The organism is Kitasatospora sp. NPDC056076, from assembly GCF_042266305.1.
Classification (GTDB): domain Bacteria; phylum Actinomycetota; class Actinomycetes; order Streptomycetales; family Streptomycetaceae; genus Kitasatospora.
Map to the genome: position 1 here is coordinate 171,117 of NZ_JBHJWG010000005.1, position 55,347 is coordinate 226,463.

At 74.5% G+C, this 55,347-nt stretch carries 54 protein-coding genes and 1 pseudogene (2 of these 55 running past the window's edge); 33 read left to right on the top strand and 22 right to left on the bottom strand.

Annotated elements, in window-relative coordinates; translation table 11 throughout:
* Positions 1-578, top strand: the 3' portion of a protein-coding gene (locus tag ACFC1T_RS06450; RefSeq protein ID WP_375884310.1) for an SDR family NAD(P)-dependent oxidoreductase. Its footprint begins 181 nt before the window's first position; the window shows 578 of its 759 coding nt (coding positions 182-759); its start codon lies beyond the left edge, outside the window; the stop codon is at positions 576-578.
* 114 nt (positions 579-692) lie between these two features.
* Entirely contained in the window at positions 693-1,166 is a 474-nt protein-coding gene (locus ACFC1T_RS06455) for a hypothetical protein (RefSeq protein ID WP_375884313.1), read from the top strand.
* 417 nt (positions 1,167-1,583) lie between these two features.
* Here the strand turns inward: ACFC1T_RS06455 and ACFC1T_RS06460 are convergent.
* Positions 1,584-1,706 (bottom strand): annotated as a pseudogene (locus tag ACFC1T_RS06460) (IS630 family transposase); the annotation flags it as partial.
* Positions 1,707-1,970: 264 nt separating this feature from the next.
* Entirely contained in the window at positions 1,971-2,654 is a 684-nt protein-coding gene (locus ACFC1T_RS06465) for an alpha/beta hydrolase (protein WP_375884315.1), read from the bottom strand.
* Positions 2,655-3,005: 351 nt separating this feature from the next.
* Here ACFC1T_RS06465 and ACFC1T_RS06470 point away from each other — a divergent pair, with 351 nt between their 5' ends.
* Positions 3,006-3,812 (top strand): hypothetical protein, encoded by an 807-nt coding sequence (locus ACFC1T_RS06470; protein ID WP_375884318.1) that lies wholly within the window; start codon positions 3,006-3,008, stop codon positions 3,810-3,812.
* Positions 3,813-4,094: 282 nt separating this feature from the next.
* On the opposite strand, the gene ACFC1T_RS06475 is transcribed toward ACFC1T_RS06470, so the two are convergent.
* Positions 4,095-4,448, bottom strand: coding sequence for a DUF6401 family natural product biosynthesis protein (locus ACFC1T_RS06475; protein WP_375884320.1), 354 nt, complete (start codon positions 4,446-4,448; stop codon positions 4,095-4,097).
* A gap of 142 nt (positions 4,449-4,590) precedes the next feature.
* On the opposite strand from ACFC1T_RS06475, the gene ACFC1T_RS06480 reads away from it, so the two are divergent.
* Entirely contained in the window at positions 4,591-5,517 is a 927-nt protein-coding gene (locus tag ACFC1T_RS06480) for an LLM class F420-dependent oxidoreductase (RefSeq protein ID WP_375884322.1), read from the top strand.
* A gap of 223 nt (positions 5,518-5,740) precedes the next feature.
* Here ACFC1T_RS06480 and ACFC1T_RS06485 read toward each other — a convergent pair whose 3' ends face one another.
* Positions 5,741-6,100 (bottom strand): hypothetical protein, encoded by a 360-nt coding sequence (locus ACFC1T_RS06485; RefSeq protein ID WP_375884324.1) that lies wholly within the window; start codon positions 6,098-6,100, stop codon positions 5,741-5,743.
* Between the two features lie 335 nt (positions 6,101-6,435).
* On the opposite strand from ACFC1T_RS06485, the gene ACFC1T_RS06490 reads away from it, so the two are divergent.
* From ACFC1T_RS06490 to ACFC1T_RS06520, 7 genes are all read left to right on the top strand, one after another.
* On the top strand, positions 6,436-7,653 hold the full coding sequence (locus ACFC1T_RS06490; protein ID WP_375884469.1) for a helix-turn-helix domain-containing protein: 1,218 nt from the start codon (positions 6,436-6,438) through the stop codon (positions 7,651-7,653).
* A gap of 210 nt (positions 7,654-7,863) precedes the next feature.
* Positions 7,864-8,013 (top strand): hypothetical protein, encoded by a 150-nt coding sequence (locus tag ACFC1T_RS06495; protein ID WP_375884327.1) that lies wholly within the window; start codon positions 7,864-7,866, stop codon positions 8,011-8,013.
* 79 nt (positions 8,014-8,092) lie between these two features.
* Positions 8,093-10,348, top strand: coding sequence for a WD40 repeat domain-containing serine/threonine protein kinase (locus ACFC1T_RS06500; protein ID WP_375884328.1), 2,256 nt, complete (start codon positions 8,093-8,095; stop codon positions 10,346-10,348).
* Between the two features lie 132 nt (positions 10,349-10,480).
* Positions 10,481-10,801 carry a hypothetical protein gene (locus ACFC1T_RS06505; protein ID WP_375884330.1) on the top strand — a complete coding sequence of 107 codons (321 nt, stop codon included), beginning with the start codon at positions 10,481-10,483 and terminating at the stop codon, positions 10,799-10,801.
* Between the two features lie 573 nt (positions 10,802-11,374).
* Entirely contained in the window at positions 11,375-11,923 is a 549-nt protein-coding gene (locus ACFC1T_RS06510) for a transposase (RefSeq protein ID WP_375884472.1), read from the top strand.
* Positions 11,924-12,131: 208 nt separating this feature from the next.
* Complete coding sequence (locus ACFC1T_RS06515; RefSeq protein WP_375884333.1) at positions 12,132-12,695, top strand: AAA family ATPase; 564 nt, start codon at positions 12,132-12,134, stop codon at positions 12,693-12,695.
* Positions 12,696-12,809: 114 nt separating this feature from the next.
* On the top strand, positions 12,810-13,796 hold the full coding sequence (locus ACFC1T_RS06520; protein ID WP_375884335.1) for a zinc metalloprotease: 987 nt from the start codon (positions 12,810-12,812) through the stop codon (positions 13,794-13,796).
* A gap of 59 nt (positions 13,797-13,855) precedes the next feature.
* Here the strand turns inward: ACFC1T_RS06520 and ACFC1T_RS06525 are convergent, their stop codons facing one another.
* Entirely contained in the window at positions 13,856-14,251 is a 396-nt protein-coding gene (locus ACFC1T_RS06525) for a hypothetical protein (protein WP_375884337.1), read from the bottom strand.
* Between the two features lie 148 nt (positions 14,252-14,399).
* On the opposite strand from ACFC1T_RS06525, the gene ACFC1T_RS06530 reads away from it, so the two are divergent.
* Positions 14,400-14,852 (top strand): universal stress protein, encoded by a 453-nt coding sequence (locus ACFC1T_RS06530; RefSeq protein ID WP_375884340.1) that lies wholly within the window; start codon positions 14,400-14,402, stop codon positions 14,850-14,852.
* Positions 14,853-14,916: 64 nt separating this feature from the next.
* Entirely contained in the window at positions 14,917-15,774 is an 858-nt protein-coding gene (locus tag ACFC1T_RS06535) for a DNA-formamidopyrimidine glycosylase family protein (RefSeq protein ID WP_375884342.1), read from the top strand.
* Here the strand turns inward: ACFC1T_RS06535 and ACFC1T_RS06540 are convergent.
* Both ACFC1T_RS06540 and ACFC1T_RS06545 read right to left on the bottom strand, forming a co-directional pair.
* Entirely contained in the window at positions 15,722-16,357 is a 636-nt protein-coding gene (locus ACFC1T_RS06540; RefSeq protein WP_375884344.1) for a uridine kinase, read from the bottom strand. The two genes, ACFC1T_RS06535 and ACFC1T_RS06540, sit on opposite strands and share 53 nt — an antisense overlap.
* A gap of 95 nt (positions 16,358-16,452) precedes the next feature.
* On the bottom strand, positions 16,453-17,778 hold the full coding sequence (locus tag ACFC1T_RS06545; protein ID WP_375884345.1) for a PQQ-binding-like beta-propeller repeat protein: 1,326 nt from the start codon (positions 17,776-17,778) through the stop codon (positions 16,453-16,455).
* 149 nt (positions 17,779-17,927) lie between these two features.
* Between ACFC1T_RS06545 and ACFC1T_RS06550 the strand changes: the two genes are divergently transcribed.
* The 8 genes from ACFC1T_RS06550 (at position 17,928) to ACFC1T_RS06585 (ending at position 27,498) form a co-directional block, all read left to right on the top strand.
* Positions 17,928-18,464 (top strand): Uma2 family endonuclease, encoded by a 537-nt coding sequence (locus tag ACFC1T_RS06550; RefSeq protein WP_375884347.1) that lies wholly within the window; start codon positions 17,928-17,930, stop codon positions 18,462-18,464.
* A gap of 135 nt (positions 18,465-18,599) precedes the next feature.
* A complete protein-coding gene (locus ACFC1T_RS06555; protein WP_375884349.1) occupies positions 18,600-21,197 on the top strand; it encodes a SpoIIE family protein phosphatase in 2,598 nt (865 codons plus the stop codon).
* A 36-nt stretch (positions 21,198-21,233) separates the two neighbouring features.
* On the top strand, positions 21,234-22,904 hold the full coding sequence (locus ACFC1T_RS06560; RefSeq protein WP_375884351.1) for a sensor histidine kinase: 1,671 nt from the start codon (positions 21,234-21,236) through the stop codon (positions 22,902-22,904).
* Positions 22,905-23,031: 127 nt separating this feature from the next.
* Positions 23,032-23,700 (top strand): response regulator, encoded by a 669-nt coding sequence (locus ACFC1T_RS06565; RefSeq protein ID WP_375884477.1) that lies wholly within the window; start codon positions 23,032-23,034, stop codon positions 23,698-23,700.
* Positions 23,701-24,254: 554 nt separating this feature from the next.
* Complete coding sequence (locus ACFC1T_RS06570) at positions 24,255-25,028, top strand: transglycosylase family protein (protein ID WP_375884354.1); 774 nt, start codon at positions 24,255-24,257, stop codon at positions 25,026-25,028.
* A 117-nt stretch (positions 25,029-25,145) separates the two neighbouring features.
* The gene (locus ACFC1T_RS06575; RefSeq protein ID WP_375884355.1) at positions 25,146-25,862 is read left to right on the top strand and encodes a class I SAM-dependent methyltransferase; all 717 of its coding nucleotides are present in this window, start codon (positions 25,146-25,148) and stop codon (positions 25,860-25,862) included.
* 143 nt (positions 25,863-26,005) lie between these two features.
* Positions 26,006-26,761 carry an SDR family oxidoreductase gene (locus ACFC1T_RS06580; protein WP_375884357.1) on the top strand — a complete coding sequence of 252 codons (756 nt, stop codon included), beginning with the start codon at positions 26,006-26,008 and terminating at the stop codon, positions 26,759-26,761.
* 104 nt (positions 26,762-26,865) lie between these two features.
* Positions 26,866-27,498, top strand: a complete 633-nt coding sequence (locus ACFC1T_RS06585) for a TIGR03086 family metal-binding protein (RefSeq protein ID WP_375884360.1) — start codon at positions 26,866-26,868, stop codon at positions 27,496-27,498.
* A 30-nt stretch (positions 27,499-27,528) separates the two neighbouring features.
* Here the strand turns inward: ACFC1T_RS06585 and ACFC1T_RS06590 are convergent, their stop codons facing one another.
* Positions 27,529-27,993: a (2Fe-2S)-binding protein gene (locus tag ACFC1T_RS06590; RefSeq protein WP_375884363.1), complete on the bottom strand. Its 465-nt coding sequence runs from the start codon at positions 27,991-27,993 to the stop codon at positions 27,529-27,531.
* 14 nt (positions 27,994-28,007) lie between these two features.
* Positions 28,008-30,017: a molybdopterin cofactor-binding domain-containing protein gene (locus tag ACFC1T_RS06595; RefSeq protein ID WP_375884365.1), complete on the bottom strand. Its 2,010-nt coding sequence runs from the start codon at positions 30,015-30,017 to the stop codon at positions 28,008-28,010.
* A gap of 706 nt (positions 30,018-30,723) precedes the next feature.
* Here ACFC1T_RS06595 and ACFC1T_RS06600 point away from each other — a divergent pair.
* A complete protein-coding gene (locus tag ACFC1T_RS06600) occupies positions 30,724-32,010 on the top strand; it encodes an MFS transporter (RefSeq protein WP_375884367.1) in 1,287 nt (428 codons plus the stop codon).
* Here ACFC1T_RS06600 and ACFC1T_RS06605 read toward each other — a convergent pair.
* Positions 31,944-32,180, bottom strand: a complete 237-nt coding sequence (locus ACFC1T_RS06605) for a hypothetical protein (RefSeq protein ID WP_375884369.1) — start codon at positions 32,178-32,180, stop codon at positions 31,944-31,946. The two genes, ACFC1T_RS06600 and ACFC1T_RS06605, sit on opposite strands and share 67 nt — an antisense overlap.
* 145 nt (positions 32,181-32,325) lie before the next feature.
* Between ACFC1T_RS06605 and ACFC1T_RS06610 the strand changes: the two genes are divergently transcribed.
* From ACFC1T_RS06610 to ACFC1T_RS06620, 3 genes are all read left to right on the top strand, one after another.
* Positions 32,326-33,057, top strand: coding sequence for a Mut7-C RNAse domain-containing protein (locus tag ACFC1T_RS06610; RefSeq protein ID WP_375884371.1), 732 nt, complete (start codon positions 32,326-32,328; stop codon positions 33,055-33,057).
* A gap of 138 nt (positions 33,058-33,195) precedes the next feature.
* Positions 33,196-33,657, top strand: coding sequence for a cupin domain-containing protein (locus ACFC1T_RS06615; protein ID WP_375884373.1), 462 nt, complete (start codon positions 33,196-33,198; stop codon positions 33,655-33,657).
* A complete protein-coding gene (locus ACFC1T_RS06620; RefSeq protein ID WP_375884375.1) occupies positions 33,654-35,543 on the top strand; it encodes a CocE/NonD family hydrolase in 1,890 nt (629 codons plus the stop codon). The genes ACFC1T_RS06615 and ACFC1T_RS06620 overlap by 4 nt, the downstream gene beginning before the upstream one ends.
* On the opposite strand, the gene ACFC1T_RS06625 is transcribed toward ACFC1T_RS06620, so the two are convergent.
* On the bottom strand, positions 35,544-36,377 hold the full coding sequence (locus tag ACFC1T_RS06625; protein WP_375884377.1) for a hypothetical protein: 834 nt from the start codon (positions 36,375-36,377) through the stop codon (positions 35,544-35,546). It abuts the gene before it with no gap.
* A gap of 148 nt (positions 36,378-36,525) precedes the next feature.
* Here ACFC1T_RS06625 and ACFC1T_RS06630 point away from each other — a divergent pair, with 148 nt between their 5' ends.
* Complete coding sequence (locus tag ACFC1T_RS06630; RefSeq protein ID WP_375884480.1) at positions 36,526-37,011, top strand: inorganic diphosphatase; 486 nt, start codon at positions 36,526-36,528, stop codon at positions 37,009-37,011.
* Between the two features lie 56 nt (positions 37,012-37,067).
* On the opposite strand, the gene ACFC1T_RS06635 is transcribed toward ACFC1T_RS06630, so the two are convergent.
* A complete protein-coding gene (locus ACFC1T_RS06635; protein ID WP_375884380.1) occupies positions 37,068-38,360 on the bottom strand; it encodes a pyroglutamyl peptidase in 1,293 nt (430 codons plus the stop codon).
* A 69-nt stretch (positions 38,361-38,429) separates the two neighbouring features.
* On the opposite strand from ACFC1T_RS06635, the gene ACFC1T_RS06640 reads away from it, so the two are divergent.
* Both ACFC1T_RS06640 and ACFC1T_RS06645 read left to right on the top strand, forming a co-directional pair.
* Positions 38,430-38,684: a hypothetical protein gene (locus ACFC1T_RS06640; protein WP_375884382.1), complete on the top strand. Its 255-nt coding sequence runs from the start codon at positions 38,430-38,432 to the stop codon at positions 38,682-38,684.
* A gap of 58 nt (positions 38,685-38,742) precedes the next feature.
* The gene (locus ACFC1T_RS06645) at positions 38,743-39,789 is read left to right on the top strand and encodes a TerD family protein (RefSeq protein WP_375884385.1); all 1,047 of its coding nucleotides are present in this window, start codon (positions 38,743-38,745) and stop codon (positions 39,787-39,789) included.
* Positions 39,790-39,829: 40 nt separating this feature from the next.
* Here the strand turns inward: ACFC1T_RS06645 and ACFC1T_RS06650 are convergent, their stop codons facing one another.
* The 5 genes from ACFC1T_RS06650 to ACFC1T_RS06670 form a co-directional block, all read right to left on the bottom strand.
* Positions 39,830-40,309, bottom strand: a complete 480-nt coding sequence (locus tag ACFC1T_RS06650; RefSeq protein ID WP_375884387.1) for a GerMN domain-containing protein — start codon at positions 40,307-40,309, stop codon at positions 39,830-39,832.
* Positions 40,303-41,832 (bottom strand): ATP-binding protein, encoded by a 1,530-nt coding sequence (locus ACFC1T_RS06655; protein WP_375884390.1) that lies wholly within the window; start codon positions 41,830-41,832, stop codon positions 40,303-40,305. The genes ACFC1T_RS06650 and ACFC1T_RS06655 overlap by 7 nt, the downstream gene beginning before the upstream one ends.
* Positions 41,829-41,954: a hypothetical protein gene (locus ACFC1T_RS06660; protein WP_375884392.1), complete on the bottom strand. Its 126-nt coding sequence runs from the start codon at positions 41,952-41,954 to the stop codon at positions 41,829-41,831. The genes ACFC1T_RS06655 and ACFC1T_RS06660 overlap by 4 nt, the downstream gene beginning before the upstream one ends.
* 107 nt (positions 41,955-42,061) lie before the next feature.
* Positions 42,062-42,739 carry a C39 family peptidase gene (locus ACFC1T_RS06665; protein ID WP_375884394.1) on the bottom strand — a complete coding sequence of 226 codons (678 nt, stop codon included), beginning with the start codon at positions 42,737-42,739 and terminating at the stop codon, positions 42,062-42,064.
* A 93-nt stretch (positions 42,740-42,832) separates the two neighbouring features.
* Complete coding sequence (locus tag ACFC1T_RS06670; RefSeq protein ID WP_375884397.1) at positions 42,833-43,465, bottom strand: TetR/AcrR family transcriptional regulator; 633 nt, start codon at positions 43,463-43,465, stop codon at positions 42,833-42,835.
* Positions 43,466-43,591: 126 nt separating this feature from the next.
* Between ACFC1T_RS06670 and ACFC1T_RS06675 the strand changes: the two genes are divergently transcribed.
* A complete protein-coding gene (locus ACFC1T_RS06675; RefSeq protein WP_375884483.1) occupies positions 43,592-44,629 on the top strand; it encodes an aldo/keto reductase in 1,038 nt (345 codons plus the stop codon).
* Positions 44,630-44,674: 45 nt separating this feature from the next.
* Here ACFC1T_RS06675 and ACFC1T_RS06680 read toward each other — a convergent pair whose 3' ends face one another.
* Positions 44,675-45,592, bottom strand: a complete 918-nt coding sequence (locus tag ACFC1T_RS06680; RefSeq protein WP_375884398.1) for a LysR family transcriptional regulator — start codon at positions 45,590-45,592, stop codon at positions 44,675-44,677.
* 108 nt (positions 45,593-45,700) lie between these two features.
* Between ACFC1T_RS06680 and ACFC1T_RS06685 the strand changes: the two genes are divergently transcribed.
* From ACFC1T_RS06685 to ACFC1T_RS06700, 4 genes are all read left to right on the top strand, one after another.
* Positions 45,701-46,744, top strand: a complete 1,044-nt coding sequence (locus tag ACFC1T_RS06685; protein WP_375884401.1) for a zinc-dependent alcohol dehydrogenase family protein — start codon at positions 45,701-45,703, stop codon at positions 46,742-46,744.
* 123 nt (positions 46,745-46,867) lie between these two features.
* Positions 46,868-47,872: an ROK family protein gene (locus ACFC1T_RS06690; RefSeq protein WP_375884403.1), complete on the top strand. Its 1,005-nt coding sequence runs from the start codon at positions 46,868-46,870 to the stop codon at positions 47,870-47,872.
* Complete coding sequence (locus ACFC1T_RS06695) at positions 47,869-48,831, top strand: 1-phosphofructokinase family hexose kinase (RefSeq protein ID WP_375884405.1); 963 nt, start codon at positions 47,869-47,871, stop codon at positions 48,829-48,831. Before ACFC1T_RS06690 ends, ACFC1T_RS06695 begins: the two co-directional genes overlap by 4 nt.
* A gap of 175 nt (positions 48,832-49,006) precedes the next feature.
* Positions 49,007-50,638, top strand: a complete 1,632-nt coding sequence (locus ACFC1T_RS06700) for an amidohydrolase family protein (RefSeq protein ID WP_375884407.1) — start codon at positions 49,007-49,009, stop codon at positions 50,636-50,638.
* Between the two features lie 52 nt (positions 50,639-50,690).
* Here ACFC1T_RS06700 and ACFC1T_RS06705 read toward each other — a convergent pair whose 3' ends face one another.
* From ACFC1T_RS06705 to ACFC1T_RS06720, 4 genes are all read right to left on the bottom strand, one after another.
* Positions 50,691-50,849: a hypothetical protein gene (locus ACFC1T_RS06705; RefSeq protein WP_375884410.1), complete on the bottom strand. Its 159-nt coding sequence runs from the start codon at positions 50,847-50,849 to the stop codon at positions 50,691-50,693.
* Positions 50,850-50,930: 81 nt separating this feature from the next.
* Entirely contained in the window at positions 50,931-51,860 is a 930-nt protein-coding gene (locus ACFC1T_RS06710; protein ID WP_375884413.1) for a LysR family transcriptional regulator, read from the bottom strand.
* Between the two features lie 49 nt (positions 51,861-51,909).
* Complete coding sequence (lysA, locus tag ACFC1T_RS06715; RefSeq protein WP_375884415.1) at positions 51,910-53,274, bottom strand: diaminopimelate decarboxylase; 1,365 nt, start codon at positions 53,272-53,274, stop codon at positions 51,910-51,912.
* Positions 53,275-53,397: 123 nt separating this feature from the next.
* Positions 53,398-55,347: the 3' portion of an MDR family MFS transporter gene (locus ACFC1T_RS06720; RefSeq protein ID WP_375884418.1), read on the bottom strand. It continues 117 nt past the right edge of the window; the window shows 1,950 of its 2,067 coding nt (coding positions 118-2,067); the start codon falls outside the window, past its right edge; the stop codon is at positions 53,398-53,400.

Here is a 55,347-nt window from a genome sequence, read left to right on the forward strand (position 1 = left end):
TCGACATCAGCGACATCTCCTCCTTCGGAGCCCTCACTTCCGAGCTGAGCGCACTGCTCGAGCGCTGGGGGGCCTCGCGGCTCGACATCGTGGTCAACAACGCGGGGGTCGGCGTTTTCGGTCCGCTGGAAGCTGTCACGGCCGACGACTTCGACACGGTGTTCGGCACGAACGTGCGGGGCACGTTCTTCCTCATCCAGTCGCTCGTGCCGCTGCTGGCGCAGGGCGCCCAGGTCATCAACGTCTCGTCGTCGTTGACCCGCCGGACCAGTCCGGCGACCTCGGTCTACTCCGCCTCGAAGGCCGCCGTCGAAGCGCTGAGCCGCACCCTGGCCGCAGAGCTCGGCCCCCGAGGTATCCGGGTCAACTCCATCGCCCCGGGGCCGACCGCCACCGACTTCAACGGCGGTGCCATGCGGGATGACGCCGGAATGCGCCAGGGGCTGGCCGGACAGACCGCGCTCGGCCGCGTCGGCGAACCCGAGGAGATCGGCGACGCCATCGCCACACTGGCGTCGGAGGGCCTGAGCTGGATGACCGCCCAGCGCATCGAGGTCTCCGGCGGCTTCCTCCTCTGACCGATCGACTGACCGATCGACCGACCGGGCGGGCCCGTCCCGGGCCGCGCCGCGCCGCGCCGGATGGTGCCCACGTAAAGTGAGATCTTCGATGGAGTGGCAGGGGTGGAGACCGTGGAGATCACCGTCCAGTGGATACGGACGTCCTGGACGAAGCGGTCCCGGGGAGGAGAGGCCGCGGCTCGCAGGAACGCGGCCCCGGTCGGCTTCACCCTCCCGAACGCGCCGTCCTCGTTGGCGCACGTGGTCCGCATGCATGAGCGTGACGGCTTCGAACCCAGTGGCGGCCAGGAGGAACTGGGCAAGGTCGACGTCCAGCTTCGCGAGGCCGACGGACGGTTGCGGGTCCTTCCCCGAGTGCAGCCGCTGTTCGCCGTGCCGGCTCGGCCGCGGCGTCCCCCGGCTGTGCGTCTTGTCCCCGGACAGTGGGTCCGTTGGCAGCTCAACTACCGTTTCAGCAGTGCGGCGGGGACGCAGGACTGGTCGTACTGGCTGGATACCTTCAATGTCGCCTACGGTCCCGTGACCGCCGATGCCTTCTCGTCGGAGCCCACCGTGTTCATCGACGAGCGGGGACCACTCCGGTAGCGGCTTGGTGGTGTGACCGAGCACCGGGGTGTCCGGCCTCCGCTTCGGTGCTGCTGGGCTGTCCGAGGTCGACCAGGAGTCTGTCGATACGGTCGCCGGTGCAGCGGTGGCGTTCGACCGCGCGGTCCCAGCCGCGCTCGGCGGCGTCGCGGGCGAGGGCTTGCTCAACCTCGCGTCGCGCCCGCAGTCGTGGCGCGTACCCGGGCGTGGTGGCGAACGTCGCGCAGGTCAGGTAGAGGTCGCACGCGCAGGGGCCCTCCACGGGAAGCCTGAGACAGCGGCCGTGTTCGAGCTCGTCGACGCGTCCGGCAGGGTGCCGTTGCGAAGTTCGTCGCCGCGGCCGGTGCCGCCGCGTCCGCCGGGGTCCCGCGGCCGGTGATCATCCACGACCTTGATCCACTTTCGCAACAGGCCTTGGTGTCCTGAGTCTGGAATTTGCTTCAGATATCCGGCGAGGCGTTCGAGGATCTCGTCGGCGGTTCTGGTCCAGACATAGGGCTGCGGGTTGGTGTTCCAGGTAGCGGTCCAGTCGCGGATATCGGTAAGACGTCTCGCTCGGCCCCTGCCAGAGCTGATCCAACTCCCAGCCCTCAACGCCTATTAGGCCTACTCGTCCCGCGCCAACCGCGCCTACCTGTGCAAAACGCGGCATCAAGGCCGTCGTCCCGGAGATGCGGGACCAGACTGCTCGAGTTGAATACGCGAGCCCACCAGTACCGAGGCCGGTCTCACCCTCTGGGCCTGAGCCGACCCGGCCGTTTCCGGGCCGAGGGCGGCCCCGGTGGTGGGGGAGTGAGGGCGGGGTCAGGGGGCGGCGGTGCGGGGTTGGCGGGGGAGCGGGAGGGTGAGGGCCTCGGGGGAGGCGGGCGGGAGGGCCAAGGCGGAGGCGGTCTCGGCGGGGAGGGGGCGGAGGCCGAGGAGGCCGGTGGTGAGGCGGGTGGTGGCGCGGTGCCAGTCGGGGATGCGCTGGAGCATGGCGTGGCCGCTGCCGGTGACGGTGTAGCCGCAGACGCGGGCGCCGGCGGCGCGGCTGCGGGCGGCGAAGGCGTGGGTGTCGGCGGGCAGGGTGACGGTGTCGCGGTCGCCGTGCAGCAGCAGGACGTCGCGGTCGGCCAACTGCTCGCAGGGGTCGGCGGCCGGGCACCAGGGGGCGAGGGCGACCAGGCCGGTGACGGCCGGGTGCCCGCCGGCCCGCAGCGCGGCGCGGCCGCCCATGGAGTGGCCGACCAGGACGGTGGGCACCGGGCCGAGCGCGGCCGTCAGTTCGTCGAGTGCGGTGGACGTGTCCCGGGCGGCGTCGGCGCGGGCACCGTTCCAGCCCCGGTGGCGGTAGCGGACGGTGGCGATGGCGACGTCCTGGCCCGCGGTCTCCCGGGCCAGGACGCGCAGGAAGCCGTGCATCCGCAGCAGCGGGAGGTTGAACCGGCGGGGCCGGGCGAGGTTGTGCTCCTCACCGCCGTGCAGGACCAGGACGGCGGCCCGGGCCACCGGGGGCCGCACCTGCCAGCGCAGCGGCCGGTGCGCGGCCGCACCGGCACCCGGGCCCGCGCCCGTACCTTCGCCTGCAGTGGCACCCGGGCCCGCACCGCCACCGTTCACCTTCGCACCGTCCAGCACAGTCCAGCTCCGTCCCGCCCCGTCACCGTCGATCCGCAGTCCGTGGCCCCGCCCCCGTCGGCCCGGACCGCCACTGTACGCGTGCGGACGGCGGGACCGTTCACCCGACGGAACCATCCCGGACATTCCGGCGCGCGCGGTCGGGGTGGGGTGCTGCTATCCACGAAGGGTGGGGGGTCGCCTGCGCCGCTCGTGGCGCCGTGTCATCGAGTGGAGGACTCCGTGGCTCAGCAGCTCGCACTCTCCGTCGACTTCGGGTCGGGTTTCACCCAGGCCTGGGGCAAGATCGCCAAGGTCGTCCCGCAGTTCATCGCCTTCCTGGTGATCCTCGCCATCGGCTGGTTCGTGGCCAAGGCGATCGCCCGGATCCTGGACCGCGTGCTGCGCCGCGTCGGTTCCGAGAAGGTCGCCGAGCGGGCCGGGATGGCCCGGTACCTGAGCGGCTCCAAGTACGACATGACCGGCATCATCTGCAAGATCGTCTACTACGCGGTCCTGCTGATGGCGCTCCAGCTGGCCTTCGGCGTCTTCGGGCCGAACCCGATCAGCGTGATGATCCACAGCATCGTCGCCTGGCTGCCCAGGGGCATCGTCGCGGTCGCGATCGTGGTGGTGGCGATGGCCATCGCCAACGGCGTGCGCGACATCGTCGGCAACGCGCTGTCCGGCGCCTCGTACGGGCGCACCGTCTCCACCGTGGCCTGGGCGTTCATCGTGGCGCTCGGGGTGATCGCGGCGCTCGGCCAGGCCGGGATCGCGACCGCGATCACCGGGCCGGTGCTGATCGCGGCGCTGGCCACCGTGACCGGGGTGCTGGTGGTCGGGGTCGGCGGCGGTCTGATCATGCCGATGCGTCAGCGCTGGGAGCGGTGGCTGGACAGCGCCGAGCAGGAGACCGCCCGACTGCGCGGCACCGCCTACCAGGCCGGCCGCTCGGACGCGCTGGCCAACCAGCCGATCCGCCCGACCACCCAGACCGGCCCGGGCAACCCGCCGGCGCCGGGGATCGACCCGGGCGAGAATCGGTAGATCGGTCTACGGGTCTGGCTGGTCTGCCAGGTGCACCCGGTCGGCCCGGTACGCCCGGCGTATCGGGCCTACCTGGTCCACCTGGCCTGATGGGAGATCTCTAGACCGGTCTACATATCCATTGGGCTCCACACGAGATAGGTAGACCGGTCTACAGGCTCAGAGAAGCCTGTAGACCGGTCTACCTATTAGCCTCGCCACCAGTAGACCGGTCTGCATAGTTTTCCCGCGATGCCGCGATGCGCGATCGGTGGACCGGGTCCACCCCCCCGCCTCCTCGGATCAGGCCTCCAGCAGGCCCTGGTCACGCACGAGCCAGCAGATCGCCGTCAGCCTGGTCACGGCGTAGTCGTAGCCGACCGGCTCCCGCCAGCCGATCTCGGTGAGCGCGTCCAGGAAGCCGAGCGCGTAGTCCGACAGTTCCTCACGGTCCAGCGGCTGGGGCGCGAGCTCCGCGCCCTGTGCGTACAGCAGCTCGCGCAGCATCGCCGCGTGCTGGTCGACGGCCGCGACGAAACCGGGCTCGAAGGCGAACTCGGCCAGCCGGGGCGTGAAGGCGGCCACGATGCCGGGCAGCGGGCAGCCGGCCGGCTCGTCGGGGGAGCGCCGGAAGGACTCGTCGGGGGTCGCGAACATCCGTCCACGGTAGGCGAACCGCTGTGGTGGCGAGCCGGGCTGTGACGGTTCCGTGCTGAGACCTTGGCCACCTTCGGAACGTTCCGTGGCACGGCCGGTTCCCTGTGTTCCCGAACGGGTGGTCCGTACCAGAATGGCCCGCATGGACCTCCGCATCTTCACCGAGCCCCAGCAGGGCGCGAGCTACGACACCCTCCTCAAGGTCGCCCGCACGACCGAGGAGCTCGGTGTGTTCAGCGCCTTCTTCCGCTCCGACCACTACCTCAAGATGGGCGACGTGGACGGCCTGCCCGGCCCCACCGACGCCTGGATCACGCTGGCCGGACTGGCCCGCGACACCAGCACCATCCGCCTCGGCACCCTGATGACGGCCGCCACCTTCCGGCTGCCGGGCGTCACCGCGATCCAGGTCGCCCAGGTCGACGCGATGAGCGGTGGCCGGGTCGAGTTCGGCCTCGGCGCCGGCTGGTACGAGGCCGAGCACGCCGCGTACGGCATCCCGTTCCCGAAGGAGAAGTTCGGGCGGCTGGAGGAGCAGCTGGAGATCATCACCGGGCTGTGGCGGACCAAGCTCGGCGACACCTTCGACTTCGCCGGGGAGTACTACACCCTCACCGACTCGCCCGCGCTGCCCAAGCCCGTCCAGGAGCGCATCCCGGTGCTGGTCGGCGGTTCGGGGCCGAAGCGCACCCCGGCGCTGGCCGCCCGGTTCGCCGACGAGTTCAACCTGCCGTTCGCCTCGCTGGACGACACCGCCGCCCAGTTCGGCCGGGTCCGGGCCGCCGTCGAGCAAGCCGGACGCTCGGCCGACGACCTGGTGTACTCCAACGCCCTGGTGCTCTGCGTCGGCCGGGACGACGCCGAGGTGGCCCGTCGGGCCGCCGTGATCGGCCGCGACGTGGCCGAGCTCAAGGAGAACGGCCTGGCCGGCACCCCGGGCGAGGTGGTGGAGAAGCTCGGCCGGTACGCGGCGGTCGGCAGTGAGCGGGCCTACCTCCAGGTGCTCGACCTGAGTGACCTCGACCACCTGGAGCTGGTCGCCGCACAGGTGGCCCCGCAGCTCGGTTAGTGACCTGGCTCGGCGCCTCATGGATTGCCGTGCGTGCCGACTGCCGGGAAGCGGCCGCGGTCCAGGGCGTGAGCGCGGTGCCCTGGGCCGCAGCGACGTTGCCGCCGGTCCACTGACGGCCCGCCGGAGACCCCGGCGGGCCGTCGGAGCAGGTCCAGCGCCACGACTTCGTCCGTGTCGCCGATCCGGACGAAGTCGTGGGTCACCCGCGGATGTCGGTGGACTACCGGGAGACCGTCCGGCCGTCCTGGCTGCCGTTGTCGGTCGGGTACAGGTGCGCCCACGAGAGGGTGCACGAGAAGGTCCACCACGCGTTGTTGTACCCGGACTGGTACTTGTCGTTCCAGTTGAAGGAGTAGTAGTTGCCGCAGACGTCCTGGGCGGTGATGTAGAACTCCTCGTCGGTGTCACCGATGTTGACGTGCCAGCCGACGACGTTGTTGTTCGCGTAGACCTGGTACCACGAGCCGTGGCTGCTGCTGGCGCTGTCCGAGCCGCTGGAGGACGCGGACGCGGTGCCTGTCGCACCGAGCACCGTCGCGCCGGCGATGGTGAGCGCGACGAGGATCTTCTTCGCGTGCAAGGTTCTCTCCCTTGGTAGCTGGGGGTGGAGACGGAGCCCGTCGGCGTTTGCCCGCTCGCCCGGGTTCGGCCCGCCGGCGCTCATTCATCCGCACCGACGGCCCGTCCGAAAGCCCCGGCGCCGTACAGCGGACACCGGACGACAGACCCGGACGCCCGGGGGCTCCCCACGGTCGGCGCGGCGGCGCAGGCGAGGGCCCGGCCGGGGAGGCGATCACGAGTTTGCTCGTTCACACGCGCGCGACCACGTTCTTCCGGTACAACCTGACATGTCTGGACAGGCGTGGACGGGCAATGCCCGTCCCACCTGTCACCGGGGGCAGACGGGAGGGCGTGATGGGCCAGGAGGACGAGGTTGCCGACTTCCTCGACCGCTTGAGACAACTGCGGGCCCTCGCCGGCAATCCGTCGTTCCGGACGATGTCCAGGACGTCGGGAATCGTGTCGCACTCCGCCCTGCACGAAGCGCTAGCCGGCCGGCGGTTACCCACCTGGCCCGTGGTGCGCGAGTTCGTCAAGGCCTGCGGCGGCGACGAGGCGGAGTGGCGCCGGGCCTGGGCCGCAGCGGCGAACCCGGCGAGAGGGCCCGGCCGCCTCCCGCCCGACGCCGCCCACGAGGCGGACCACCCGGTCGAGCAGCCCGCCGGACCCGCCGAGGCGCTCGGCGCGACCGGCTCGCCCCGGCCCGCGCCCGTGCCGGGACGGAGGTGGTTCGGGCGGCGCGGTGGGGTGGCGTCCCACGGAGCCGCCCTGCTGGCGGGCATCGTCATAGGCGCCGTCACCGGCTACGTCGTCGGCAGCCCTGCCTCCGCCCAGCGGGAGGTGAGCGCAGCGCAGCAGTGCCAGGACGCGATCAGTGACGACGGCGTCCAGCAGCCGCTCGCGGCCCACGGTCAGCGGGCCCTGGACGCCGCCGACCCCGCACCGGCCGGCCAGTCACCGGGCACACCGGCCTGGGTCGGCCGCCCCGGCGCGGAGGCTCACATCCTGACCGGCACGAGCGCCACGGTCCCGATCACCCAGAACGTGGCCGCGGGCGACGCACTCATCGTGTCGATCATGCTGACGTCCACCTGCCCGGCCCCACTGACCGTCACGGACAGCCGCGGCAGCCGCTACCAGCTGGTCGCGGACGTGTTCGACACCCGCCACCACCGCGTGGCCATCCTCGCCGCGTTCGACGTGGCCGCCCTCTCGACCGCCGACCACCTGGCGGTCACCTACGTCACCGCCAGTAAGTACCACGTGGTCGTCGACGAATACCGCGACATCCACTCCGTGGCCGCTCGTGCGACCGGCCTCGGGGAGTCCGGGGGCACCAGTTTCGGCATCACCGGCCCCACCTGCCGGGCGGGCCAGCTCCTCGTCGGCGCCGTGGGTTCGAACAGCGGCACCGGCCCGCTGTTCGAGCCCGGCTGGGCCGACCTGCCGACGGTGAAGCTGTCGTCCTACTGGCTGACGACCGGCTACCAGCTCGTGCGGACGCCGGGCCCCTGCTCCCTCTCCGGAGCCACGACCGCCCAGTGGGGCGCGGTTCTGGCCGTGCTGCAGTAGGACCGCTCCGACCCGTAGCCCCCGCCCGGCTCGGCCCCCGCCCGGTGAACGCATGCCGTCAGAGCACTGGACAACGCGGCCGACCGGCCGCCCCACGCGTGCTCGTTCAGGCCGTTGCGGCGTAGAGCGCGGGGATTCGGCCTACGGAGGACCACTTGTGCTTGACCCGGTCGATCGGATCGTCGACGATCTCCTGCCCAACGCGCCGGCGTGGTCGGCGTCGCGCTCGGCTACGACGACCACCTGTACGTTCTCGAAGGCCGCAGCGCGAACATGGGCGCCAACGACGGGGGCCGCACGGCGTGCAGGCTCGCGCTGGAACTTCGGGCTACGAGCCTGCGCAGCCTCGCCGGGGTGTGAGATGCTCGCGCCAACATGGGTAACAGGATTGCGAATGGCCAGAGTTGCGGCCGAGGAGCCTAGGCATCGGAGGAGGTCGATGGAGCCGTTGGGGGAGGCGGACCAGCTCACGATCGGTTCGTACCGGCTGGTCGCGGAGTTGGGGCGAGGCGGCATGGGGCGGGTGCTGCTGGGTGTTGCGCCGGACGGGCGGTTGGTCGCGGTAAAGGTCGTCCGCTCACAGTTCGTGGAGGACGACGGATTCCGTACGCGCTTCCGCCGCGAAGTGGAAGCCTCCCGGCGGGTGTCCGGCGCGTACACGGCGGCCGTGATCGATGCGGATGCAGATGCGTCGCTGCCGTGGCTGGCGTCGGTCTTCGTCCCCGGCCCGTCCCTGGCCGATGTCGTCGAGACGACGGGCCCGTTGCCGACAGAGGCGGTCGTGCGCCTGGCTGCCGGACTGGCTGCCGCGCTCGGCGGGATTCATCGGGCTGGGCTCATCCACCGCGACCTCAAGCCGTCCAACGTTCTGCTCGCCGCCGACGGGCCCCGAGTCATCGACTTCGGGATCGCCCGGGCCACGGACAGCGAGGGCGGCACCGAGATCACCCACACGGGCTGGCTTGTCGGTTCCCCCGCTTTCATGTCCCCGGAGCAAGCCGAGGGGCGTGAACTCACCTCGTCCAGCGACGTGTTCTCGCTCGGCGCGGTGCTCGTTCAGGCATGTACCGGGCGCAGCCCGTTCGCCGGTACATCCGCGCCGCAGACGCTCTACAAGGTCGTCCATGCCGTACCCGACCTATCCGCAGTCCCGAAGGAACTGCGGGGGCTCGTCGCCCTGTGCCTGTCCAAGAATCAGGCGGTGCGGCCCACACCCGCAATGATCGCGAGTGCCCTTGGACCACTGGCTCCGTCCGTACGGCCGTGGCCCGCCGCCGTGCACGCCCTGATCGACGGACAGCACGACGCCATTGCACACATCCTCGAACTGCCGGAGGGCGAAGTACGGTTGGTGGCGTCCGACAGTGGGACTGTTGTCCTGACCGGGCGTGCGGCGAACGAGGAGCTGTCGACCATAACCGCGTTCCCTGCGCCGACGGGGCCGGAACGCCCCGTTCCGCCGCCCGCTGCGGAGGATTCCCCGGCGGATAAGGGAACAGGCGAGCCGGCGCCGCGTCGGCGCCCGAGCCGGCGAACGCTCCTGTTCGGCGTACTCGGCGCAGGTGCCGTCGCCGCGGCTGCGGTGCCGCTCGCACTGAGCCAGACCTCGGGCACCCCGACCGCGGGCAGTTCAGGGACGTTCCCGCCGCCGACAACCTTGCCGAGCACGTCACCGTCGGTTCCGGCGAGTCCGAGCCCGTCCTCCACTCTCTCGGCAACCCCGACGCCGCCCAACACCCCGTTGGATCCCACGTACAACGTTTCTTCCAAACAGCACACCAGGCTGACTGCCCTGGACTTCAGTCCGGACAACAAGCTCCTCGCGGTAGGCGATAGGGACAGCTTCGTGATGCTGTGGAACAGCCCCGGCCTGGACGTCGCGACCAACCTTGGCAGCACCGCCGTGCCGGGTGTCGACGACAACCTCACCTTCGCCGTGAAGTTCAGTCCGGATGGCTCGCTGCTCGCCGGCGTCGACGACTTCGCGACGATCACGCTATGGGACATGGCGTCCCGGAAGGTGGCGGGCACCCTCCAGGGCGACAAGAACCAGAAGAAGGCCGGGTACGCGAATCTCGCGTACAGCCCGGACGGCAAGACCCTGGCGTACAGCGCCAACAGCGTGATCACCCTGTGGGACGTCCAGAGTCGCTCCTTGGCCGCCACCCTCGTCAACAGCCCGGTAAAGCGGCCCATGGTGAGTAACGCCGACGGGGATGTGCTGCGCATGGCGTTCGCCCAGGACGGCCGCACCATCATCGCGTCGACCTTCCAAGATCTGCTGCGATTCTGGGATGTCCGCAGCGGCACGCTCACCGCAACGGTGGAAAATGCCGGGGACGGTGTGATCGGTCTCGCGGTCAGTCCGGACGGCAAGGTCCTCGCCACGGCCTCCCGGGGCGAGGTGAAGGTGTGGAACGTCGCCACCCGTGAGGTGATCGAGACGTTGCCCTTTCCCCCGAACCCGGTCTGCGCCCTGGCGTTTAGCCCGGACGGCGGCTCGCTGGCTGCTGCCGAGCAGGACGGGGGGATCCGGATCTGGTCCACGGCTACCTGGAACCCCGTCCGCGGGTTCGACCAGGCGAAGGCCCTCGACCCCAAACCCTTCATGCCGTGGCCCCTCGTTTTCAGCCCCGACAGCAGGTTCCTGGTCGGAATCTTCGACTACAACCTGGCCCTCTGGAAGGTCGGCTGAGCCAGCGAGGCTGAACCCAGGCAGATGCGGCGGTAGGGCAGTCGCAACGGACGTCGTGAGGAATTGAATCCAGCCGATCTTGCAAGAACCCGTCCAGCTACCTGCCGGAAACCGATGGTATGTTGGCGAACCATGAAGCTGACGGGGGTGCGGCTGATCGCCGTGGAGCTCGTGGGGGCCGTGGCCGTTGCTGGTGCGGTGGCCGGGATCGCTGCTTCGGGGGACACCCAGAGCAGGCCGAATCCGAACGCGAGCGCGTCATGGGCAGCGGACTTCGAGGCCAAGCAGCAACGCTCCATCGACGCCGGGAAGGGCGCACAGATCCGGATCGAGGGTCGAGGGTACGAGCGGTCCCAGGCCCTCTGCGCAGCCGAGTGGGCCAAGCTGGGGCCGCGGCGTCAGGCAGAGCTGGATGAGACCGCCTTCGCCGCAGGGTGCGAGTTCCAGCGGTAAGAGCAGGGCTGCGTGGGAGCCGTTCAAGGGCCGCCCGGCGCTGCGAGCGGGTCGGGCCGGTCGAAGGACGGATTCCCGGCGCGGGAGCCGGTCGCGGATCGGACGGGGAGCCGGTCCTGATCGGCGGGGACGCGGTCGACCCGGTGACCGGGACGATCGTGCGCACCTAACCGTGGGCCCCGGGCCGCCCGTCCGCCGTCACCTGCTACCTCACCGACGCCGAATGGCTGCTCGACGACCTCAAGGCGCAGCACGACATCCACAACCTGCCGATACACAAGGCCCGCTACTGGGTCCGCTCGGACGGCCAGGTCCTCCGGGCCCTCGACCTGATGATCGACTTCCTGCCGGTCATCCACCTCACCAACACCATCCCGGATTCCGGCGAGCACTGGGGGCAGCCGCTGATCGCCAAGGTCATGCAGGTCCTCGACGAGTTGTCCGCGACCGACCCCGACTCGGCCGCCGCCAGCGACACCACCGGCTCTCCGATCATCGGCCTGTCCGGCATCTGCCTGCCCACGGACCGGACAACGGGGCCACGCTGCCGCTCCAGGTGCGCGGCGGCACTTTCTGGTTGCTGGCCGAGGGCGGCTCCTCGCGGCCCTGGACATCGCGACCGGGAAATTGATCGGGAAGGTGTCCGCCCAGCACCGGGCCGTGGACGTCCGGGACTTCCTCGACGAGATCGACCGCCGGACCGATCCCGGTCTGGCGGTCCACGTGATCTGGGACAACCTCGCCGCCCACAAGGCCCCGGTGGTGCACCGCCGGCTGCTGGCACACCCCCGCTTCCGACCGCATTCCACCCCGACGTACTCGTCGTGGATCAACCAGGTCGAGTGGTGGTTCGCCGAACTGCAGCGGCGTTGCCTCGAACGCGGGGTGCACTGTTCGCTGGACGGCCTCCAGGCCAGTCTCGAAAGCCGGATCAAGGTCTGGAACGAGAACGCCGAGCCGTTCAAGTGGACCATGACCGCCGACCGGATCATCGATCGGATCTGCCGCTACAGCTCACGCATATCCGAACCCAGCTCACTGGCCGGGCCCTGTCGGGCAGGATCGGCCGGACGGGGCCTGGCCGCCGCAGGGCCTCCGCCGAGGCCTTCGCACCTGCCCTGACCACGGGTCTTTACTCGTTCTTGGTCATACGCCATGCTCGTGGCAGGGAACGCGAGTGGAAGCGGCGGGCGGAGGGTCGGTGACGGGGACACGAATACCGCGGGCGGCGGCGCCACGGGTGTCGCCGCCCCGTGCTGCCGAGGACCGTGGTGTCGAGGGCCGCGCTGCCGATTGCCGGACGGGCGCGGATCGGATCGTCCGCGCCGGTGTGCACGAGCTGCGCGGCTCCGGGCCGGCCGTGCTGCGGTATCCCGCCGGTGACCTGTTGGTCGTCACCGGGCTGCCCGGCAGTGGGAAGAGCACCCTGATGCGCCGCAGCGTCCGGGCCCCGCTGGTGGATTCCCAGCTGGTCCGCGAGGAGTACGCGTCCCGGCTGCCCGGCCGCCTCCCGTACGCGCTGTACCGTCCGCTGGCCCGGCTCGCGCACTACCGGCGGCTGCGCCGGGCGGTGCTGGACGGCGGGCCGCTGGCCGTGCACGACTGCGGCACGCTGCCCTTCGTCCGGTCCTGGCTGGTGCGGGCCGCCGCCCGGCAGGGGCGCCGGGTGCACCTGCTGCTGCTCGACGTGGACCCGCGGGAGGCCCGGGCAGGTCAGCAGCGGCGCGGCCGGTGGGTCTCGCGCTACGCCTTCGCCCGGCACCGGGGCGCGGCCGCCCGGCTGCGCGGGCTGCTGCTCGGGGCGGGGCGGCCGCCGGCCGGCTGTGCGTCGGCCGTGGTACTCGACCGGGGTGCCGCGCGCGCCCTGCGGGAGATCGACTTCTCGGCGTCGTAGTGTCGGGCGGGTCCGCGCCGGGCGCCGGTCGCCGGTGGACGGGCCCGAGGCGCGGCCGATGCCCCGTCATCTCCCCCCGCCCCCTCCCTGGTCATCTCCCCGTCAGGAGCGCTGATGCGCCGTACTGCCCGGGTGCGCTCGCGTGCCCCCCGCCTGTTCCCCTGCGCCGCCGCGCTGGTCGCCGCGGCCGGTCTGAGCCAGTTCGCCGCTCCGGCCCCGCACCGTACGGTGGCGGCTGTCTGCGACGGTACTGCCGCCGAGACCGCCGCCGATGCAGGTGTCGACCCCGCCGCCCGGAAGCCGGCGGGCAGTCAGGCGGGCCGGGACCCGAACGCCGTGAGCGCCGACCGGGCCCGGGCGATGCAGGCGGACCTGGAGCACCGGCTCGCCGCGCTCGGCCCCGCCCACGTCCCGCTGGCCGCGGAACCGACCACCATTCCGGTGTACGTCCACGTGATCCACTCCGGGGACGCCGGCCGGCTGGGCGAGGGTGCGGTGGCCGCCCAGATCGACCACCTCAACGCCTCCTACGGCGGCCAGGGCGAGGGCAACACCCCCACCGGATTCCAGTTCGCGCTGGCCGGCACCGACTCGACCGACAACGCCGGCTGGTACTCCGGCATGACCCCCGGCTCCGCCGCCGAGCGGTCGATGAAGAGTGCCCTGCGCAAGGGCGGCGCGGGCACCCTCAACCTCTACACCGCCCACCTCGGCCAGTCCCTGCTCGGCTGGTCGACCTTCCCCGACGTCTACCGCTCGAACCCGGTCGACGACGGCGTGGTGGTCCTGGACGACTCGCTGCCCGGCGGCCCCGCCACCCACTACAACGAGGGCAACACCGCCACCCACGAGACCGGCCACTGGCTCGGCCTCTTCCACACCTTCCAGGGCGGCTGCCTGCCCCCGGGCGACTACGTGGACGACACCCCGCCCGAGCGCAGCGCCGCCTACGGCTGCCCCGAGGGCCGGCACACCTGCCCGGGCGGCGGGCTCGACCCGATCCACAACTTCATGGACTACAGCTACGACTCCTGCATGACCCAGTTCACCCCGGGGCAGGTCCAGCGGATGTCCAACTCATGGGCTGCCTACCGCAGTTGAACAGGAGTGGAGCGGCCGAGGTCGATCGGGCTCGGCCGCGGGCCGGAGCGGGAGGCCGGTCAGCAGCAGACGTGGAGGTAGAGGAGCGTCCGGCCGTCGGCGGCACGGAACTCGTACGCGTGGTGGTCCTCGGCGAGCGCCTCGAGCCAGGCGGCCGGACGCTCCTCGGGGGTCAGCAGCACCGGGACCAGTGCCTCCGGGAAGTCCTCGTGCCAGCCGTCCCAGCCGCCCAGCGTCATCTCGTCGGCGCCGGCCGCCAGCCGCTTGGCCAGCCGCCGGTCCAGCGGGCCGCGGGCCAGCCGCCAGTAGCAGCCCAGGGCGTCCTGGAAGCCGCCGGCCGCCACGGGGGTCAGGCGGTACGGTCCGGCGCTTCCGTCGGCGGGCGGCAGGGTGGCGGCGACCTCGGCGATGACCTCGGCGAAGCCGCCGGCGCGGCGGCGCGGTTTGCTCGGCATGGGGGCATTCTCGCGGGCGGCGCCGGTCGGCTGCACCCGAATTGAATGCGGAACGCCGGGTGCGGCGTGGCAACTACCGGGTGCATGCCCGATTTGATCTATGTTCGGACGATTGGTGCCGAGCAGGAGTGACCGAAGGAGCAACCGCATGAGTGCCCACACCCGGATCGTCGTCGGCGTCGACGGCTCGCCCGCCTCGGAGCAGGCGCTGCGCTGGGCGGTCGACTACGCCAAGGCCGTCGGCGGGACGGTCGACGCCGTCACCGCCTGGGAGTACCCCGCCTTCTACGGCTGGGGCGGGACGGCCGTCCCCACCGGGGAGTCCCTCAACCCCGAGGAGCTGGCCGGCCAGACCCTGGCCGAGAGCGTCGCCAAGGCCGTCGGCACGGACCCGGGGGTGCCGATCGCCGAGAGCGTGCTGCCCGGCAACGCGGCCGGCACCCTGCTGCAGGCCGCCAAGGGCGCCGCGCTGCTGGTCGTCGGCAGCCGCGGACTCGGCGGCTTCTCCGGCGTGCTGCTCGGCTCGGTCAGCCGCCACGTCACCGAGCACGCGCCCTGCCCCGTGGTCGTGGTGCGGGAAGGCCAGGTCGAGGCCCCGTAGCCGAAGCGCGTAGCGGCGAGGGGCCGGTGCCGCACCGGGCCGCCGCGCGGACCAGAATGGAGACATGCCAGAAGGTGACTCCATCTACCGTGTGGCGGCCCGGCTGCACGAGGCCCTCGCCGGTCAGCAGCTGACCAGCGCCGAGCTGCGGGTGCCCGCGCACGCCACCGCCGCGCTCGCCGGGCGCCGGGTGCTGGAGGTCCGCCCGCGCGGCAAGCACCTGCTCACCCGCCTCGAAGGCGGGCTCACCCTTCACACCCACCTGCGGATGGACGGCCACTGGGAGGTCTACCGCCCCGGCGAGCGCTGGACCGGCGGCCCCGCCTTCCAGATCCGCGCCGTCCTCGGCACCGGGCACGGCACCGCCGTCGGCTACCGGCTGCCCGTCGTCGAACTGCTGCGCACCGCTGACGAACGGCGGGCCGTCGGCCACCTCGGCCCCGACCTGCTCGGCCCGGACTGGGACCCGGCCGAGGCCGTCCGTCGCATCCTCGCCCGCCCCGCCCGGCCGCTCGTCGAGGCCCTGCTCGACCAGCGCAACCTGGCCGGGATCGGCAACGTGTACGCCAACGAACTGTGCTTCGTCGCCGGGGTCACCCCGTGGACCGAGGTCGGACAAGTGCCGCACCCCGACCGGCTGGTGGAGCGGGCCCGGCAGATGCTGGAGGCCAACAAGCTGCGCCCCGGCCACATCACCACCGGCGACACCCGGCCCGGCTACCGGCACTGGGTCTACGGCCGGGCGGGCCGCCCCTGCCCGCGCTGCGTCACGCCCGTGCTGACCGGACGCCAGGGCGTGGCGCCGCAGGACCGGGTGGTGTTCTGGTGCCCGTACTGCCAGCGCGGCGCGGCGCCGGAGGGAACGGCGGTCAGTCCCGTTCGACCAGGGCGGGGTGCCGCGGGTCGTCCACCCGTACGGTGAGGTCGGCGGCCTCGGTCGGCCCGGTCTCCGCCTCGTAGCGGGCGAAGGCGGGCAGCGTCCACTGCTCGTCCGCCGGAGTGCGGCGGGCCAGCGCGGCCGGGGTGAGCGCCAGGTGGACGCTCAGTTCGAGCGGCAGCCAGCGGCCGAGCAGCAGGGCGCCGTCCAGCAACAGCACGCCGCCGGGCGGGAGTTGGACGTACGGGGCGCGGGTCGAGCGGTCGGTGGCGGGGTCGCGCAGCGAGGGCAGCACCCGGCCGGTGCCGCCCGGCTCCAGCGGGTCCAGCACCTCGCGCAGCAGGGCGCCGTCGTCCAGCCAGAGGTCGTGGAAGGCATCCGCGTCCCGGTGGCCGTACTCCAGCCGGATCGAGGCCGGGCGCAGGAAGTCCGCCGCCGACACCCGCAGCGCCGGGCGGCCGCGCAGCCGCAGCGGCTCCACCAGGGCGTCGGCGAGCAGCCCGGGCCGGGCGGCCGCGGCGCCGTCCACGGCGACCCGCAGCCACCGCTCGCCGGCGCCGGGCAGCTCGGTGATCCGGTCGGCGAGCAGCTCGGCCAGCTTGTCGGGGGAGATCGGGTGTACCTGCACCAGCACATCCTGCCGCCCGGGGCGCTCCCGGCCCAGCGGTTTCAGGCCGGCGGTTCAGGCCGGCGCTCTCAGGTCAGCGGTTCAGGCCCGCGCTCTCAGGTCAGCGGGAGCGCGTGCAGGACGTCGTCGTGCCCGGCGAAGAGGCGGGAGCCGTCGGCGGCGAGGTTCCAGACGTCCTTGCCCGGGCCGGAGTCGTGGAAGGTCCACCCCGGGGTGCCGGTCGCGGTGTAGATCGCCGCCACCCCGCCCGCCGCCGGACCGGGCACGTACAGCGTGCCGCCGACGACCAGCGGACGGCTGCGGTTGTCCAGCAGGAACGGCAGCTTGACGGACCAGAGCACCGCGCCGGTCCGTGTTTCGAGGCAGGTGACGACGCCGTCGTTGCGCAGCACGAAGACCCGGACGGTGTCCGGGACGGGCGGCAGGGCCCGCCAGGACTCCCCGCGGGCGGCGGTGTGGTTCCAGGCCGGCTTGCCGTCGGGGCCCAGCAGGTACACCCCGCCGTTGCTGTCCGGCACGAGGAAGCTCGTCCCGGAGGCGACGCACCAGCCGAAGTCCTGGGTGACGGCGGCGGTCGACACCTCCTCGCCGGTGGTGGCGTCCCGGACCACCAGCTCGAGGCGTTCGCCGGTCGACCGGACGCAGGCCAGCAGGTTCTTGTTGTAGGGGGCGGTGGCGGCGGCGGGCCGCTCCTGGTGGTCGACCGCGACGGACCAGAGCAGGGAGCGCCGGTCCAGCTGTACGGCGAAGATCCGGCTGCTCGGCGCCGAGCTGTCCGAGCGCGGCCAGCTCAACAGGCAGCCGTAGAGGACGCCCGCGTTCAGGCAGGTGAGCTGGACGTCACCGTCCAGCTCCTCGGGCAGCGCCAGGCTCCAGTCGGCGGTCGGGTCGGTGAGGTGGTGGGCGTCCAGGTGGCCGCGGGAGGTGGCGGTGAACAGGTAGTCGCGCCAGACCGCGATCTTTCCGGCGGGCAGTTCCAGGTCGCTCGGCCAGTCCTTGGGTGCCGGCGGGTCGAACACCAGCAGCCGTCCGGGACGACCGGTGCCCGGGTCGAGGGCCTGCCACCCCGCCTTGGAGAGGAAGGCCGGCCCCTGGGGCGCGGCGAGCAGCCGCTCCGGGGTCATCACCTGCGGGCCCCGGTAGGTCCACAGCGGCGTCGGCCCGGACAGTGCGGTCGGCTGCGGCCGGCTCGGCGACGGCGAGGGCGTCGACCCGTCGCCCTCCACCCGGCCCAGCGCCCACGCCGCCCCGCCGGCCGCCAGCACCCCGGCCCCGATCAGCAGCCCGCGCCGGCTCAGCCGGGGGCCGTCACCGTCCGGACCCCCACCGCCGAGCACGTCCCCGGGCACCGCGTCCGCACCGTCCGCCTCCCCGTCCCACTGCCAGGCGGCGTCCTGCACCGGCCCCTCGGGCGACTTCATCCGGTCCTCACTCCCACCCCCGGCGGCCACCGTGCCACCACCTGCCGGGGAGGATATCGAACGGTCCCCGAACCATCCCAAGCCGCGACCTCGGCCGCACTAGGCTGCGCCCGACACAACGAGTACCGGCCCGCCCAGGAGGCCCGAGGATGTCCACCGTGACGGCCGAGCAGTACGACGGCTGGACCGAGGAGCAGTGCGCCGACGTGGAGATCGTCGGCGGGGTGGTGGTCGCCCGTCCGAGCCGCTCGGCCCGCCACAACCGGATCGCGCGGTTGGTGGCGAACGCCCTGGACGACGCGGGCGGGGCCGACTGGAACGCCGACTGCGGCTTCGACCTGCGGCTGCGGGACGTGCCGCTCGACAACCGCTGCCCGGATGTGGTGGTCTACCGGGCCGACACGGTCGAGGAGATGCCGGCCAGGCCGGAGCACGTGCTGCTGGTGGTCGAGGTCGTCTCACCGGGCTCGGAGACCACCGACCGGCTGGTCAAGCCCGACCAGTACGCGAAGGCCGGAATTCCCTTCTACTGGCGGGTCGAGCAAGCGGCGGGCCGGGTGGCGGTCGTCCACACCTGTCTGCTGGACGAGGCGAGCCGGGTGTACCGGGCCGGGGAGGTGTTCACCGGACTGGTGAAGGCCGCGGTGCCGTTCCCGGTGGAGGTCGACCTCACCGATCTGCCGTAGCGCGTCACCCGCTCGGCGGAGCGGTTCGCTCGGCCGGGTGAGGGCGTCCGTGCCGGGGCGGGTGGGGCCGGTGGGCCGGCCGGGGCGGGCGGGGCTCGCCTTGACACGGTTCCGGGCCGGACGTAGCAAGGGAGCATGCGCGATCCGCGGCCGACCGGCGGGGACGCCGAGCCGGTCCGTGCGGCGGGCCCGGAGGCGGCGCACGCGCGGGACGAGCTGTTGGCGGAGGCCGTCCGGGAGGTGCTGGCGTCGACCGCGGCGTACGGGGCGATGGTGCACCTGCGCTCGCGGGACGGGCGGTCCCTGGTGCTGCGGACCCTCGCCGGGGTGCCGCTGTCGATCATGAGTCCGTTCCGCCGGGTCGCGGCGGCCGGGCCGCTGCCGGTCGCGGTCTGCTTCCGCACCGGGCGGACCGTCACGCTGTCCGACTCCGAGGACATCGTGCGGCGCTTCCCGCAGCTGGCCGTCGGGCTGCCGTACGACTTCGTCTCCGCCTGCGTGCCGGTGGGGCACGGCGGGGAGCGGTTCGGGGTGCTCAGCGTGCTGTGGCCCGCCTCGGACGACGGGGTGCCGGACGGGGACGGCGGGCGGCCGGAGGCGGTCGCCTCCCGGCTGGGCGCCGGGCTGGCCGGGGTGGCGGCGGCCGGGCAGCCGGTGGAGCCGGCCGGGGACGCCGCGGTGGTGGAGCTGGCGCCGCCGACGGCGGTGACCACCCGGGTCGGGCTGTTCGACTGGGACGTGGCCAGTGGCGCGCTCGCGGCGGACGTGCAGTTCCGGGAGATCTTCGGCTTCGGGCCCGGCGAGTTCGACGGCACGGTGCGCTGCCTGACCGGCCGGATCGCCCCCGGTGACGTGCCCGAGTTCCGGGCCGCCGCCCGCACCGCCCTGGAGCACGGAGAGGTGCTGGCGGCCCGGGTGCGGGTGCTCGGACCGGCGGGCCGCCCGTACCCGGTGGAGCTGTGGGCCCGGGTGCCCGGGGCGATCTCCGACGGCGGGACCCACCTGGTCGGCGCCGTCCTGGACGTCCGTGCCCTGACCGCGGCGGCCGCCGCCGTCGAGCGGCTGCACGAGGGGCTGCTCTCGCTCGACCCGGACGGTCTGATCAGCTACGTCAACCGGGCCGCCGAGCCGCTGCTCGGGGCCGGTGCCGAGGAACTGGTCGGACACCACCCCTGGGAGGTGCTGCCCTGGCTCGCCGACCCCTTCTACGAGAACCGCTACCGCGCCGCCCTGCTCTCCCAGCAGCCCACCGCCTTCCTGGCCGTCCGTCCGCCGGACGGCTGGCTCGCCTTCTCGCTCTACCCCGACCCGCACGGCGTCACCGTCCGGATGGTCGCCGCCGAGGCCCCGCCGGGCGCGGCCGAGCCGCCGACCGCCCTGGCGCCGCCCGCGGCCACGGCCGGTGCGGGCACGGGCGGCGTCGGCGGCACCCACCACCTGCTCCAGCTGGCCAGCGCGCTCACCGAGGCCGTCACCGTGCGGGACGTCTGCCGGGCGGTGGCCGAGGAGATCCTGCCGGCCTTCGGCGGCCAGGAGCTCGCCATCTACGGGGTGCGCGAGCAGCGGCTGCACCTGGTCTCGCAGAGCGGCTACCCCGACGGCTTCCTGGACGGCTTCGAGGGCACCCCGCTGGACGCCCGGGTCCCCGGCGCGGAGGCGCTCAGCACCGGCACCCCGATCTTCTTCGAGTCGGTGCGCGAGCTCGCCGCCGCCTACCCGGGCCTCGCCCTGGACGAGATGGGCGCCTGGGCGTTCCTGCCGCTGATCGCCTCCGGCCGCCCGGTCGGCAGCTGCATCCTCGGCTTCGACCGGGCGCACCCCTTCACCGTCGAGGAGCGCGGACTGCTCACCGGCCTCGGCGGCTTCATCGCCCAGGCCCTGGAGCGGGCCCGGCTGTACGACGCCGAGTTCGTGCTGGCCCGCGGCCTGCAGCAGGCCCTGCTGCCGCACCGGCTCCCGCAGGTGCCCGGCATCCGCACCGCCGCCCGTTACCTGCCCGGCACCCAGGGCATGGAGATCGGCGGCGACTGGTACGACGCGATCGTCACCGGCGACGACCTCACCCTGGTGATCGGCGACGTCGAGGGCCACAGCGTCGGAGCGGCCGCCGCGATGGGCCAACTGCGTAGCGCGGTCAGGGCGTTCGCCAGTGGCGGCGAGCCGCCCGGCCAGGTGCTGGCCCGCACCAACCGGCTGCTGCTGGACCTCGACCCGGGGCTGCTCGCCAGCTGCTGCCTGGTGCGCCTCACCCCCGCCGACGGCACCGTGCGGATCGGCCGGGCCGGCCACCTGCCGCCGGTGCTGCGGCACCCGGACGGCCGGGCCGAGGCGCTGTACGTGCCGGGCGGGCCGCTGCTGGGCGTGGACGAGGGGGCGGCGTACCCGGTCAGCGAGCTGCGGCTGCGGCCCGGGTCGCTGCTCGCCCTCTACACCGACGGGCTGGTGGAGGACCCGGCGCTGGCGATCGACCAGGGGGTGGACCGGCTGCGGGCGGCGCTGGCGCACGGGCGGGCGGGGGAGGCACTGGAGGAGCTCGCCGAGCGGCTGCTGCGCGAGGTCGGCTCGACCGGGCGGGTGGACGACGTGGCGCTGCTGCTCACGGCCTTCGGGACGGACGGCGGGGTGGGCGGCCCGGGCGGCGGGACGGACGGCGGGGTGGGCGTCGGCCCGGCTGGCGGCCCGACCGGCGCCGGAGCGGCGACTTTCGTCGGCCCGGGCTGCGACGAAGGGTGACCGCGGCCGGGGCGGCCGCCCGGTTAGCCTCGACGGGTGGAAGCAATCGCACGGGCCTGGTCGACAGCGGTACGGACGGCGCTCCCGGGGCCCTGGCGCCCCCGGCGAGTGGTCGGCGAGGCCGTGGCGGCCCTGCTGATGGGCGCGCTGGCGGCCCTGCTGGAGCTCGCCGCCGCCACCGACCTGGCGGTGCCCTTCGGGCTGGCCGTCGCCGCGCTGTGGCTGCTGCGGCGCGGCTTCCCGGCGACGGTGCTGGTGCTGACCGGGACCCTGGCGGGCTGGTCGCTCGGGCCGTTCCCGCTGCTGGTGTGCGCGGGCTGGGTGGCCGGGGCGCGGATCGGCCGGGTGTGGCGACTGGTCGGCGCCTTCGTGCTGAGCTACCTGATGTTCTCCATGTTCGGGATGCTCAAGGACGGCGCCTCGTACTCACCCAAGCTGATCATCGGCTTGTCGCTCGGCATCTTCCTGGTCTTCGCGGGTCTGCCCGCCCTCTACAGCCGCTACCGGGCGCAGCGCCGCGCCCTGCTGGACGCGCTGCGCGAGCGCAACGACCAGCTGGTGCGCGAGCGGGCGATGGTGGTGCACCAGGCCCGGCTGCGGGAGCGGCACCGGATCGCCCAGGACATGCACGACAGCCTGGGCCACCAGCTGGCCCTGATCTCCGTGCACTCGGGCGCGCTGGAGGTGGACCGCACCCTCAGCGACCGGCAGCGGGAGGCGGTCGGGGTGCTGCGGCAGGCGGCGGTCGCGGCCATGCGTGAGCTGCGCGAGGTGGTCGGGGTGCTGCACGACGAGTCGACGGCGGTGCCGCCCGCGGTCGTCGGCGCCCCGGGCGCGGCGGGGTCGCGCGGCGGGGTCGACGGGATCGAGGGGTTGGTGGAGTCCTCCCGGGCGCCCGGGACGGTGGTGGAGCTCTGCGTCGAGGGGGAGCGGCGGCCGCTCGCGGCGGCGGTCGACCACGCGGCGTACCGGATCGTGCAGGAGGCGCTCACCAACGCGCACAAGCACGCCCCCGGCGCGCCGATCGCGGTCGCGCTGCGGTACGAGCCGGACGCGCTGGTGGTGGAGGTGACCAACCCCCGCGCGCCGGAGCTCGTGGGCGCGCGCTCCGGCGCGGGGCCGGTGGTGAGCGGCGGACAGGGACTGACCGGCCTGCGGGAGCGCGCCCGGCTGGTCGGCGGCATGGTGCACGCGGGCCCGACGCCCGAGCAGGGCTTCCGGCTGGCCGCCGTCCTCCCCTACGAGGGGGCGGAGGCCGAGGGCGCCGCCGCCCTGACGGCCGAGGAGGAGTGGGCGGCCGGCGGGCTGCCGCCGGTGGACGGCGCGCAGGACGGTCGGCGCCGCCCGGCGCTGGGCTGCGCGGCCGGGGTGGGGGCGGTGACGCTGATCGTGGCGGGCCTGGTGGCCTGGGGCGTGGTGGCCTTCGTCCGGGGCGCCAGCGACTCGACGGTGCGGCAGTCGGTCTACGACCAGATCCGGGTGGGCGACTCGCGGGGCGAGGTGCTGAAACAGCTCCCGCCCGGCAACGACTTCTTCACCTCCGACTTCCAGTCCGCCGGGCCGCCCCGGCCGGAGGACTCGCACTGCCGCTGGTACTCGCTGGCGAAGGAGGGCCAGGGCGACTCCTGGTCGGACGACCACGTGGCGCGGTTCTGCTTCAAGGGCGGGGTGCTGGTGGAGAAGGTGGAGTACACCTCCAAGGGCTGAGGTCGGCCGTCCGTCGTCGCGGCGCCCGGCCCCGGCCCGCCCTCCCCGGCCCCGGGCGGGAGGAGGGTGCGGCCGGGATGTGAGGATGGAGTTCCAGCCGCACCACCGTTCGAGGGGAATGACCAGCGTGATCCGAGTCCTCGTCGCCGACGACGAGCCGCTCATCCGGGCCGGGATCAGGATGATCCTGGGGTCGGCCGAGGACATCGAGGTGGTCGCGGAGGCCGCCGACGGCCGGCAGGCGCTGGAGCTGGCCCGGGCGCACCGGGTGGACGTCGTCCTGCTGGACATCCAGATGCCGGTGATGGACGGACTGACGGCGCTCGGGGAGCTCGGCAGGGTCGCGCCCGGCGCACGGGCGATCATCCTCACCACCTTCGGGGAGCGCGAGAACGTCCTGCGCGCCGTGACCGAGGGCGGCGCCGGGTTCCTGCTCAAGGACACCGCGCCGAACGAGCTGATCCAGGCCGTCCGGGCCGCGGCCGGCGGGAACGCCTTCCTCTCCCCGGCCGCCACCCGGCACATCGTGGACTCGCTGGCCGCCGGGCGCAGCGGCTCGGCGGCCGCCCGCGGCGCGCAGGCGCGGCGCCGGCTGGAGGTGCTCACCGGGCGCGAGCTGGAGGTGCTGGCGCTGCTCGGGGAGGGCCTGTCCAACGCGGACGCGGGGGCCCGGATCCACATGAGCGAGGCGACGGTGAAGACCTACGTCAGCCGGATCCTGGCCAAGTTGGGCTGTGAGAACCGGGTCCAGGCGGCGCTGCTGGCGCGGGACGCGGAGCTCGACGGCCGTAGCTGAGCGGGGTCGCGCGGTCGCGGTGGGTGTCGCCGGTGACGGATGCCACTCAATCGGTGGTCCGAATCGGGAACTCCGGATGGACTGGTGACGGTCCGTCATCTTCCGATTGCGGACGGTCGATGGTGTGCGGGAGTCCACGAACGGACAGATGTGAGCGCGGGCACGGAAATTGATCGTTCGATCTTTAAAATGCGGTCAAACCTGGTCGAACCGGGCGCCGTTTCTTGATCGATACCGCCGGTAACAGTCAACTGACCTGCGAGAACCAAGAATTGCTTGCTGAGCCCCGGATGTGCCCCTAGCTTTCTTGGCGGCGCAACGAGCGCCACCCGGGTTCACCCCGACGCACGGCCCGCCGACTGACCCCCGGCGCGAGGGCGGTGCCCGCCGACGAGACCGGCCCGAACGGGCCGTCGGCGAGTGGAGGTGGCCGGGGCGGCACGGCACGTCCGACACGTGGCCGGCCGCCCGACGAGCGAGGTGAGCGCAACCGACCGGCCCGTGTCCCGGGCCTGGTTCCGCCTGCCCGCCCGGGGCTTGCCGAGAGGACATTCATGACTTCCCGTCACGAGACCGCCGCTGCCACCGAGACCACCACCAGCAAGCGCAACCGCCTGCGGATGGCGGTCGTCGCGGGCGCCGCCGTCGCGGCCCTGCCGGTGGCCGGCCTCGTCACGGCCACCTCGGCCTCCGCCGCACCCTCCTCCACCTGGGACGCCGTCGCCCAGTGCGAGAGCGGCGGGAACTGGAGCATCAGCACCGGCAACGGCTTCAACGGCGGACTGCAGTTCACCCCCTCCACCTGGGCCGCGTACGGCGGAACCGCGTACGCCCCCCGGGCCGACCAGGCGACCAGGGCGCAGCAGATCGCCGTCGCCGAGAAGGTGCTCGCCTCGCAGGGGCCGGGGGCCTGGCCCGTGTGCTCCCAGAAGGCGGGCCTGAGCAAGGGCGGCGCCCCGGCCGCCGTCGACACCTCGGCGGGCTCGGGTGCCGCGGACCGGGCGGCGACCGCCGCCAAGCCGGCCAAGCGGTCCGCGAAGGCGGCCCCCAAGGCCGCCCCGCAGGCGGCTCCGAAGGCGGCCGCCCCGAAGGCGCAGCCGCACGCCGCGCAGGCCCCGCAGGGCCGCCCGTCGGCCAAGCCGGCGCAGTCCGCTCCGGCGGCGGCGAAGAACACCACCGGTGGCGAGTACACCGTCCGCAGCGGTGACACGCTGAGCGACATCGCCGCCAAGTTCGGCGTCGACACCGACGGCCTGTACGGCAGGAACGCCCGCACCATCGGCGCCGACCCGGACCTGATCTTCCCCGGGCAGACGCTGACCGTCTGACGCCCTACCACGCTGCGACGCGATCCGGCGGCCACCCCTGCGCGGGGTGGCCGCCCGGCGCGTTCGGGGTCCTGGCGCATCGGGTTCGCTGGAGCCCTGCACCAGTAAGGTCGTCTGATGGTCCGACTGATCAGTGACAGTGAGCTCAGCGCCTCCTCCGTGGTGGCCAACAGCACCATGAACCGCGGGCGCGGGCTGTGCGGCGTCAACAGCTACACCCGCGAGCTGGGCTTCGACCCCGCCGCCTGGCTCCGGGAGCACGGCGGCGCCGCGCCCGGCTGGCTGGACCTGTGCAGCGGGGAGGGGCGGGCACTGGTCGAGGCGGCCCGGGTACTGCCGGCCGGCGCCGAGCTGACGGGGGTGGACCTGGTCGGACCGCTGGTCCCGCTGCCCGTCCCGCCGCCCGCCCTGGCGGCCGGGGCACGGCTGCGCCTGGTGACGGCGGCGCTCGCGGACTGGGTGCCCGAGCGGTCGTACCAGCTGATCACCTGTGTGCACGGCCTGCACTACCTCGGCGACCAACTCGGCGCGATCGCCCGCGCCGCCTCCTGGCTGGCCCCGGACGGCCGCTTCGCCGCCCACTTCGACCCGGAGTCGGTGCGCCGCCCCGACGGCTCCGGCGCGGGCCGCGCGGTGCTCGCCGCGCTGCGGGCGGCCGGGTTCGAGTACCGCGCGCGCCGTCACCTGCTGCTCCTGGACGGCGGGCGGCCGGTCGCGCTGCCCTTCGGTTACGCGGGCGCCGACCCGTCGGCCGGGCCGAACTGGACCGGGCAGCCTGCGGTCGGGTCGTACTACCACTCGCTGGTCGCGCCACGGAGGCGCGTGGAGTTGTAGTTGAACGTTGAACGCAACGTCCGAATACCGCCGGAGACGTCAAGGATTCCGGATCAGGATCGACTCACACACCGAGAGCGGAACGCCGGCCGGCGGACGGCCGGGACGCGATCGGACCACGGTGCACGAGGAGATCCGAAGACATGACGATGAACGGTGCTGCGGCGCTCGACGGCAAGGTGGCCCTGGTGACCGGCGGCAGCCGGGGGATCGGGGCCGCGGTCGCGCTGCGGCTGGCCGAGGACGGCGCCCACGTGGCGCTGACCTACCAGGGCTCGGCCGAGCGGGCCGAGGAGGTGGTCGCCAAGATCACCGCGATGGGGCGGACCGGCTGGGCCGTGCGCGCCGACAGCGCCGACCCGGCGGCGGTGCGCGCTGCGGTGGCCTCGGTCGCCGAGCGGTTCGGACGGCTGGACATCCTGGTGAACAACGCCGGCGTGGGCGCCGGCGGGCCGATCGAGGAGGTCGGGCTGGAGGAGCTCGACCGGGTGCTGGAGGTGAACGTCCGGGCGCCGTACCTGTACGCCCAGGCGGCCGTCGAGCACCTGGCCGAGGGCGGGCGGATCGTCGCCATCGGCAGCTGCGTCGCCCAGCGCGTCGTCTTCCCCGGCGCCGCGCTCTACGCGACCAGCAAGGCCGCGCTGATCGGCCTGACCAAGGCGCTGGCCAGGGAGCTCGGCCCGCGCGGGATCACCGCCAACCTGGTCCACCCGGGCCCGATCGACACCGACATGAACCCGGCCGACGGCGACTCCGCCGACTTCCAGCGCGGCTTCGTCGCCCTCGGCCGCTACGGCACGGTGGCCGAGGTCGCGGGCGCCGTCTCCTACCTGGTGGGTGAGGACGGCCGCTACGTCACCGGTGCGGAACTGTCGGTGGACGGCGGCTTCGCCGCCTGACCTCCCGTTCGGCGGGGGCGGCGGTGTCGTGCCGGGCGGTCGTCGGCGACCGCGCTTACGATCGCCCGGCACGACCCGTGCGCCCCCCGACCGAGAGGTGTGCCATGACCGCGGCGGACGACCCGGCCGACCCGGTGGACCCGGTGGACCCGATCGGGCTGCTCGCCCGGGCCCTGGCCCAGACCGCCGGGCTGATCGACGGCACCGGCGTCGAACTGGCCGGCCACCCGACCCCCTGCCGCTCCTGGGACGTCGGCGACCTGATCAGCCATCTCCTGCACGACCTGGCGCAGTTCACCCTCCGGGCCGAGGGCGGGCAGCCGGACTGGAGCCGGCCCTTCGACCGGGTCGAGGAGGACTGGCTGCACGCCTTCGAGGCCGGGGCCGAGCGGCTGGTCGAGGCCTGGCGCGCCGCCGGGGACCTCACTGGCACGGTCGACCTCCCCGGCGGCGCCACCCTGCCGGCCCGCTTCCCGGTCGACCAGCAGACCACCGAATTCGCCGTCCACGCCTGGGACCTGGCCCACGCCACCGGCCAGTCCACCGAGGGCCTGGACCACGAGGTGGCCCGGGCGGCACTCGACTGGGCGCACGGCGCCCTCAAGCCCGAGTACCGCGGCGACGAGGCCGACCACCACGCCTTCGCCCCCGAAGTCCCCGCCCCGCCGGACGCCCCGGCGTACGACCGGCTCGCCGCCTTCTTCGGCCGCGACCCCGCGGCGGGCGCCGGCGCATAGGGCCCACCGCGGCGATCCGCAGACGGCCGGTCAGTGCACCCGGCCGGTGGCCGCGGCGCGTTTGATGGCCTCGCGGATGCGGGGGTAGCTGCCGCAGCGGCAGATGTTCTGGATCTGGTCGATGTCGGCGTCCGTCGGGTCGGGGGTGCGGCGCAGCAGGGCGACGGCGGTCATGATCTGGCCGGGCTGGCAGAAGCCGCACTGGGCGACGTCGCAGTCGATCCAGGCCTCCTGGACGGGGTGGAGGGTGTCGCCGTCGGCGAGGCCCTCGATGGTGGTGACGGTGCGGCCGTCGCACTCCTTGACCGGGCGGGTGCAGGGCTGGAACTCCTGGCCGTCCAGGTGGCTGGTGCAGGCGCGGCAGACGCCCACGCCGCAGCCGTACTTGGGGCCGGTGACGCCGAGCTTGTCGCGCAGGACCCAGAGCAGCGGCATGTCGTCCGGGGCGTCGACGCTGACGGGCTGCCCGTTGAGGACGAAGGTGTGGGTGGGCATGGGGGTCGACGTCCTCAGAAGTTGATCGGGAAGGAGCGCGGGCTGGTGCCGGTGGCGCGGGCGTAGGCGTTGGCGACGGCGGCGGAGGCGGCGGGGACGCCCAACTCGCCTGCCCCGCCCGGGGATCCGCTGGGCGGCATCAGGTGGATCTCCACGGTCGGCGGGGTGTTGCGCTGCCGGGCGTAGTGGAAGTCGGCGTAACTCCCCTCCCGGAAGGCGCCGTTGTCGAGGTGGTTGCCGGCCTGCAGGACGACGGAGATGCCGTCGATCAGTGCGCCGGTCAACTGGGCTTCCAGGCCTCGGGGGTTGATGACCTGGCCGACGTCGGCGGCGATGACGGCCTTGGTGACCCGGGGGTTGGCGCGGTCGGTGGCGTCGAGTTCGACCAGGTAGGCGGCCCGGCCGCCGTTCTCGTCGTGGTAGCCGACGCCCTGGGCCTGGCCCTCGGGCATCGGGCGGCCCCAGTCGCCGGCCTTGGCGAGGGTGTCCAGGAGGGCCCGGCCGGCGGCGTCGCGCACCCGGGCGCGGCGGAAGGCGACCTCGTCCTGGCCCATCCGGCGGGCGAGTTCGTCCATCATGATCTCGTCGGCGACCCGGACCATGCCGGAGTAGACGGAGCGCCAGCTGCCGGTGTGCACCGGGAGCGGGAGTTCGGCGAGCAGCTGGGTGGGGATGCCGACGTTGTACGGGTTCTTCTCGGTGAGCAGGAAGAAGGCCTGGGCGAGGCTGATCCCGGCGACGGAGAGGTTGAACCCGGCGCCGGTGAGGGCCTCGCCGAGGCCGTGCGAGAGGTCGGTGCGCACGGTGGCGGCGCGGTGCTCCCAGCTGAGCACCTGGCCGAGGCCGTAGGTGGCGCGGATGCGGTGGTGGCTGGCGGGGCGCATCCGGCCGTGCCGCATGTCGTCGTTGCGGGTCCACATCAGTTTGACCGGTCGGCCGGCGGCCTTGGAGATCTGGGCGGCCTCCAGGGCGGCGTCGAAGAACAGCCGGCGTCCGAAGGAGCCGCCGCCGCGGACGACGTGGACGGTGACGGCGTTCTGCGGCAGGCCGAGTTCGGCGGCGATGGTCTGCTGGGCGATGATCGGGCTCTGGGCGGCGAACCAGAGTTCGGCGCGGCCGGGCCGGACGTCGGCGACGGCGGTGAGCACCTCCATCGGCGCGTGGTTGACGAAGGCGAAGTCGAACTCGCCGTCCAGGTACGGGGTGAGCAGCGGCGGCAGCAGGAACGGCGCGTGCGCGGCGCGCAGTCCGGCCCGGACGTCCTCGGTGGAGAGGCCGGCGGCCGGTCCGGGGTTCCAGGTGGTGCGCAGTGCGTCGCGGGCCTTGAGGGCCTGGTCGAAGGTCTCGGCGAGGACGGCGACGCCGGTGGGGATCGGCACCACGGCGAGGACCCCGGGCATGGCACGGGCGACCGAGGCGTCCAGGGACTTGAGGGTGCCGTTGACGGTGGTCGGGCGGGCGACCACGGTGGGTGCGGCGCCCGGGATCCGGAGGTCCCCGGCGTACTGGACGCGGCCGGTGACGATGTCGCGGGCGTCGATGCGGCCGGTGGGCCGGCCGACCAGGCGGCGCTGGTCGGCCGGCTTGGGGGTGGCGGGGACGGCGGGGACGACCACGGTGGCGGCGTCGGCGGCGAGTTCCCCGAAGCGCAGGCGTCGGCCGTCGGGGGCGAGGACGGCGGAGCCGGCGGTGCGCAGGGCGGTCGCGGGAACCTTCCAGCGGTTCGCGGCTGCGGTGACCAGCCGGGCGCGGGCGGCGGCGGCCGCGGCGCGCACCGGCTCGTACAGCGAGCGCACCGAGTTGGAGCCGCCGGTGAGCTGGTAGAAGAGCAGTTCGGGGCGGCCGTCGGAGAGCGGCACGTCCACGTCGGTGAGTTCGGCGTCGAGTTCCTCGGCGACCAGCATGGCGATCGCGGTGGTGAGGCCCTGGCCGACCTCCAGCCGGGGCAGGTGCAGCGCGGCACGCCCGGCGGGGGTGATTTCGAGCACCAGCAGGTGGGAGGTGGGCAGGCCGGCGAGGATCATCGCGTCGCCGAGGTCGAGGACGTCGGGGATGCCGGGCAGGCCGAGCAGTTGCGGGGGCGCGGAGGCGTCGCGGGTGGCCGCGGCGGTGCGTTCGGCGGCCCGGGCGGTGGCGGGCGCGGCGGCGTCGAGGCCGAGCCGGGCGGCGACGGTGAGGGTGGGGGCGGCCAGCAGGTAGGTGAGGAAGCGGCGGCGGCCGGCGGGCTCGGCGCGGTCCGCGGGACCGGTGGGAGCGGCGGGGTCCTCGTCCGGGCCCTCGCGGCCGGCGAAGCCCGAGCGGGCGGTGGAGGTGCTGATGGGAGGGGCCCTTCGAGCCGGAGCGGGCGCCGGATCGGGCGGGCACGGACGGCCCCGGCCCCGGTGCCGGATCGCGGACGCCGTTGAGCATAGGAGGGCGTTACTGACGGGTCAACACGGCCAATCTTGGCCCTCCGGCCGGGTGGTGGAGGTGTCCGGTCCGCTTCGGCCGGCGGAGTCGGAGCGGGTACGGAGGGGGCTTCGCCCGGGCGGGCGGGGCCTCGGAGCGGCCGCGCGGAGTGCTGCTGGACGATCAACAGGGCTCTGTCGTACGGGAGTTCACGGCTCGTCCGACGGTGCGGCGGGGCCCCGGAAGTGGACCGGGAAAATTCAAGATCAATGGACCTGTCGGCCGGTCCACTTCTTCCCTAGGCTGGGCCTCGCCCGACCGCCTGGATCCGACAGGAGAGAAGTGCCGAACCAGAGCGCCGCCCGGCTCGCCCTGCTGCCCCCCGCCGGCCCCCAACGAACGCTCGCCGCAGCCCAGTTGGCGAGCGCGGTGGGCGACGGCGCCTACTACACCTGCTCCGCGCTCTACTTCACCCGCGTCATCGGGATGTCGCCGACCGCCCTCGGCTTCGGACTCGCCGTCGCCTGGGCGCTCGGCTCGCTGGCGGGCGTCCCGCTCGGCGCCCTCGCCGACCGCCGCGGCCCGCGCCGCACCGCCGTGGCCCTCGCGCTCGCCACGGCCGGCGTGGTCGCCGTCCTCCTGGTCGTCCGCTCCTACCCGCTGTTCCTGCTCGCCGTCTGCCTCTACGCCACCGCGCAGTCCGGCCTCACCGCGGCCCGGCAGGCCCTGGTCGCCGGCCTGGTGCCGACCGCCGAGCGCACCGGACTGCTCGCCCACCTCCAGTCAACCCTCAACGGAGGACTGGCCGTTGGGGCCGCCATCGGCGGCATCGCGCTCACCGTCGGCACCCGGGAGGCCTACTTCGGCGCCTTCACCGTCACCGCCCTCGGCTTCCTGGCCGGTGCGCTGGTGCTGCGCCGGCTGCCCGAGGCCCCGCCCGCACCGGCCGACCCGGCCGCCGGACCACGACTGGCCGTGCTGCGGGACCGCCGCTACGTCGCCGTCACCCTGGTCAACACCGTGCTGCTGCTGCGGATGCCGATGCTCAGCCTGATCCTGCCGCTGTGGATCGCCCAGCGCGCCCCCGGCCTCGGCTGGCTCGGCTCGGCGCTGTTCGTGCTCAACACCCTGGCCGTGCTGGCCTTCCAGGTCCGGGCGGCCCGCGACGTCAGCGGACTGGACTCGGCCGTCCGGGCCGTGCGGTCGTCCGGGGTGCTGCTGCTCGCCTCCTGCGCGGTCTGCGGACTGTCCGTGCTGTCCGTCCCGGCGTGGGGGTTCGCCGCCCTGCTGGTGGTCGCGGCCGTGCTGCAGGTGGCGGGCGAGATGCGGCAGTCGGCCGGTTCCTGGCAGCTCGGCTTCGACCTCGCGCCGCCGGAGCGGATCGGCCAGTACCAGGGCTTCTTCGGCACCGGCGTCGCCGTCGCCCGCACCCTGGGGCCGCTGCTGCTCACCACGCTGCTGCTGGACGGCGGGCTCACGGGCTGGCTGGTACTGGGCGGGGTGTTCCTCGCCGCCGGGTACGCGATGGGCCCGGTGGCCCGCTGGGCGGCGCGCGACCGCGACTACCTGCCGCCGGCCCCCGCGCCGTCCTCCCCGGCCGTCGGGGCCACCGCCGCCGAGGCGCCGTAGAGATCGTCGTCGCCGCCGTACGGCGCCGCGCGCCCGGCCCTGGAGGCCGGCCGCTCGGAGCGGTCGGCGAACAGGTCGTCCGGCGCGTCCTCCAGCAGGTCGTCCGGCGCCTCCTCCACCAGGCCGTCCGACCGGACCGGCCGGCCGTCCCGCCGCTCGTTCCCGGTCATCGCACGCTCCAACCGCCGCTGCTGCTGTTCCGGATACGGCCGATACTACTCCGCGGGCCCGCCGCGCAGCGCCCCGCGCGGGCCCCGCGCAGCGGGCCCCGGAAACCGCTGGCCCCCGCCCGCCGCCCGCTGGCATGCTGGCCGCGTGGACAGACCCCAGATCTGGCTCGACCTCGCCCCTGAGCTGCACCTCTTCGTCTCCGCGCCCCGGCGGGCCGGCCGCACCGCGCTGCGCACCGACGGCACCTCCAGCCTCGGCCACCTGGTCGAGTCGCTGGGCGTGCCGCTCACCGAGGTCGGCGCCCTGCTGGTGGACGGCCGCCCGGTGCCCGGCTCGTACGTCCCGGCCGACGCCGAGCAGGTCAGCGTCGCCGCCGTCGCCCGGCCGCAGCCCTCGCCCGCCCCGCCGCGCTTCCTGCTGGACGTCCACCTCGGCACCCTCACCCGCCGGCTGCGCCTGCTCGGCATCGACGCCGCCTACGAGAACCCCGACATCGGCGACGCCGCGCTGGCCGCCCGCTCCGCCGCCGAACAGCGCGTCATGCTCTCGCGCGACCGCGGCCTGCTGCGCCGCCGCGAACTGTGGGCCGGTGCGTACGTCTACAGCCACCGCCCCGCCGAGCAGCTGCGCGACGTGCTCTCCCGCTTCGCCCCGCCGCTCGCCCCCTGGAGCCGGTGCACCACCTGCAACGGCACGCTGCGTACGGTGAGCAAGACGACGGTGCGCGAACAGCTGCACGACGGCACCGAGCGCTCGTACGACGCCTTCGCCCAGTGCGCGGACTGCGGCCAGGCCTACTGGCGCGGGGCCCACCACGCCCGGCTGGAGGCCATCGTCACCGATGCGGTGCGCGAGTTCGGGGGAGTCTCGGGGTAGCGGAGCCGGGCTCCTCGGGGTTCTCTCGGGGTCGGATACGGACCGCTGCGGATGGTGGGCCGTCCGGCGGGCATGGTCTGATCGGCGACGGGGGACGAGCCCAGGAACTCCTTCGTACGAGAGAGGCCGGGTCGTCGGATGAACGATCAGCCAGTGCACCAGCCCGTACCGCACCACTCCTCCTCACCCGAGCACCAACCCTTCGAGAGCGCCGAGCCCGCCACCGCCCCGGTGGTGACCGCGCCCGACGGCGCCGTGGTCCGCCCGCTGCTGGTCCTGGACGGGCTCGGCAGCCTCGCGGTCTTCGAACTCGCCCCCGGGCAGGTCACCCACGCCGTGTCGCACGCCACCGTGCAGGAGCTGTGGCAGGTCACCGCCGGCCGCGGCGAGCTGTGGCGGCGCCAGGACGGCCGGGAGGAGGTCCACCGGCTCGCCCCGGGGGCGGCCGTCTCGATCCCGCTGGGCACCGCCTTCCAGTTCCGGGCCGACCAGGACGCCGACGGGCCGCTGCGCATCACCGCCGTCACCATGCCGCCCTGGCCGGACACGGACTCCGAGGCGCGCCCGGAGGAAGGCCCCTGGAAGGCGACCGTCCGATGAGCCGGGGCAGGACGGCCCACCGGCGGTTACGCCGCACCGCCGCGGCCGCCGTCGCCGCGCTCACCCTGTTCGGCCTGGGCACGGCCCCGGCCGTCGCGGACACCGGCACCGCCGCACCCCACCTCCAGTCGCGCTACGTGGCCATGCCCGACGGCGTCCGCCTCGCCGTCGACGTCTACCTGCCGAACGGCACCGAACCCGGGGCCGAGCTGCCCACCGTCCTGGTCACCCAGCGCTACTGGCGCGCCCGCGTCCTGGCCGGCCAGTCGGGCGGCACCAGCGGCGAGGCCGAGGCCTGGAACGCCAAGGGCTACGCCTACGTCGTCGCCGACCTGCGCGGCACCGGCGCCTCCTTCGGCACCCTGACCTCCGAACTGGGCGCGGACCTGGTCGCCGACAGCGGCCCGCTCAGCGACTGGATCGCCGCCCAGCCCTGGTCCAACGGCCGGGTCGGCACCACCGGTGTCTCCTACGGCGGCGACACCGCGATGCTCGCCACCGCCCTCGGCAACCACCACATCACCGCCGCCGCACCGATCTCCTACGACTTCGACCCCTACGAGGACCTGGTCCGCCCCGGCGGGCTGCTGATCGAGCCCCGGCTCGCCCCGTACGCGCTGCTGCTGCGCATCCTGGACCAGGCCGGCGGCACCACCTGTGAGACCAGTGCGCAGACCCGGCAGCTCTGCGCCCAGGTCGGCCTCACCGGCCTGACCCCCCGTCCGGTCGACGGCCCGGACGGACCCGCCCTGATGGCCGCCGCGCGCGCCGAGCACGCGAACAACGCCAACCTGGTCGACATGGCGCAGCAGGGCGTCCACCGCGACTACCGCAACGGCCCGCAGAGCTGGACGGTCGGCAGCGTCGGCGAACAGACCGACGCCGTCGAGGACGGCGGCGTCCCGGTGCTGACCCGGGCCGGCTGGCTGGACGCGGGGACGGCCAACGGCGTGCTGTCCCAGTTCAGCGGCCTGTCCAACACCCAGGACGACTGGATCGGCCCCTGGAACCACGGCGCCGGCTGGCTCGCCGACCCGTTCCGGCCCGCCCGGCCGCTCACCCCGGCCGAGCACGAGCAGAACGACCAGCGGGTGGTCGACTTCTTCGACCGCTACGTGCGCGACGGCGCCCGCCCCGACGGCAGGCGGCAGGTGCACTACTACACCTTCAACGAGGACGTCTGGCGCACCACCAGCCGCTGGCCGGTGCCCGGGACCCGCACCCGGCCCTTCCGGCTCGGCGCGGGCAACACCCTCACCGAGGGGCGGACCGGGAGCGGCCCGGCCGGCTCCGACCTGCTGAGCCTGGACCCGACCGCCGGCACCGGCCCGCTCGACCGCTGGAACACCAACCTCAGCGGCAGCAAGGTGAGTTACCCCGACCGGGCGGCCGTGGACGGCAAGCTGCTCAGCTACACCACCGCGCCGCTGACCGAGCCCGCCCGGGTCACCGGCAACGGCAGGGTCACCCTCGACGTCACCGGCCTGGCCGGCTCGGCGAACGGCGCCCTGCACGTCTACCTGGAGGACGTCGCCCCGGACGGCCGGGCCACCTATCTGACGGAGGGCCAACTCGCCCTCGCCGACCGGGCGGTGGCCGACTCCGACGACAACCCCGACTGGCGGCGGCTGCGCACGCCCCGCAGCTTCGCGGCCACCGACGCCACGCCCTTCCCGCAGGGGCGGGCGCAGCGGGTGGTGATCGACCTCCAGCCGGTCTCGGTGCTCTTCCGGGCCGGCGACCGGATCCGGCTCACCGTGGCCGCCGCCAACCCCGACTCCTTCCAGCTGCTCCCGGCCGACGGCCGCGCGCAGTACCGGATCGGCTACGGCGGGCACGGCGGCGAGTCCGGTTCGGTGCTGGAACTCCCGCTGGTGCAGCGGTAGTTACCTGCCCGCCAGGCCGAGGGTCCAGATGTGGGAGCTGTAGCTGCCCATCCGGGTCGGGTGGCGCTCGACCAGGGTCGCGGTCAGGCCCTCGGGGCCGCGGTGCAGTGAACCGGTGAAGCGGTGCCGGTCGGCGGGGTCGAGCGGGAGCAGTTCGGCGAGCACCGCGTCGTCCAGCTCCCGCCCGACGGCACGCAGCACTCCCGCGTCCAGCACCAGCAGGGTGCCGTCGGGCAGCACCAGCGGCTCGGGGGCCAGGGCGTCGCTCAGCAGCGGGCCGGGCTCGACCACCCCGCCGGGCAGCAGCCGCACCACCCGGCTGCCGGTGGGGTGGCGGCGGTCGGTCTCCACCACCCGCAGGCCGGTGCCGGCCGGTCCGGCCGTGCCGACCACGTAGTGGCCGAAGCTGCGCCAGGAGTCGACCACGGCGCCGTCCCGGTCGTGGGCCCTGGTGTCGAAGTGGCCGTAGCCCTCCAGCCCCAGGACGAAGCGCCCGTCGCCGAGCGCCGCACCGCGTTCCCCGCGCAGCTCGGCGACCGGCGTGCCGTCGGCGAGGTCCAGCAGCAGGGCCGGGCCGAGGTGGCCCCAGGCGGTGTAGTCGAAGGAGGTGGTGGTGACCAGCACCCGGTCGGCGGACAGGTGCGCCGCGTTCGGCCGGCCCGGGCAGGGGCGGCGCCAGCGGACCTCGCCGGCGGCGTCGACCCAGCTGAGCTCGCCGTCCCCGCCGTGCAGCGTCCACCCCTCGCGCCGCGCCAGCGGCCCCGCCGGGCGCCCCTGCGGACGGCCGCCGGGCTCGCGGCGGTGGTTCATGACCGTAACCTGCCAGCTCCCCATGGTGCGGATGCTATCGGCCGGGCCCGAACGACGGGTGTCGTTTCGGTGGCCGCTCACGGCGCCCTGACGGCGGACAATCTCCCCAGGACCAGTGGAGGAGGCGAGAGTGGAGCCCGTGGAGCCCGTGGAGCCGGCGGAGTTCGAGGTGATGGTCGAGATCCCGCAGGGATCGCGCAACAAGTACGTGATGGACTTCGACGCGGGCCGGATCAGGCTGGACCGCACCCTCTTCACCGCCACCCGCTACCCCGCCGACTACGGGTACGTCGAACGCACCCTCGGCGGCGACGGGGAACCGCTGGACGCACTCGTCCTCGGCGGCGAACCCGCCGTCCCCGGCTGCGTGCTCACCTGCCGGGCGGTCGGGATGTGGGTGATGCGCGACGAGCGCGGACCCGACCAGAAGGTCCTCTGCGTCCCGGCCCGCGACCCCCGCTACGCCGACCTGCGGGACATCGGCGACCTGCGCGAGTTCGACCTGCTGGAGATCACCCACTTCTTCCAGGTCTACAAGGACCTGGAGCGCGGCACGTCGGTCGAGGGCTCGCACTGGGCGGGCCGGGACGCCGCCTACGCCGAGATCGCCGAATCGCGTGCCCGGGCGGCGGGCACCCGCTTCGCCCGCCCGGCCTGAGCCCGTCCAGCTGGGCCCGGGCCCACGGCCGGGCCCGGGCCCAGCGGTTCGTCGGCTCAGAGCCGCGCGCTGCTCAGGATCGCGCGCACCTGGGCGGCGATGGCGGCCTCGTTGTGCTCGAACTCCGGTGAGGTGACGCGGTCCTGCCGGTCCGGGAGGCCGGTGAGGACCGGGGTGTGGAGGTGGCCGCCGGGCAGCGCGGGGTCGAGGTCGAGGCGCAGGCGGTTGGAGCGGTAGGCGACCTCGTTGGAGAGGTAGCCCCCGCCGCCCCCGGCGACGGCGCGGGAGCCGGGGGTCGGCCCGTCGGGGCGGTCGACCGGGGCGGTGGCGCCCGCGGGGATCTCGGTGACGGGGGTGTTGAGCAGCACGGGGTAGGGCTGCTGGACGGCCGTCATGGCGTCGGTGGGCAGGGTGGTGCGGATGAACTCCGGGCCGTCGGCGAGGCCCGGGGCGTCCACCGGGTGCTGCCGGGTGCCGCCGGAGAGCGCGGCGGCGTTGTCGGTGTACGGGTCGGCGGAGCGGGCGCGGCCGGCCCAGGCCTCCAGGGTGAACTTGCCCGGGTAGCCCTGGCTGATGCTGGTGATCAGGTCGGCGGACTGCGGGCCGCCGGGCTCCAGGTGGGGGCCGAAGGCGCGTTCCACGATGCCCTGGTCGAAGTCGCGGTAGCGCACCGGCAGGACGACGGCCCGCACCTCGGCGGTGCTGCCGTCGGCGAGGGTGATCCGCTGCCCGTGCAGGTGCAGCACGGCCGCGCCGGAGGGGTTGGCGCGGCGCGCTTCGGTGTCCAGGCCGTACGGGTCGAAGCCGCTGACGAAGATCCGTCGGACGCCGGGGTCGGGTTCGTCGGCGAAGCCGTCGTCGAGGCCGCGCGAGGCGTCCTCGAAGCGGGCCCGCAGTCCGGCGTGGTCGACGTCGAACCGGGGCTGCCACTGGGCGAGTTGCACGGTCATGGCGAGTCGCGCCCAGTACAGCGGGCGGTCGTCGAGAGCGGGCAGTTCGCCGCCGGGCCGGCGCCCCTGGGCGCGGTCGAGGCCGGCCTGCCAGAGCTTGCGGCCCCAGCTGTCGACCACCCGCTGGGCGCGGTGGGCGGTGCGGGCGGCGCAGAGGGCGGCGGGGAAGCTGTGGAGCAGGTCGGCGAGGCCGGAGCGCTCGGTGAAGACGGCGGTCCGGGCGTCCTGCAGCCGGGCCTGTTCGGCGTCCGGTGGGGCGGTGGTGACGGTCCGGCAGCCGGCCGGTGCGGCCTGGGCCCCGGCGGCGGGGGCGAGCAGCGCGGCGAGGGTGCCGACGAGTGCGGTCGCCAGGGCGGCGCGGCGGATGGCGGAGCTCGCGGCGCGGCGGGTCATTGTCATGGCCACTGACCCTAGGCGGCGGGCTGACACCCCGCCAGGGTGCCTGCGCCGTGCCCGTAGGCTGAGCGGGTGACACCCCTCGATCCGACCGTGAAGTCCCTGATCAGCGACCCCTACGGCGCCTACGCCGCGCTGCGCGCCGAGGCGCCCGTGCACCGGGTCACCGGCCCGGACGGACTGCCCGTCCGGTACCTGCTGCGCCGCTTCCCCGACCTGGCCCTGGACGCCCCGGCCGAGGAGCTGGGCCACCGCCCCGCGCTGCGCGCCCGCGGCCTGCTGGAACTCCCCGTCCGCATCGGGTCGCAGGGGCGGGAACCGGCGTGAGCTCTACAGCGTTGTCGTGGTCGAACAGCGTGATTCGGACGGTGGTGGAGGAAACCCCATGAGTGTGGCCCTGACGAAGGGTGGCAACGTCTCCCTGGCCCGGCAGGCGCCCGGCGTGCGGTCCGTCCGGGTGTGCCTCGGGTGGACGGCCGGAGCCGGGTACGACCTGGACGCCAGCGCGCTGCTGTGCGGCCCGTCCGGGAAGGTCCTCACGGACCAGCACTTCGTCTTCTTCAACAACCTGCAGAGCCCGGACGGCGCGGTCCGCCACCTGGGCTCCGGCGGGGGCGGCGAGGACGCGGAGCGGATCGAGGTCCGGCTCGGGGACGTCTCGGCCCAGGTGGAGAAGGTCGCCTTCGCGGTGGCGATCTACGACGCGGCGCAGCGGCGGCAGAGCTTCGGCCAGGTGCGCCGTGCGTACGTGCGGGTCGTCGACGCGGACAGCGGCACCGAGGTGGCGCGCTACGACGTGACGCCCGAGACGGGCAGCGAGACGGCCATGGTGTTCGGCGAGCTCTACCGTAACGGCGCCGACTGGAAGTTCCGCGCGGTCGGGCAGGGCTACGCCTCCGGGCTCGCGGGCATCGCCACCGACTTCGGGGTCGACGTCCTGCAGCCCGCGCCGGCGGCTCCGGCCCCTGCCCTTGCCCCCGTCTCCGCGCCCGTACCGGTCGCGCCCGCGGCGCCGCCGGTCGTCCCCGCCGTTCCGAAGACCCAGCCAGCTACAGGGAGTTCACCCGTGACGTGCTTCTTCGACCCCACCCACGGCGCCGGTTCGGCCGTGGTGCTGTGGCAGCCGCAGTGGGGCGTGCCGCGCCAGGTCGAGACCTGCGCCGCCTGCGCCCAGCGGGCGCAGACCACCGTCCCGCCGTTCTACACCCCGCCGCAGGCCGGTTACCCCCAGCAGGGCTACCCGCAGCAGGCGCAGCCGCAGGTGCCCGCCCAGCAGCAGGAGCAGGGCGGCCGCCGCTTCGGCACCGGCGCGATGATCGGCGCGGGTGCGGCCGGCCTGGTCGGCGGCATGCTGCTGAACGAGGCGCTGAGCGACGACGAGCCGCAGGTGGTCGTCAACAACTACTACGAGGACGACGACTCCTTCTTCTAAACCCCCCGGCCCTCGTGCCCCCGGTCCGACGCCCCCTCGCTCAGCCGGTGCGGTGCAGGTCGCACTGCTGCTGGATGGCCGAGGGGGCGTCGCTGCTGACGATGGCGACCTTCGGCACCGGGCCGGCGGTGGGGGCGTCCTCGGTGGTGCAGACGAGCTGCTGGATGGCGGGGGCGGACAGCGAGGCGGCGGGCCAGGAGAGCCGCAGGGTGACCACACCGGGGGTGGCGGTGGCCTGGACCCGGCCGTCCTTGGGGAGGTCGCTGTACAGGCCGGTGCGCCGTTCGGTCGGGTCGGGCCCGGCCAGCAGGGTGTCCAGGGTCTGCTGGAGGTCCTCGCGCTCGGCGCTGGGCCGGATGGCGGGCCGGATGCCGTGCTGGTCGAGGAAGTACAGCCGGGTGCCGGGCTGGACGCCGGTGGCCGGCTGGCCGCTGCGGACCGAGCCGGTGGTGGAGATGGAGCAGCCGCCGGTCAGCAGCAGGACCGCGGCCAGCGGGACGAGTCGGCGGAGGGTCACCATTCCTCCTCCCCGTCCAGTCCGCGGGGCAGGACGAGGGTGAACACCGCTCCGCCGTCCGGCACGTTGGCGGCCTCGATGAGGCCGCCGTGCAGCCGGGCGTTCTCCTGGGCGATGGCCAGGCCCAGGCCGCTGCCCTCGGAGCGGGCCCGGGACTTGTCGGCCTTGTAGAACCGGTCGAACAGGTGCGGGAGTTCGGTGGGCGGGATGCCCGGACCGTGGTCGGTGACGGTGAGCACCAGTTCCTCCTCGCTGCCCCGCAGGGCGAGCCGCACCGGCGGGCGGCCGTGGCGCAGGGCGTTGCCGACCAGGTTGGCGACGACGACGTCGAAGCGGCGCGGGTCGAGCCGGACGGGCAGGGCGGCGGGCAGGTCGAGGTCGACCTGCTCGCCCCAGCCGCGCAGGTCGAGGGTCTCGCGCACGGCGGTGGCGGCGTCGACGGTCTCGGTGCGCAGGGGGGCGGCCCCGGCGTCCAGCCGGGAGATCTCGATCAGGTCGTTGACCAGCCTGGTCAGTCGTACGGTCTCGTTGCTGATCATGCGCAGTGCGGTGGCGGTGTCGGCGGGCAGCTGTTCGGCGTCCTCGTCGAGGATGTCGGTGACGGCGAGCATCGCGGCCAGCGGGGTGCGCAGTTCGTGCGAGACGTCGGCGGCGAAGCGCCGGCCCTGGGACTCGATGGCGCGCAGTTCCTCGATGGTGCCCTGGAGGGTGCGGGCGGTGTGGTTGAAGGTCTTGGAGAGCTGGGCGAGTTCGTCGTGCCCGGTGACGGTCAGCCGGGTGTCCAGCCGGCCCTGGGCCAGGGCCCGGGCGGCGTCGCCGAGCGCCCGGACCGGCCGCAGCACCTGGCGGGCGGCCAGCAGGGCGAGTCCGGCGGCCAGCACGGCGGCGAAGGCCCCGGCCCCGGCGGCGCCGGCGAGCAGGGCGGAGGCGGCGCTCTGCTCGCGGTCGAGGGGGAGCAGGGCGTAGACGGTGAGCCCGGACGCCCCGGCGGGGCCGCCCTTCGCGTAGCTGACGGGGACGCCGACGGCGAGCCAGGGGTGGCCGTCGGCGGCGAAGCGCTGGAACGCGGCGTGGCCGGTGTCGACGGTGTGCTGGAGGGCCGGCGGGACGGCCACGGGCTGGGTCCACTCCGAGTGCTCGGCGCCGTAGGAGGCCAGCACCCGCCAGTCGCGGAAGCCGCCGGTGCCCGACAACTGGGCGGCCAGGCGGTCGAGTTCGCCCTGGGTGGGCGGGAAGGGCAGGGCCGGGGCGAGCACGTCGACGCGGCGGCGCAGCTCGTCCAGGGCGGTGTCCTTGGTCAGGTCGAGGGTGGAGGTGGTGGCGGCCCGGTAGGTGAGGGTGGCGGTGGCCAGCGCGCTCAGGGCGGCGACGGCGACGAAGGCCACCAGCAGGCGTGGCCGCAGCCCGGCGACGGCGCGGCGCAGCCGGACCAGCCGCGGCGGGTGCGGGCCCGGGCGCGGCGGCGGGTCGTCGGACGGTCGGGGCGCGGCGGCCGGTGCGGGGTCCGGGGTGGCGGCGGCGCTCACTGCGGCCCGAAGCGGCCGCGGCGGAGGCCGCAGCGCGGGCCGCGGCGCAGGCAGCCGCGCGGGCCGAGCGCCGGGGCCTCGGGTGCGGAGTCGTCGTCCTCGAACAGGAATAGCCGTGCCATGGGAGTCAGTATCGGGGGTTGACCTGGGGCAATGCGCCACGGGGGCGGTTCGGGGACGGGTTCTTGCCAAAAACTCATACATCGCTCACAGGCTGCGCGGGCGCCGGTCAGTCGATGACCACCGCCATCTGCCCGTAGGTGGCGTAGCCGTCGGCGAAGTCCTCCTCGGGGACCGTGGTGCGGCCCCGGGCGGGATCGTTGAGCGACACCCTGCCGCCGCTGAACCCGGTGACCACGACGGTGTGCTCGTCCGGCCCGGCGTACAGCACGCTCCGGCCGTCGTAGGCCGTGTAGGTGGTGCTCCTGAGGTGGCGCCAGAGGTAGTCCACCCAGACGATCGCCGGGTGGCCGGCGGCCAGCTGGTCCTTGAGCTGCTGGACGGAGACGCCCGGGCCGTCCTGGCGCACGGTGAGCCCGTACGAGCGGGCGGCCCCGGCGACGGGCGGGGAGTAGACGCCGAAGCCGGTGCCGGCCGACTCCGAGCCGTCCGGGTCGCCGACGAAGGCTACGTAGGGGTCGCCGGACAGCGGGCCGGAGTGGCCGAACTCCGGGTGGTCCCGGTCGACGCCGATCCGGTCCAGGATCTGCTGGTCGTCGGCCCGCACGCCGCGGGCGGCGAGGAGCATGCGCAGCGCGGCCGCCTCGCAGTCGTCGCCGAGCTGCTGCTCGTAGGAGGGAACGGACACGGCCACGGGGGCGGCCGAGGCGGGGCCGGCGCCCGCTGCCAGGGTTGCGGTGGTCAGGACGGCGAGGCAGGCGGCCCGTGCGCGCGAGGTGATCGTCATGGGCATGACGCTACGAAGGGTGGTTGCGCTCCGCAGCCGGTGGGCGGCGATCAGGTGACGGACCGTAGGCGCCGGGGCGCCCGGCAGGGCGCCTCAGCCCGCCCCGGCCCGCCGGTACGCCCCCGCCCGGGCGGCGGCCTCGGCGGCGGCCGCGGCGCGGTCGGCGGCCGCCTCGTCGAGCGGTTCGGCGGTGGTGAGCATCCGGTAGTAGAGCGGCGCCGAGACGGCCCGGATCACCTCGAACGGGTCGGTGCCGGGCGGGAGTTCGCCGCGCTCGACGGCTTCGGTGACGCACGGCGCCCACTCCTCGACCCGGCGCCGGTAGAAGTGCCGCAGCGCCTCGGCCGTGCCCGGGTCGCCGTTGGCGGCCACCAGGACGGCGCGGAACAGCGCGCCCTGCCGGGGGTCGGCCAGGGTGCGCCGGACCAGTCGGGCGTTGGCCCGCAGGTCCTCGGCGAGCGAGCCGCTGCGGGTGCGCGGCAGCGACTGCTCGGCCATGTCGGCGAGCAGGTCGGCGACCAGGGCGGTGGTGCTGCCCCAGCGCCGGTAGACGGTGGTGCGGCCGACCTCGGCGCGCTGGGCGAGGTCGCCGAGGTCGAGGCCGGCGAAGCCGTGCTCGACCAGGGCGTCCTCGGCGGCCCGCAGGACGGCGGCGCGGACCCGGGCGGTGCGGCCGCCGGGGCGGACGGTGCCGGGGGTGGAGGGCTCGGTGGGCTCGTCGACCATTAACGGGATTCCTGTTCCATTAGCTGGATGGAGTCTGCTAGCTTCGAGGCATCCTAACGGAACGGGAGTCCCATTAGTGGCTCCGAGGGGAGAACTGTCATGACTACCACCACGGCACCCACCGGCATGGAGTACCGCCGCCTCGGCGCCTCCGGCCTCAAGGTCCCCGCCCTCAGCCTCGGCACCGGAACCTTCGGCGGCCGCGGCCCGCTGTTCGGCGCCTGGGGCAGCACCGACGTCCAGCAGGCCCGCCGCCTGCTCGACATCGCCCTCGACGCCGGGGTCACCCTCTTCGACACCGCCGACGTCTACTCCGACGGCGCCGCCGAGGAGGTGCTCGGCGAGGCTCTGCGCGGCCGCCGCGACCAGGTGCTGATCTCCACCAAGGCCGGCCTGCCGCTCGGCGACGGCCCCCAGGACGCCGGCACCTCCCGGGCCCGGCTGGTGCGCTCCGTCGAGGACGCGCTGCGCCGCCTGCGCACCGACCGCCTCGACCTCTTCCAGCTGCACGCCTACGACGCCGCCACCCCGATCGAGGAGGTGCTGGCCACCCTGGAGGACCTGGTCCGCGCGGGCAAGATCCGCTACACCGGCGTCTCCAACTTCTCCGGCTGGCAGCTGATGAAGTCCCTCGACCTGGCCGAGCGCCACGGCCGCCCCCGCTACGCCGCCCACCAGGTCTACTACTCCCTGGTCGGCCGCGACTACGAGTGGGAGCTGATGCCGCTCGCCGAGCAGGAGGGCGTCGGGGCCCTGGTCTGGAGCCCGCTGGGCTGGGGCCGCCTCACCGGCCGGATCCGCCGCGGCGAGCCGTTCCCGGCCGGCAGCCGGCTGCACGACACCGCCGACTACGGCCCGCCGGTCGAGGAGGACCTGCTGTTCCGGGTGGTCGACGCCCTGGACGAGGTCGCCGCCGAGACCGGCCGCAGTGTCCCCCAGATCGCGATCAACTGGCTGCTGCGCCGCCCGACCGTCTCCTCCGTGATCATCGGTGCCCGCAACGAGGAGCAGCTGCGGCAGAACCTCGGCGCCGTGGGCTGGTCGCTGACCCCGGAGCAGGTCGCCCGGCTGGACGCCGCCAGTGCCCGTACCGCGCCCTACCCGTACTTCCCGTACCACCGGCAGGAGGCCTTCGCCCGCCTCAACCCGCCGCTCGCGGGCTGACCCCGGCGGGCCTGACGGGGCCCGCTCTCCGGCGCCTCGCGGTGGTCAGCCCAGCCGGTCGGCGGCTTCGAGGCAGGCGGCGACCGTCGGCTGGTGGGCCGTGCCCTGGCGGACCGCGGTCTCGATCGTGCGGGTGAGCGTGGCGTCCGACACCGGTCGTACGGTCAGCGTCGGCGGGAGGCGGTCGGTGGCGATCCGGGGGATGAGCACGGTGTGGCCGCCGCTCGCGGCGAGGGCGGTCATGGCGGCGAAGTCGGTGCAGGTGTGCCGCACCCGCGGGGTGAAGCCGGCCGAGCGGCAGGCCTGGAGGACGGCGTCCCCGCAGGGGGTCTGCGGCGGGGCGGTGATCCACGAGGTGTCCGCGAGCTCCCGCAGGTCGACCGGCGCCCCCGCGCCGCCCGGGCTCGTCGCCGGGCCGGCGGCCGGGTGGTCGGCCCGCAGCACCGCGACCAGCGGATCGGTCCGCAGGGTGCGGGTCTCGATGCCGGGGTGCGGGGGCGCGGCGAGGTTGGTGTAGCGGTAGACGAGCGCGACGTCGGCGCGGCGCTGGAGCAGCAGCCGTACGGCGGCCTCGGGTTCGGCCTCGGTGATGTGCACCTCCAGGCCGCGGTGGGCGCGCTCCAGGGCCTCGCCCAGCGGGGCCGCGACCGGGACCAGGGCGCTCGGGAAGCAGGCCAGGTGCACCGGGCCGGTCGGTTCCCCGGCGCCGGTGCGCAGCCGCTCCCGGGCCTCGTCGAGCGCCGCGAGCACCGCCCCGGTGTCCGCGGCCAGCCGGTGCCCGGCCGCGGTGAGGTGGACGGAGCGCCCGGTGCGCTCCAGCAGGGCGGTGCCGGCCTCCTCCTCCAGCAGCCGCAGCTGCTGGGAGACGGCGGAGGGCGTGACGCGGTGGAGTTCGGCCACGGCGGTCACCGTGCCGTGCGCCTCCAGGTCGCGCAGGAGGACGAGCCGTCGGACATCGAGCATCAGTCCAGCTTAAGGGCCTGCTGTAGGAGATGTAGCTGGACGCGGGGGCCTGCGGACGGCGAACCTGACGGCCCGACCCCAGTCCCCGAGCAGTACGGGAGTGTCTTCGTGCGCGCCACCGTGATCCACGGCCCCAACGACATCCGGATCGAGGAGGTGCCCGACCCGGTGGTCCGGCGGCCCACCGACGCGGTGGTGCGGGTGGTCAACGCCTGCATCTGCGGCAGCGACCTGTGGGCGTACCGGGGCGTCGCCGCCCGGGTCCCCGGGCAGCGGATCGGGCACGAGTTCCTCGGCGTCGTCGAGGCGGTCGGCCCCGAGGTGACCGGCTTCGCGCCGGGCGACTTCGTGCTCGCCCCGTTCGTCTGGTCGGACGGCACCTGCGCGTTCTGCCGCGAGGGCCTGCACACCTCCTGCCCCGAGGGCGGCTTCTGGGGGTCGGTCGGCTCCGACGGGGGCCAGGGCGAGGCGGTGCGGGTGCCGTTCGCCGACGGGACGCTGGTGAAGCTCCCGAAGGAGGCCGCCGGTGAGGAGAAGCTGCTGCCCGGCCTGCTCGCCCTCTCCGACGTGATGAGCACCGGCCACCACGCCGCGGTCTCCGCCCGGGTCCGCCCCGGTGCCACCGTCGCCGTGGTCGGCGACGGCGCGGTCGGCCTGTGCGGCGTGCTCGCCGCCCACCGGCTGGGCGCCGGGCGGATCATCGCGCTCGGCCGGCACGAGCGGCGCACCGCGATCGCCCGCGACTTCGGCGCCACCGACGTCGTCGCCGAGCGCGGCGAGGCCGCCGTCGAGGCGGTCCGGGAGCTGACCGGCGGCCTCGGCGCGCACGCCGTGCTGGAGGCCGTCGGCACCGAGGAGTCGATGCGGACGGCCCTCTCCATCACCCGCGACGGCGGCACGGTCGGCTACGTCGGCGTGCCGCACGGCGGCTCGGCCGGCGTGGACATCTCGCAGATGTTCGACCGGAACGTCTCGCTGGCCGGCGGCGTCGCCCCGGCCCGCGCCTACATCCCCGAACTGCTCCCGGACGTGCTCTCCGGCGCCATCGACCCCGGCGCGGTCTTCGACCGCACCGTGGACCTCGACGGCGTCCCGGACGGCTACCGGGCGATGGACGACCGTACGGCGCTCAAGGTCCGCATCGCCTTCTGACCGCATCGCGTTCTGACCGTCCCGCTCCCCGGGCCGCGACTGCCCTCTTGTTCAAAGTTGATCGACTGCCCTATCTTTTGCTCAGCTTCAAGCAACTCATTGCAGATTCGAGCAGGGGGATCGATGGCCCACGTCGCCGCCGAGAACGTCATCGCCCTGGACATCGGCGGCACCGAGATCAAGGGCGCTGTGGTGGCGGAGGACGGCACGGTCCTGCGCAGTGAGCGCCGGCCCACCCGGCCCGCCCGCGGCGGTGGCGCGGTCATCGACACCGTGCTCGACTGCGCCGCCGAACTCGCGGAACTCGCCCGGCGGGCCGGAGCCCCGCCCCGGGCCGTCGGCGTCGTCGCGCCCGGCCTGGTCGACGAGGCCGCGGGCACGGTGGTCAAGGCGGTCAACCTCGACTGGCACGACATCCCGCTCCGCCACCGGGTGGCCGAACACCTCGGCCTCCCGGTCGCGTTCGGCCACGACGTCCGGGCCGGCGGCCTCGCCGAGGCCCGCCTCGGCGCCGGGCGCGGCAGCGACTCCTTCGTCTTCGTCCCCGTCGGCACGGGCATCGCCGCCGCCGTGGTGACCGGCGGCCGCGCCCAGGGCGGCGCGCGCGGGATCGCGGGCGAACTCGGCCACCTGGTCGTACGGCCCGGCGGCGAACGCTGTGCCTGCGGCGGCCGGGGCTGCCTGGAGACCGTCGCCTCGGCCTCCGCGATCGCCCGCCGCCACGCCCGGCTCACCGGCACCCCGGACCTCGGCGCCGAGGACGTGCACCGGCGGGCGGGCGCCGGCGAGCCCGTCGCCGCCCAGGTCTGGGCCGAGGCGGTGGCGGCCCTCGCCGACGGCCTGGCCGCCACCGTCACCCTGCTCGACCCGGAGCGGATCGTGATCGGCGGCGGCCTCGCCCGGGCCGGGGCGGACCTCCTCGCCCCGCTGGCCACGGCACTCGCAGATCGGCTGGCCTTCCGCACCCCGCCCCGCCTGGTCGCCGCCGAACACGGCCGCAGCGCGGGCTGCCTCGGCGCGGCCCTGCTGGCCCGGGACCTGCTGGCCGGGGACCCGCTGGTGGCCGGGGGCCCGTCGGCCGGGGACCCGTTCCTCCAAGCCCCGTCGCCCGTCGGAGGCACGCCGTGATCCTCACCGTCACCCTCAACACCGCCGTGGACGTCACCTACCGCCTCGACCGGGTGGCCCGGCACGGCAGCAACCGGGTCGGGGCCGTCACCGAACGGGCCGGCGGCAAGGGCGTCAACGTCGCCCGGGTGCTCGCCGCGCTCGGTCACGACACCGTGGTCACCGGCCTGGTCGGCGGCGCCACCGGGCAGGCCCTGCGGGCCGACCTCGCCGCCGCCGGACTGCGCGACGCACTCCAACCGATCGCGGGCCCCACCCGGCGCACCGTCGCCGTGGTCGAGGACGCCACCGGAGACGCGACCGTCTACCTGGAACCCGGCCCCACCGTCACCGCCGAGGAATGGTCCGACTTCACCGTCCGCTACCGCCGACTGCTGCGCACCGCCCGGGCCGTCGTCCTGTCCGGCTCGCTGCCCGGCGGCGTGCCGCCGGACGCCTACGGACAACTGGTCGCCCTCGCCGCCGAGGCGCGGGTGCCCGCCGTCCTCGACGCCGAGGGGCCCGCCCTGCTCGCCGGACTGGCCGCCGGCCCCGCCCTGGTCAAGCCCAACGCGGCTGAACTCGCCGCGACGGCGGGCCCGGTGGACCCCCTCACCGGCGCCCGGCTGCTGCGCGCCGCCGGAGCCCGCGCCGTGGTCGTCTCCCTCGGCCCCGGCGGGCTGCTCGCCAGCACACCGGAGGGCGACTGGCGCGCCCGCCCGCCCGAGGACGCGCGCGGCAACCCGACCGGCGCCGGCGACTCGGCGGTCGCCGCCCTCACCGCGGGCCTGGTCGCCGCAACCCCGTGGCCGGAGCGGCTGGCCGAGGCCGTCGCCCTCTCCGCGGCGACCGTGCTGGCCCCGCTCGCCGGCAGCTTCGACCCGGCCGACCACCGGCGACTGCTCCCCCTCGTCCGGGTCCACCCGGTCCACCCGGCCGAACCGGGCTCCGCCCCGCGAGGAGAACCGCACCCCTCGTGACCCGGCGGGTCCGTCGGTGAGCCGGGCAACGGGCCAGCGGTACGAAAGTGGTTGCTGAGGCGCGAATGGCTGCAGCATCTTCCGTTCGACCGGCCCGGCTGTCAGCATCGGCGCACACCGCCACCGCCACCGCCATCTCCACCGCCACCGACGGAGGGGCCCGAGGGAGTCGCCGATGCACCGCCGTGCCCCGTCCGGCCGGATCGACCTGCTGCTGCGCGGCGGCAGCCTGGTGGACGGCACCGGGGCTGCCGCCCGGCGGGCGGACGTGGCGGTCGTCGGCGGTCGGGTGGCGGTGCTGGCGCCGGGGGTCGGGGCGGTGGACGCGGCCGAGGTGGTGGACGTCACCGGGCGGGTCGTCACCCCCGGCTTCATCGACGTCCACACCCACTCCGACGCCCTCACCGCCACCTTCGACGGCGCGGACCACGGCACCGAGGAGCTACGGCTGGCCCCGCTGCTCCAGGGCGTGACCACCGAGATCGCCGGGAACTGCGGCAGCAGCCTGTTCCCCGCGCTGCCCGCTCGGCTGCCCGCCCTCGCCGAGCAGCTGCGGGTCACCTTCGGCCTCGGGCCGGTGCGCCCGGCCCGGGACTTCGCCGGCTTCGCCGCCGGGCAGCGGCCCGGCCTGCGGCGCACCCACCTGGCCTCGCTGGTCGGCCACGGGACCCTGCGGGCCGGGGTGATGGGCTTCGCGGACCGCCCGCCGACCCCCGGGGAGCTGGCCGCGATGTGCGACCTGCTCGACCGCTCGCTCGGCCAGGGCGCCGCCGGGTTCTCCACCGGTCTGATCTACCCGCCCGGGGGCTATGCCGACACCGAGGAGCTCGTCGCCCTGGCGTCGGTCGCCGCGCGCCACGGCAAGCCGTACGTGACCCACCTGCGGGACGAGATGTCCCAGGTGGAGAAGGCGCTGGAGGAGGCCCTGGAGATCGCCGCGCGCTCCGGCGCCGCGTTGCAGGTCTCCCACCACAAGACCGCCGGCCGGCACGCCTGGGGCGCCACCGTCCGGACCCTGGCCAGGCTGGACCGGGCCCGCGCCGAGGGCGTGGACGTGCTCTGCGACGTCTACCCGTACACCGCGGGCAGCACCGTGCTGTCCGCGATGCTGCCGCCGTGGGCGGGCGAGGGCGGGCCCGCCGCCCTGCTGGCCCGGCTGGGCGGCCCCGAGGTGCGGGAGCGGATCCGGGCGGACCTCGTGCACGGGGTGGAGGGCTGGGAGAACACCGTCGGCAACGGCGGCTGGGACCTGATCTCGGTCGCCGCCGCCCCGGCCCGCCGCTCCGCCGAAGGCCGGCGGATCGCCGAGCTGGCGGCCGAGCGCGGCGCGGACCCGGTGGACTACGTCTGCGAGCTGCTGCTGGAGGGGCGGGGCGAGGTGACCATCATCAGCCACTCGATGCGCGAGGACGACGTCCGCCGGGTGCTGGCCAGCCCGCTGTCGATGATCGGCTCGGACGGGGTGCCCAAACCCGGCCGCCCGCACCCGCGGTGGGCGGGCAGCTTCGCCCGGGTGCTCGGCCACTACGGGCGGAGCCAGGGGCTGCTGCCGCTGGAGCTCGCGGTGCACAAGATGACCGGACTGCCCGCCGCGCGCTTCCGCCTGGACGGGCGCGGGGTGCTGCGGGACGGCGCGGTGGCGGACCTGGTGGTGCTGGACCCGGCGGCCGTGCTGGACCGGGCGACCTTCGCACGGCCGCTGCTGCCGCCGGAGGGCGTGGAGACGGTGCTGGTGGCCGGGCGGGTCGCGGTGCGCGAGGGGCGGCCGACCGGGGCCCGGGCGGGTGAGGTGCTCCGGGTCCGCTGAGACGTCGTGGCCCGGTGGGCCCGGCCCGCCCCGTCCGGGGGCCTGCCGTCGGTCAGTGGTGCTCGGAGCGCTCGGCGGTGTGGCCGCCGGCGGTGCTGGCGGGGGCCTCGGCGACGGTGGCGGCGCGGGGCGCGGACTGCTGGCCGTAGGCGGCCGCGAGGGACAGCAGGGCGGCGGCGGTGATCAGGAGGGCGGATATCCGGCGGGTCATCGGAGTCCAATCAGCTGAAATGGATGCTGGCGGCGCAAGCATGACACACCGGCAGCTCCCGGCGCAGGGCGCCGGAGGCGCTCAGCCCGCCCAGCGCCGTTCCAGCAGCGAACCGGTCTCCGCTGCGGCGGCGTCGAGTTCGGCGAGGAAGGCGTGCAGCACCGGGTTGCGGTTGGTGGCCCGGGTGGCCACCCCGATCCGGCGGTGCAACCGGGGGTGGTCCAGTCGGCAGACGTGCACCCCGTCGGTGTCATCGGCCAGGCCGAGCGCGGGGATCAGCGCCACGCCCATCCCGGCCCGGGCGAGGTTGACGGTGACCTGGTAGTGGTCGCTGCGGCAGCGCACCCGGGGGCGGAACCCCTCGGCTGCGCAGGCGCGTTCGAGCACCGGCTCGCCGATGCCGCCGCCGTGGGTGCCGATCCAGCTCTCGTCCGCCAGCTCCGCCAGCCGCACCACCGGGCGCCGCCCCAGCCGGTGCCGGGGCGGCAGCACGACCAACTGCGGTTCGGCGAAGAACATCCGCACCCGCACCGCCGCCTCCCGGCACCACGGGTCCAGCGGGTGCTCGAAGACCACGGCCGCGTCCAGCCGGCCCGCCTCCAGGTCGGGCACCAGCTCGTGCGGCTGGCCCGTCACCAGCTCCAGCTCCACCCGCGGGTACCGGGCCGCGAAGCCGGACAGCGCCCGGGGCAGCAGGTCCAGCCCGGCCGAGACGAAGAAGCCGACCCGCAGCAGCCCGGCCGCCGCCTCCGCGTGCGCCCGCAGGTCGTCCCGGGCGACGGCCATCAGGTCGGCGATCGCCTGGGCGTGCTCGGCCAGCCGGGCCCCCGCCGCCGTCAGCCGCAGCGACTGCGGCGCCCGCTCCACCAGCGCGACCCCCAGCTCCTGCTCCAGGCGCGCGAGTTGGTGCGAGACGGCGGACGGGCTGAGGTGCAGCGCCTGCGCCGCGGCCACGATGGTGCCGCGGCGGGCGATCTCCAGCAGGACGAGCAGGCGGGCGCTGTTCAGCATCGGCCCAGACTAGGGTCCGTCTCCCGGGCCCTCCCCGGAACCCCGGGGCTCAGGCGCCCCGCTGGGCGTTCGCCGGTGCCGGGGCCGGCCGCGTGGTGCTGCCGTCGCCCGCGACGTCGAGGCGCAGCAGGTCGTACTCGGTCTCCCGGCGCACCAACAGCCGGGCCCGGCCGTCGCGGACGAAGACCACGGCGGGCCGCGGCAGTTTGTTGTAGTTGGAGGCCATCGCGTAGCCGTAGGCGCCGGTGACCGGGGTGGCGAGCAGGTCGCCGACCCGCAGGTCGGCCGGCAGGGCCGCGTCGTCGATGATCACGTCGCCGCTCTCGCAGTGCTTGCCGACCAGCCGGGCCCGGTACGGGCGGTGCGCCTCGGGGCAGCGCGGCAGGAAGGCCTCGTAGCCGGCGCCGTACAGCGCGGGCCGCAGGTTGTCGCTCATGCCGCCGTCCACGCTGACGTACGTCCGTACGTCCGGGATCCGCTTGACGGTGCCGACCCGGTACAGGGTCAGCCCGGCCCGGGCGGCTATCGAGCGGCCCGGCTCCACGCCGACCTCGCCCGTCCAGCCCGCGCCGCGCACCGCCGCGCGCACCCGCGCCGCCCAGACGGCGAAGGACGGGGCGCTCTGCCCGCCCACGTAGGCGACGCCGAGGCCGCCGCCCACGGTCAGTCCGGCGACCGCGCTGTCCACCGCGAAGCGGGCCACCGCGGCGGCCCCGTCGGCCAGTTCGGCCGGGTCGAGGACCTGGGAGCCGACGTGGGCGTGCACGCCCTCCAGCCGGACGGCGGAGGCGGCCGCGGCCCGGCGCACGGCGGCCGCGGCGGCGCCGTCGGCGAGGCCGAAGCCGAACTTGGAGTCGTGGCCGCCGGTGCGGATCGCCTCGTGGGCGCCGGCCGCGACGCCGGGTGCCACCCGCAGCCGGATCCGGGCGGGCGGCAGGCCCTCCACGTGGTGCAGCCGCTCGATCCGCTCCAGTTCGTCGAAGCTGTCCACCACGATGTGGTGCAGTCCGGCGGTCATCGCGGTGCGCAGCTCGCCGTCGTCCTTGTTGTTGCCGTGCAGGACGATGCGGTCCGGCTCCACCCCGGCGTACAGGGCGGTGCGCAGCTCGCCGCCGGAGGCGACGTCCAGCAGCAGGCCCTCGTCGGCGACCAGCCGGGCCATGGCCGTGCAGAGGAAGGCCTTGGAGGCGTAGGCCACGTTGCCCGGGCCGAAGGCGGCCACCGCCTCCCGGCAGCGGGTGCGCAGGTGCTCCTCGTCGTAGACGAAGAGCGGGGTGCCGTGCTGGCGGGCGATCTGCTCCAGCAGGACGCCCCCGACGGCCAGGCCCTCGGGCCGGACCTCGGCGGTGAGCGGCAGCAGGCCCGGCTCGACGGGGGAGTCGGCGGACGGCGGGGCGGGCGGCGCAGCGGACACGGTTCTTCCTCCCGGCAGGCTGATTCGCTGCTCATCCTCGGGCCTGGGGGAGGGGGCGAGAAAGCGCATTCTTCGGGCCCTGAGCCGTACCTTCCTCGATGCTCGCGGGGTGCCGGCGGGCCGTCAGACCTTGGCGCCGTTCTTGCGGCGGGCGGTGGCCGGGAGGCCGTTGGCGAGGTCCTCGGTGAGGAGGCGCCAGGCGATGGCGTCGGCGGCGGTGCGGAGTTGGGGGCTGCGGGGGCGGCCGGCGTCGGCGTCGAGGCGGGCGTTGAGCCAGCCGGACCAGGCGCGGGCGAGGGAGCGGACCTCCTGGGTGCCGGCCTCGGTGTGGGTGAGGCGGTCGCCGTCGCGGGTGAGGTAGCCCTCGGCGGCCATCCGGTCGAAGACCGGTTCGAGGACCTCGGGCGGCAGCTTCTTGCGGGTGGCGATGAGGTCGAGGGAGGCGTGGCCGAGGGCCTTGGTGTGGCCGGCCACCTCCATCAGGGCCCAGGCGCCGGCGAGGTCGACGCGGGTGTCGGCGTCGCCGACGATGGTCCGTACGGTGTCCAGGTCGATGTCGCGCACGATCTTGCAGACGGCGTACTCCAGGTGCGGGTCGGAGTCGCTGGTGGTGGGTTGGGCGAAGCCCTCGCCCATGTCGGTGGAGCCGGCCCGGGTGGTGTCGCGCAGCTGCACCTGCTTGAGGAACAGCGCGACCACGAAGCCGACCACGGCCACCGGGATGGTCCACAGGTACACGGTGTGCAGGGCGTCCGAGTACGACTGGATGATCGGCGCGGCCTGTGCGGCGGGCAGTTTGTGCAGGCCCTGCGGGCTCTCCGCGGCGTGCACCAGGACGGCCGGGTCGGCGCCGGTGAGCCGGGCGGAGGCGGCGACGCCCTTGGCGAGTTCGGTCTTGAGGCCGTTGGCGTAGATGGTGCCGAACACGGCGGTGCCGAAGGAGCTGCCGATGGTGCGGAAGAAGGTCACCCCGGAGGTGGCGGTGCCGAGGTCGGCGTAGTCGACGGTGTTCTGCACGGCGATGGTCAGCACCTGCATGCTCAGCCCGATGCCGACGCCGAGCACGAACATGTAGAGGGAGGCCAGTGCGGTGCCGGTGCCGGGTTCGAGCCGGGACAGCAGGTAGAGGCCGACGGCCATGACCAGGGTGCCGGCGATCGGGAACAGCCGGTACTTGCCGGTCTTGCTGACCACGTTGCCGCTGGCGATCGAGGCGATCAGCAGGCCGATCACCATCGGCAGCATCCGCACGCCGGAGACGGTCGCCGAGTCGCCGTCCACGTACTGGAGGAAGGTCGGCAGGAAGGTCAGCGCGCCGAGCATCGCGAAGCCGACGATGAAGCTGAGCACCGAGCAGACCGCGAACACCGGGTTGCGGAACAGCCGCATCGGCAGCATCGGTTCGACGGCCCGGGTCTCCGTCCAGCAGAACAGTCCGAGTGCGACCGCGCCGCCGACGAACAGGGCGATGATCACCCCGGAGCCCCAGGCGTACTGGTTGCCGCCCCAACTGGTCGCCAGGATCAGGGCGCTGGCGCCGACCGAGACCAGGGCGATGCCCAGGTAGTCGATCACCGGCCGCACCGCCGAGCGCACCGAGGGGATGGTCCGGGCGGCCGCGATCACCACGACGACGGCGATCGGCACGTTCACGTAGAACGCCCAGCGCCAGGACAGGTGGTCGGTGAACAGCCCGCCCAGCAGCGGCCCGATGACGGTGGCCAGGCCGAACACCGCGCCGATCGCGCCCTGGTACTTGCCGCGCTCGCGCAGCGGGATGACGTCCGCGATCAGTGCCATGGCGGTGACCATCAGCCCGCCCGCGCCGATGCCCTGCACGGCCCGCCAGGCGATCAGCAGGGTCATGTTGGTGGACAGGCCGCACAGGAACGAGCCGCCGACGAAGACGATCGCCGAGACCTGGAAGATCAGCTTGCGCCCGTACAGGTCGCCGAACTTGCCCGCCAGTACGGTGGCCACCGTCTCGGCCAGCAGGTAGGAGGTGACCACCCAGGACATGTGGGCGGCGCCGCCGAGGTCCGAGACGATGGTGGGCAGCGCGGTGCCGACGAT

Bases quoted from the DNA above. Each gene is read 5' to 3' on its own strand.
- ACFC1T_RS06475 (WP_375884320.1), bottom strand. From the start codon at position 4,448: ATGTTCGCGACCCCCGACGAGTCCTTCCGGCGCTCCCCCGACGAGCCG.
- ACFC1T_RS06480 (WP_375884322.1), top strand. From the start codon at position 4,591: ATGGACCTCCGCATCTTCACCGAGCCCCAGCAGGGCGCGAGCTACGAC.
- ACFC1T_RS06490 (WP_375884469.1), top strand. From the start codon at position 6,436: ATGGGCCAGGAGGACGAGGTTGCCGACTTCCTCGACCGCTTGAGACAA.
- ACFC1T_RS06500 (WP_375884328.1), top strand. From the start codon at position 8,093: ATGGAGCCGTTGGGGGAGGCGGACCAGCTCACGATCGGTTCGTACCGG.
- ACFC1T_RS06505 (WP_375884330.1), top strand. From the start codon at position 10,481: ATGAAGCTGACGGGGGTGCGGCTGATCGCCGTGGAGCTCGTGGGGGCC.
- ACFC1T_RS06520 (WP_375884335.1), top strand. From the start codon at position 12,810: ATGCGCCGTACTGCCCGGGTGCGCTCGCGTGCCCCCCGCCTGTTCCCC.
- ACFC1T_RS06525 (WP_375884337.1), bottom strand. From the start codon at position 14,251: ATGCCGAGCAAACCGCGCCGCCGCGCCGGCGGCTTCGCCGAGGTCATC.
- ACFC1T_RS06530 (WP_375884340.1), top strand. From the start codon at position 14,400: ATGAGTGCCCACACCCGGATCGTCGTCGGCGTCGACGGCTCGCCCGCC.
- ACFC1T_RS06535 (WP_375884342.1), top strand. From the start codon at position 14,917: ATGCCAGAAGGTGACTCCATCTACCGTGTGGCGGCCCGGCTGCACGAG.
- ACFC1T_RS06545 (WP_375884345.1), bottom strand. From the start codon at position 17,778: ATGAAGTCGCCCGAGGGGCCGGTGCAGGACGCCGCCTGGCAGTGGGAC.
- ACFC1T_RS06550 (WP_375884347.1), top strand. From the start codon at position 17,928: ATGTCCACCGTGACGGCCGAGCAGTACGACGGCTGGACCGAGGAGCAG.
- ACFC1T_RS06555 (WP_375884349.1), top strand. From the start codon at position 18,600: ATGCGCGATCCGCGGCCGACCGGCGGGGACGCCGAGCCGGTCCGTGCG.
- ACFC1T_RS06570 (WP_375884354.1), top strand. From the start codon at position 24,255: ATGACTTCCCGTCACGAGACCGCCGCTGCCACCGAGACCACCACCAGC.
- ACFC1T_RS06575 (WP_375884355.1), top strand. From the start codon at position 25,146: ATGGTCCGACTGATCAGTGACAGTGAGCTCAGCGCCTCCTCCGTGGTG.
- ACFC1T_RS06580 (WP_375884357.1), top strand. From the start codon at position 26,006: ATGACGATGAACGGTGCTGCGGCGCTCGACGGCAAGGTGGCCCTGGTG.
- ACFC1T_RS06585 (WP_375884360.1), top strand. From the start codon at position 26,866: ATGACCGCGGCGGACGACCCGGCCGACCCGGTGGACCCGGTGGACCCG.
- ACFC1T_RS06590 (WP_375884363.1), bottom strand. From the start codon at position 27,993: ATGCCCACCCACACCTTCGTCCTCAACGGGCAGCCCGTCAGCGTCGAC.
- ACFC1T_RS06595 (WP_375884365.1), bottom strand. From the start codon at position 30,017: ATGATCCTCGCCGGCCTGCCCACCTCCCACCTGCTGGTGCTCGAAATC.
- ACFC1T_RS06605 (WP_375884369.1), bottom strand. From the start codon at position 32,180: ATGACCGGGAACGAGCGGCGGGACGGCCGGCCGGTCCGGTCGGACGGC.
- ACFC1T_RS06615 (WP_375884373.1), top strand. From the start codon at position 33,196: ATGAACGATCAGCCAGTGCACCAGCCCGTACCGCACCACTCCTCCTCA.
- ACFC1T_RS06620 (WP_375884375.1), top strand. From the start codon at position 33,654: ATGAGCCGGGGCAGGACGGCCCACCGGCGGTTACGCCGCACCGCCGCG.
- ACFC1T_RS06625 (WP_375884377.1), bottom strand. From the start codon at position 36,377: ATGGGGAGCTGGCAGGTTACGGTCATGAACCACCGCCGCGAGCCCGGC.
- ACFC1T_RS06630 (WP_375884480.1), top strand. From the start codon at position 36,526: ATGGTCGAGATCCCGCAGGGATCGCGCAACAAGTACGTGATGGACTTC.
- ACFC1T_RS06635 (WP_375884380.1), bottom strand. From the start codon at position 38,360: ATGACAATGACCCGCCGCGCCGCGAGCTCCGCCATCCGCCGCGCCGCC.
- ACFC1T_RS06645 (WP_375884385.1), top strand. From the start codon at position 38,743: ATGAGTGTGGCCCTGACGAAGGGTGGCAACGTCTCCCTGGCCCGGCAG.
- ACFC1T_RS06650 (WP_375884387.1), bottom strand. From the start codon at position 40,309: ATGGTGACCCTCCGCCGACTCGTCCCGCTGGCCGCGGTCCTGCTGCTG.
- ACFC1T_RS06660 (WP_375884392.1), bottom strand. From the start codon at position 41,954: ATGGCACGGCTATTCCTGTTCGAGGACGACGACTCCGCACCCGAGGCC.
- ACFC1T_RS06665 (WP_375884394.1), bottom strand. From the start codon at position 42,739: ATGACGATCACCTCGCGCGCACGGGCCGCCTGCCTCGCCGTCCTGACC.
- ACFC1T_RS06670 (WP_375884397.1), bottom strand. From the start codon at position 43,465: ATGGTCGACGAGCCCACCGAGCCCTCCACCCCCGGCACCGTCCGCCCC.
- ACFC1T_RS06675 (WP_375884483.1), top strand. From the start codon at position 43,592: ATGGAGTACCGCCGCCTCGGCGCCTCCGGCCTCAAGGTCCCCGCCCTC.
- ACFC1T_RS06680 (WP_375884398.1), bottom strand. From the start codon at position 45,592: ATGCTCGATGTCCGACGGCTCGTCCTCCTGCGCGACCTGGAGGCGCAC.
- ACFC1T_RS06690 (WP_375884403.1), top strand. From the start codon at position 46,868: ATGGCCCACGTCGCCGCCGAGAACGTCATCGCCCTGGACATCGGCGGC.
- ACFC1T_RS06700 (WP_375884407.1), top strand. From the start codon at position 49,007: ATGCACCGCCGTGCCCCGTCCGGCCGGATCGACCTGCTGCTGCGCGGC.
- ACFC1T_RS06705 (WP_375884410.1), bottom strand. From the start codon at position 50,849: ATGACCCGCCGGATATCCGCCCTCCTGATCACCGCCGCCGCCCTGCTG.
- ACFC1T_RS06710 (WP_375884413.1), bottom strand. From the start codon at position 51,860: ATGCTGAACAGCGCCCGCCTGCTCGTCCTGCTGGAGATCGCCCGCCGC.